Origin of the sequence: Micromonospora sp. DT231 (genome assembly GCF_049847025.1) — a bacterium.
Lineage (GTDB): Bacteria > Actinomycetota > Actinomycetes > Mycobacteriales > Micromonosporaceae > Micromonospora.
On sequence record NZ_JBNCNO010000011.1, the window covers coordinates 115,343 to 171,924 of the forward strand.

General features: G+C 72.1%; 49 protein-coding genes, 1 tRNA gene and 1 pseudogene (2 of these 51 running past the window's edge). 31 read left to right on the forward strand and 20 right to left on the reverse strand.

All coding sequences use genetic code 11. The features are described from left to right. A protein-coding gene (locus ACPXBU_RS25310; RefSeq protein ID WP_425759924.1) for a helix-turn-helix domain-containing protein crosses the window boundary here: on the reverse strand, positions 1-107 show its 5' portion. The gene continues 694 nt to the left of window position 1, outside the view; only the first 107 of its 801 coding nucleotides appear in the window; its start codon is at positions 105-107; its stop codon lies beyond the left edge, outside the window. Between the two features lie 278 nt (positions 108-385). On the opposite strand from ACPXBU_RS25310, the gene ACPXBU_RS25315 reads away from it, so the two are divergent. Further along, positions 386-640: a flavin reductase gene (locus tag ACPXBU_RS25315; protein ID WP_393362624.1), complete on the forward strand. Its 255-nt coding sequence runs from the start codon at positions 386-388 to the stop codon at positions 638-640. Positions 641-656: 16 nt separating this feature from the next. On the opposite strand, the gene ACPXBU_RS25320 is transcribed toward ACPXBU_RS25315, so the two are convergent. Genes ACPXBU_RS25320 through ACPXBU_RS25335 form a run of 4 tightly spaced genes read right to left on the reverse strand, consistent with a single transcriptional unit; the run spans position 657 to position 2,500 of the window. Further along, entirely contained in the window at positions 657-1,055 is a 399-nt protein-coding gene (locus ACPXBU_RS25320; RefSeq protein ID WP_393362621.1) for a hypothetical protein, read from the reverse strand. Beyond that, positions 1,052-1,375: a hypothetical protein gene (locus ACPXBU_RS25325; protein WP_393362618.1), complete on the reverse strand. Its 324-nt coding sequence runs from the start codon at positions 1,373-1,375 to the stop codon at positions 1,052-1,054. Before ACPXBU_RS25325 ends, ACPXBU_RS25320 begins: the two co-directional genes overlap by 4 nt. A 48-nt stretch (positions 1,376-1,423) precedes the next feature. Beyond that, the gene (locus ACPXBU_RS25330; RefSeq protein ID WP_425759925.1) at positions 1,424-2,119 is read right to left on the reverse strand and encodes a hypothetical protein; all 696 of its coding nucleotides are present in this window, start codon (positions 2,117-2,119) and stop codon (positions 1,424-1,426) included. 3 nt (positions 2,120-2,122) lie between these two features. Further along, positions 2,123-2,500, reverse strand: a complete 378-nt coding sequence (locus tag ACPXBU_RS25335; protein WP_425759926.1) for a PadR family transcriptional regulator — start codon at positions 2,498-2,500, stop codon at positions 2,123-2,125. Positions 2,501-2,715: 215 nt separating this feature from the next. On the opposite strand from ACPXBU_RS25335, the gene ACPXBU_RS25340 reads away from it, so the two are divergent. From ACPXBU_RS25340 to malQ, 5 genes are all read left to right on the forward strand, one after another. Next, complete coding sequence (locus ACPXBU_RS25340) at positions 2,716-4,002, forward strand: ABC transporter substrate-binding protein (RefSeq protein WP_425759927.1); 1,287 nt, start codon at positions 2,716-2,718, stop codon at positions 4,000-4,002. A gap of 55 nt (positions 4,003-4,057) precedes the next feature. Next, positions 4,058-5,041 carry a carbohydrate ABC transporter permease gene (locus ACPXBU_RS25345; RefSeq protein ID WP_393362607.1) on the forward strand — a complete coding sequence of 328 codons (984 nt, stop codon included), beginning with the start codon at positions 4,058-4,060 and terminating at the stop codon, positions 5,039-5,041. A 1-nt stretch (position 5,042) separates the two neighbouring features. Further along, positions 5,043-5,879, forward strand: a complete 837-nt coding sequence (locus tag ACPXBU_RS25350; protein ID WP_357248472.1) for a carbohydrate ABC transporter permease — start codon at positions 5,043-5,045, stop codon at positions 5,877-5,879. Positions 5,880-5,889: 10 nt separating this feature from the next. Next, positions 5,890-7,098, forward strand: coding sequence for an ABC transporter ATP-binding protein (locus ACPXBU_RS25355; RefSeq protein ID WP_393362603.1), 1,209 nt, complete (start codon positions 5,890-5,892; stop codon positions 7,096-7,098). A 215-nt stretch (positions 7,099-7,313) separates the two neighbouring features. Next, a complete protein-coding gene (gene malQ, locus ACPXBU_RS25360; protein ID WP_425759928.1) occupies positions 7,314-9,590 on the forward strand; it encodes a 4-alpha-glucanotransferase in 2,277 nt (758 codons plus the stop codon). Between the two features lie 169 nt (positions 9,591-9,759). Here the strand turns inward: malQ and ACPXBU_RS25365 are convergent, their stop codons facing one another. After that, positions 9,760-10,869: a winged helix DNA-binding domain-containing protein gene (locus tag ACPXBU_RS25365; RefSeq protein ID WP_425759929.1), complete on the reverse strand. Its 1,110-nt coding sequence runs from the start codon at positions 10,867-10,869 to the stop codon at positions 9,760-9,762. Between the two features lie 137 nt (positions 10,870-11,006). Here ACPXBU_RS25365 and ACPXBU_RS25370 point away from each other — a divergent pair, with 137 nt between their 5' ends. The 4 genes from ACPXBU_RS25370 to wrbA all read left to right on the forward strand — a co-directional run bounded on the left by ACPXBU_RS25370 (position 11,007) and on the right by wrbA (position 13,481). Next, entirely contained in the window at positions 11,007-11,399 is a 393-nt protein-coding gene (locus ACPXBU_RS25370; RefSeq protein WP_393362594.1) for a hypothetical protein, read from the forward strand. Between the two features lie 61 nt (positions 11,400-11,460). Continuing rightward, positions 11,461-12,219 (forward strand): HipA family kinase, encoded by a 759-nt coding sequence (locus ACPXBU_RS25375; RefSeq protein WP_425759930.1) that lies wholly within the window; start codon positions 11,461-11,463, stop codon positions 12,217-12,219. After that, positions 12,216-12,584 carry a DUF3037 domain-containing protein gene (locus tag ACPXBU_RS25380; protein ID WP_393362588.1) on the forward strand — a complete coding sequence of 123 codons (369 nt, stop codon included), beginning with the start codon at positions 12,216-12,218 and terminating at the stop codon, positions 12,582-12,584. The genes ACPXBU_RS25375 and ACPXBU_RS25380 overlap by 4 nt, the downstream gene beginning before the upstream one ends. Before the next feature lie 279 nt (positions 12,585-12,863). Beyond that, positions 12,864-13,481 carry an NAD(P)H:quinone oxidoreductase gene (gene wrbA / locus ACPXBU_RS25385; RefSeq protein WP_393362585.1) on the forward strand — a complete coding sequence of 206 codons (618 nt, stop codon included), beginning with the start codon at positions 12,864-12,866 and terminating at the stop codon, positions 13,479-13,481. An 87-nt stretch (positions 13,482-13,568) separates the two neighbouring features. Here the strand turns inward: wrbA and ACPXBU_RS25390 are convergent, their stop codons facing one another. Continuing rightward, positions 13,569-15,488 (reverse strand): anthranilate synthase family protein, encoded by a 1,920-nt coding sequence (locus ACPXBU_RS25390; RefSeq protein WP_425759932.1) that lies wholly within the window; start codon positions 15,486-15,488, stop codon positions 13,569-13,571. 208 nt (positions 15,489-15,696) lie between these two features. Here ACPXBU_RS25390 and ACPXBU_RS25395 point away from each other — a divergent pair, with 208 nt between their 5' ends. The 3 genes from ACPXBU_RS25395 (at position 15,697) to ACPXBU_RS25405 (ending at position 20,159) form a co-directional block, all read left to right on the forward strand. Next, positions 15,697-17,109 carry an FGGY family carbohydrate kinase gene (locus ACPXBU_RS25395; protein WP_425759933.1) on the forward strand — a complete coding sequence of 471 codons (1,413 nt, stop codon included), beginning with the start codon at positions 15,697-15,699 and terminating at the stop codon, positions 17,107-17,109. 99 nt (positions 17,110-17,208) lie between these two features. Further along, positions 17,209-19,740 (forward strand): sensor histidine kinase, encoded by a 2,532-nt coding sequence (locus tag ACPXBU_RS25400; RefSeq protein ID WP_393362578.1) that lies wholly within the window; start codon positions 17,209-17,211, stop codon positions 19,738-19,740. Then, positions 19,737-20,159 carry a roadblock/LC7 domain-containing protein gene (locus ACPXBU_RS25405; RefSeq protein WP_425759934.1) on the forward strand — a complete coding sequence of 141 codons (423 nt, stop codon included), beginning with the start codon at positions 19,737-19,739 and terminating at the stop codon, positions 20,157-20,159. Before ACPXBU_RS25400 ends, ACPXBU_RS25405 begins: the two co-directional genes overlap by 4 nt. 80 nt (positions 20,160-20,239) lie before the next feature. Here the strand turns inward: ACPXBU_RS25405 and ACPXBU_RS25410 are convergent, their stop codons facing one another. Then, complete coding sequence (locus tag ACPXBU_RS25410; RefSeq protein WP_393362575.1) at positions 20,240-21,583, reverse strand: GH1 family beta-glucosidase; 1,344 nt, start codon at positions 21,581-21,583, stop codon at positions 20,240-20,242. An 845-nt stretch (positions 21,584-22,428) separates the two neighbouring features. Between ACPXBU_RS25410 and ACPXBU_RS25415 the strand changes: the two genes are divergently transcribed. Further along, entirely contained in the window at positions 22,429-25,335 is a 2,907-nt protein-coding gene (locus tag ACPXBU_RS25415; protein ID WP_393362572.1) for a glycoside hydrolase family 48 protein, read from the forward strand. A gap of 317 nt (positions 25,336-25,652) precedes the next feature. Here ACPXBU_RS25415 and ACPXBU_RS25420 read toward each other — a convergent pair whose 3' ends face one another. After that, positions 25,653-26,387, reverse strand: coding sequence for a DUF3159 domain-containing protein (locus ACPXBU_RS25420; RefSeq protein ID WP_425759935.1), 735 nt, complete (start codon positions 26,385-26,387; stop codon positions 25,653-25,655). 82 nt (positions 26,388-26,469) lie between these two features. Here ACPXBU_RS25420 and ACPXBU_RS25425 point away from each other — a divergent pair, with 82 nt between their 5' ends. Both ACPXBU_RS25425 and ACPXBU_RS25430 read left to right on the forward strand, forming a co-directional pair. Beyond that, positions 26,470-27,357, forward strand: a complete 888-nt coding sequence (locus ACPXBU_RS25425) for a phosphatase PAP2 family protein (protein ID WP_393362566.1) — start codon at positions 26,470-26,472, stop codon at positions 27,355-27,357. Between the two features lie 8 nt (positions 27,358-27,365). Beyond that, positions 27,366-28,034 (forward strand): maleylpyruvate isomerase N-terminal domain-containing protein, encoded by a 669-nt coding sequence (locus ACPXBU_RS25430; RefSeq protein ID WP_425759936.1) that lies wholly within the window; start codon positions 27,366-27,368, stop codon positions 28,032-28,034. 43 nt (positions 28,035-28,077) lie between these two features. Here ACPXBU_RS25430 and ACPXBU_RS25435 read toward each other — a convergent pair whose 3' ends face one another. Together ACPXBU_RS25435 and ACPXBU_RS25440 are read right to left on the reverse strand one after the other, a co-directional pair. Next, entirely contained in the window at positions 28,078-28,941 is an 864-nt protein-coding gene (locus ACPXBU_RS25435) for a DUF1028 domain-containing protein (protein WP_425759937.1), read from the reverse strand. Positions 28,942-29,033: 92 nt separating this feature from the next. Then, positions 29,034-30,248, reverse strand: a complete 1,215-nt coding sequence (locus ACPXBU_RS25440; protein ID WP_425759939.1) for a low temperature requirement protein A — start codon at positions 30,246-30,248, stop codon at positions 29,034-29,036. A 153-nt stretch (positions 30,249-30,401) separates the two neighbouring features. Between ACPXBU_RS25440 and ACPXBU_RS25445 the strand changes: the two genes are divergently transcribed. Next, on the forward strand, positions 30,402-31,385 hold the full coding sequence (locus tag ACPXBU_RS25445; RefSeq protein WP_425760046.1) for an LLM class F420-dependent oxidoreductase: 984 nt from the start codon (positions 30,402-30,404) through the stop codon (positions 31,383-31,385). Then, positions 31,382-32,173: an SDR family oxidoreductase gene (locus tag ACPXBU_RS25450; protein ID WP_393362555.1), complete on the forward strand. Its 792-nt coding sequence runs from the start codon at positions 31,382-31,384 to the stop codon at positions 32,171-32,173. The genes ACPXBU_RS25445 and ACPXBU_RS25450 overlap by 4 nt, the downstream gene beginning before the upstream one ends. On the opposite strand, the gene ACPXBU_RS25455 is transcribed toward ACPXBU_RS25450, so the two are convergent. From ACPXBU_RS25455 to ACPXBU_RS25480, 6 genes and pseudogenes are all read right to left on the reverse strand, one after another. Continuing rightward, entirely contained in the window at positions 32,170-32,961 is a 792-nt protein-coding gene (locus tag ACPXBU_RS25455) for a class I SAM-dependent methyltransferase (protein WP_425759941.1), read from the reverse strand. The genes ACPXBU_RS25450 and ACPXBU_RS25455 overlap by 4 nt on opposite strands. Before the next feature lie 128 nt (positions 32,962-33,089). After that, positions 33,090-35,411 carry a DUF3488 and transglutaminase-like domain-containing protein gene (locus ACPXBU_RS25460; RefSeq protein WP_425759942.1) on the reverse strand — a complete coding sequence of 774 codons (2,322 nt, stop codon included), beginning with the start codon at positions 35,409-35,411 and terminating at the stop codon, positions 33,090-33,092. Further along, positions 35,405-36,574 (reverse strand): DUF58 domain-containing protein, encoded by a 1,170-nt coding sequence (locus ACPXBU_RS25465; RefSeq protein ID WP_425759943.1) that lies wholly within the window; start codon positions 36,572-36,574, stop codon positions 35,405-35,407. The genes ACPXBU_RS25460 and ACPXBU_RS25465 overlap by 7 nt, the downstream gene beginning before the upstream one ends. Positions 36,575-36,588: 14 nt before the next feature. After that, on the reverse strand, positions 36,589-37,584 hold the full coding sequence (locus ACPXBU_RS25470; protein ID WP_425759944.1) for an AAA family ATPase: 996 nt from the start codon (positions 37,582-37,584) through the stop codon (positions 36,589-36,591). A gap of 27 nt (positions 37,585-37,611) precedes the next feature. Beyond that, positions 37,612-40,236 carry a fibronectin type III domain-containing protein gene (locus ACPXBU_RS25475; protein ID WP_425759945.1) on the reverse strand — a complete coding sequence of 875 codons (2,625 nt, stop codon included), beginning with the start codon at positions 40,234-40,236 and terminating at the stop codon, positions 37,612-37,614. 2,549 nt (positions 40,237-42,785) lie between these two features. Further along, positions 42,786-43,197, reverse strand: a pseudogene (locus ACPXBU_RS25480) (tetratricopeptide repeat protein); the annotation flags it as partial. Between the two features lie 260 nt (positions 43,198-43,457). Here ACPXBU_RS25480 and ACPXBU_RS25485 point away from each other — a divergent pair. The 3 genes from ACPXBU_RS25485 (at position 43,458) to ACPXBU_RS25495 (ending at position 45,188) form a co-directional block, all read left to right on the forward strand. Then, a tRNA-Leu gene (locus tag ACPXBU_RS25485) sits at positions 43,458-43,544 on the forward strand. 609 nt (positions 43,545-44,153) lie between these two features. After that, on the forward strand, positions 44,154-44,327 hold the full coding sequence (locus tag ACPXBU_RS25490) for a hypothetical protein (protein ID WP_425759946.1): 174 nt from the start codon (positions 44,154-44,156) through the stop codon (positions 44,325-44,327). 6 nt (positions 44,328-44,333) lie between these two features. After that, positions 44,334-45,188, forward strand: coding sequence for a tyrosine-type recombinase/integrase (locus tag ACPXBU_RS25495; protein WP_425759947.1), 855 nt, complete (start codon positions 44,334-44,336; stop codon positions 45,186-45,188). On the opposite strand, the gene ACPXBU_RS25500 is transcribed toward ACPXBU_RS25495, so the two are convergent. Next, entirely contained in the window at positions 45,185-46,045 is an 861-nt protein-coding gene (locus ACPXBU_RS25500; RefSeq protein ID WP_425759948.1) for an alpha/beta fold hydrolase, read from the reverse strand. The genes ACPXBU_RS25495 and ACPXBU_RS25500 overlap by 4 nt on opposite strands. A 111-nt stretch (positions 46,046-46,156) precedes the next feature. Here ACPXBU_RS25500 and ACPXBU_RS25505 point away from each other — a divergent pair, with 111 nt between their 5' ends. The 7 genes from ACPXBU_RS25505 to ACPXBU_RS25535 all read left to right on the forward strand — a co-directional run bounded on the left by ACPXBU_RS25505 (position 46,157) and on the right by ACPXBU_RS25535 (position 51,666). Then, entirely contained in the window at positions 46,157-46,630 is a 474-nt protein-coding gene (locus tag ACPXBU_RS25505; protein ID WP_425759949.1) for a MarR family winged helix-turn-helix transcriptional regulator, read from the forward strand. A 337-nt stretch (positions 46,631-46,967) separates the two neighbouring features. Next, positions 46,968-47,492, forward strand: coding sequence for an RNA polymerase sigma factor (locus ACPXBU_RS25510; protein WP_425759950.1), 525 nt, complete (start codon positions 46,968-46,970; stop codon positions 47,490-47,492). Next, complete coding sequence (locus tag ACPXBU_RS25515) at positions 47,489-48,277, forward strand: hypothetical protein (protein WP_425759951.1); 789 nt, start codon at positions 47,489-47,491, stop codon at positions 48,275-48,277. The genes ACPXBU_RS25510 and ACPXBU_RS25515 overlap by 4 nt, the downstream gene beginning before the upstream one ends. 65 nt (positions 48,278-48,342) lie before the next feature. After that, positions 48,343-49,149, forward strand: a complete 807-nt coding sequence (locus ACPXBU_RS25520; RefSeq protein ID WP_425759952.1) for an ABC transporter ATP-binding protein — start codon at positions 48,343-48,345, stop codon at positions 49,147-49,149. Next, positions 49,146-50,477 (forward strand): hypothetical protein, encoded by a 1,332-nt coding sequence (locus tag ACPXBU_RS25525; protein WP_425759953.1) that lies wholly within the window; start codon positions 49,146-49,148, stop codon positions 50,475-50,477. Before ACPXBU_RS25520 ends, ACPXBU_RS25525 begins: the two co-directional genes overlap by 4 nt. A gap of 131 nt (positions 50,478-50,608) precedes the next feature. Continuing rightward, positions 50,609-51,088 (forward strand): hypothetical protein, encoded by a 480-nt coding sequence (locus tag ACPXBU_RS25530; protein ID WP_425759954.1) that lies wholly within the window; start codon positions 50,609-50,611, stop codon positions 51,086-51,088. Positions 51,089-51,240: 152 nt separating this feature from the next. Further along, on the forward strand, positions 51,241-51,666 hold the full coding sequence (locus ACPXBU_RS25535; RefSeq protein WP_425759956.1) for a hypothetical protein: 426 nt from the start codon (positions 51,241-51,243) through the stop codon (positions 51,664-51,666). A gap of 514 nt (positions 51,667-52,180) precedes the next feature. On the opposite strand, the gene ectB is transcribed toward ACPXBU_RS25535, so the two are convergent. Together ectB and ACPXBU_RS25545 are read right to left on the reverse strand one after the other, a co-directional pair. Beyond that, a complete protein-coding gene (ectB, locus tag ACPXBU_RS25540) occupies positions 52,181-53,431 on the reverse strand; it encodes a diaminobutyrate--2-oxoglutarate transaminase (protein ID WP_425759958.1) in 1,251 nt (416 codons plus the stop codon). A gap of 183 nt (positions 53,432-53,614) precedes the next feature. Then, positions 53,615-53,812: an MbtH family protein gene (locus tag ACPXBU_RS25545; protein ID WP_093402962.1), complete on the reverse strand. Its 198-nt coding sequence runs from the start codon at positions 53,810-53,812 to the stop codon at positions 53,615-53,617. A gap of 177 nt (positions 53,813-53,989) precedes the next feature. Between ACPXBU_RS25545 and ACPXBU_RS25550 the strand changes: the two genes are divergently transcribed. The 3 genes in view from ACPXBU_RS25550 to ACPXBU_RS25560 are tightly spaced (each overlapping or abutting the next) and all read left to right on the forward strand, a layout consistent with a single transcriptional unit that may run on beyond the window. Further along, positions 53,990-54,937, forward strand: a complete 948-nt coding sequence (locus tag ACPXBU_RS25550; RefSeq protein ID WP_425759959.1) for an ornithine carbamoyltransferase — start codon at positions 53,990-53,992, stop codon at positions 54,935-54,937. After that, complete coding sequence (locus tag ACPXBU_RS25555) at positions 54,934-56,406, forward strand: amino acid adenylation domain-containing protein (RefSeq protein ID WP_425759960.1); 1,473 nt, start codon at positions 54,934-54,936, stop codon at positions 56,404-56,406. The genes ACPXBU_RS25550 and ACPXBU_RS25555 overlap by 4 nt, the downstream gene beginning before the upstream one ends. Further along, on the forward strand, positions 56,403-56,582 hold the 5' portion of the coding sequence (locus tag ACPXBU_RS25560; protein ID WP_425759961.1) for a threonine ammonia-lyase. Its footprint extends 876 nt past the window's final position; the window shows 180 of its 1,056 coding nt (coding positions 1-180); its start codon is at positions 56,403-56,405; its stop codon lies off the right edge, out of view. Before ACPXBU_RS25555 ends, ACPXBU_RS25560 begins: the two co-directional genes overlap by 4 nt.

Below are 56,582 nucleotides of genomic sequence, written 5' to 3' on the forward strand. Positions count from 1 at the left end.
TGTGAGCCGGAATAGCCGATGCCCCGGCCGAAGTCGTCCTGACTGAACCCGAGCCCCGTGCGGAACAGGCGAAGCTCCTCCAACACGTAGTCGGTGACGTTGCCCATCGAATCCCCAATCCCTGCCCAACCTGAACCGGCGTGTCCGTCGTGGTTGCTCGACCGGGCCGCTGAGCTGCACGGATGCCGCGAGCACGTATCGACCGTAGTCGGGTCCTCGCAAACTGTCACCAGTGGCGGGCTCGCCGGTGGCCGAGAGGGCGGCGGCGGGCTCTGCTCCCGGGGTCGCTCCCGTCTCCCCCTTGCGGGAGCGGCCCCTTCCCGTACCCCGAGGAGGTCACTGTGCTGAGCCCGACCGGGCACCACGACGAAACGAGGTGGCGGTGATGGTGGTCCGGCCCCCCGTACCGCACGTCGCCATGCGTCCGCTGTGGCGGTGCCGCAACTGTGGCCGGGAATGGCCCTGCCAGCCGGCCAAACTCGCCCTGCTGTCGGAGTACCGGACCAGCAGGACCACGCTGCTCATCTACCTCGGCACCCTCATGAACGAGGCGACGGCCCAGCTCACCCAACTGCACCCGGACCACCCGCCGGCCCGGATGACCGAGCGCTTCCTCTCCTGGGCGAGAGCCCGGGGCTGACGTTGCCCGCCGTCGGTCATCCCGGGAAGTGGATCAGCGGCACCCCGTCGGAGTATTCGGGACCTTCACTTGTCAGCACCGCGGAGTCATGGGTCAGGCCCGCCACCGCTGCGGCGGCCAGGTCGAAGCGGCGGGTCCTGCGCTGCCAGAAGGTCAGCTCCGGCAGATCCTCCGACCGCTCCGGCAGCAGCGCGCAGGAGGGCAGGGCCAGCAGCTTGTGCAGCAGCGCCAGGTCCTTGCCGGTCGTGATGGTCAACGCTTCGGTCGCTGCCACCACCGGCACCCCGAAACGCACCCCGTCCTCAATCACCTCGTGGACGGGCTCGCCCACGTGCACCGTCCGGAGGACGGCGTAGCCCAGCAGAGCCGACCGGTCCAGGATCAGCCGGACCGGTGGCGTCGTCTCCGAGGTCATGCGGCGTCGGCGCGGGGAGCGTCGTCGTCGCCGTCCATCTCGGCCGCCATGGCGGCGCGGATCTTGGCGCGCTCCGCCTCGAACCGCTCCGGGGACCACTCGGCGTCCACGCCCAGGCGACGGGCCCGCGCCTCGGCCACACCCTGCTCGGTGACGTGGATGCCGGAGGCAAGCAACAACTCCCTGTGCTGCTCCACGCGTCGGCGGCGGCGCACCGCCTCGGTGACGTAGGCGCTGGCCATGCGGTTGCCCTGGCTCTCCAGGATCTGACTCACGTCCGGGGGAACGGAGATCGTGAAGCGGCGCTGAGGCTCTGTCATACGCGCAGCCTACACCTGTCATACTTCAGGGCGGGCGTTGCGCGTACGTCAGGCGGGTTTGACTCTGGTGGTTTCCGGGTGCGGGCTGGCGGCGGCGGTCCGGGCCTCGCGGAGTGACAAGCGACGTGCCAGCGCCGTGGCGCCCGCGATCGCGCCCAGGACCATGGCGATCTCCGTAACCACCACTGACGGGGCCAGGCTGTAGTCGGTGGCCCAGGCGAAGCCGACGGTGATCGGCGTGATGACGATGCCGGCCACCGGCACGAGGACGCTCATCAATCGGGCCGTCCGCCGGATCTCGGGCAGGGCGCGGAGGCGGGTCCGCACCGCGACGACGGCTCCCGCGGCGACCACGGCGCCCGGTGTGCCGTAGGCGACGGCGACGGCGAGCTGGATCGGTACGTCGATCGAGCGGGGGATGTCGATCAGGTGGACGAACACCGGGTAGGCCGCCTCCAGGAGGCCGTAGCCGAGCACGGCGCCGAGCACCGCGCCGATCAGTGCGGTGCCCACAACGCGGCCGTAGTCGCCGCGAACCCGTCGGACGCCAGCCTCGTCGGCGAGCCGGCGGGCGAAGCCGGCCACGTCACCGCCGATCAACTGCGCGGGATCGCCCCCGTCGTTGGCCGCGGCCCGCAGGTCGAGGCGCAGGTCGGCGGCGAGTGTCGCCCGATCGGCGGAGCCCACCCCGTACCCGCGCCACGCCTGGTCGGCTTCGCCCAGCAGGCGGTCGATGGTGTCCATGGGTCAACTCCTCGTGGGTGTGTGGTCGAGCGGAGTGAGCACGGCGTCGACCGTGTCGGTGAAGCGGTCCCACTGTTTCTGCCAGGCGTCCAGATGGGTGCGACCGGACCCGGTCAGCGCGTAGACCTTTCGGGGTGGGCCGGTCGGACTGACCTGCTGCTCGTGAGCGACAAGGCCGAGTCGGCGCATCCGGGTCAGCAGCGGATAGATGGTGCCGTAGCTGATGGCGCCGAAACCGGCCGTCTCCATCCGCCGCACCAACTCGTAGCCGTGCGCGGGCTCGCGTGCCAGCAGCGCCAGCAGGCACATGTCGAGCGCGCCCCGCAGGAGTTGGGTCTGCCGGTCGTTGTCGTCGATGGACTGGCTATCCGCCGCTACCATGCGACACATACTACCCCGCTAATTGGTCTCGCGATATACCGGAACGAACTCCCGCTGTGACAGCCAGGTTTCGCGACTTCGCGGGTGGGGCAGAGTAGCCACACAGAGCATCCGGGCCGGGGCGTTGTCGCAGCTCATCGAACCTGGACATGGCTCGCCGTGCGCCGGGGCACGGACGCCCTCCCCGGCCTTTCGCCGAGGAGAGGGGGAGGGCGATGACGGACCCCGAAACGGCTCCACACCCACGCCGATCGATCGTTCGGCTGGGCGCGGCGGCCGCCGCGTTGGCACTTGTCGCACCGCTGGCCGCGTGCGGCGCGGACGACGATGGCGGCCCGCCGACGATCAACCTGTACTACCCGCCCGAGCAGAACCTGCAAAAGGTCGTCGACGACTGCAACGCGCAGGCGCAGGGGCGGTACGAGATCTCCTACCAGGTGCTGCCCCGACAGGCCGACGACCAGCGGGTACAGATGGTGCGCCGGCTCGCCGCCCAGGACAGCGGAATGGACCTGCTCGGGCTGGACGTCACCTGGACCCAGGAGTTCGCCAGCGCCGACTGGATCCGCGAGTGGACCGGCCAGGACAAGGCCGAGGTCGAGCAGGGCACCCTCGCCGGGCCGCTGGCCACCGCCCGCTACGAGGACAAGCTGTATGCGGCGCCGAAGAACACGAACGTCCAGTTGCTCTGGTACCGCAAGGACCTGGTGCCGCAGCCGCCGACCACCTGGGACCAGATGATCAGCGCGGCACAGCAGCTCAAGGACCAGGGCAAGCCGTACCAGGTGCTCACCATGGGCGCCCAGTACGAGGGCCTGGTCGTCCTCTACAACACCCTGGCCGAGAGCGCCGGAGGAAAGATCCTCAACGACGACGGCACGAAGGCCGTGATGGACGACGGCACCGTCCGGGCGTTGGAGCAACTGAAGAAGTTCGCCACGTCGGGCGTGACCTCGCCGTCGTTCAGCAACGCCACCGAGGACCCGGTCCGGCTGGAGTTCCAGTCCGGCTCGGGCGCGTTCCAGGTGAACTGGCCGTTCGTCTACCCGGCCCTGCAGGAGGCCAACCCCGACCTGGCCAAGCAGGTCGGCTGGGCCCGGATCCCCGGCATCGACGAGGGCACCCCCAGCAAGGTCACCATCGGCGGGGTCAACCTGGCCGTCAGCTCCTACTCCAAGCACCCGGAGATGTCCTTCGAGGCGGCCCGGTGCATCCGCAGCGCCGAGCACCAGAAGTTCTCCGCCATCAAGGACGGCGTGCCACCCACGATCGAGGCGGTCTTCGACGACCCGGAGATGACCGAGGCGTACCCGATGAAGGACACCATCCTGGAAGAGCTGAAGGAACCGGCGACCCGCCCCCTGACCCCGGCCTACCAGAGCATCTCCACGGTGATGTCGGCGATCCTGTCGCCCCCCTCGGCGATCCGTCCCCAGCAGACCGCCGACGAGCTGCGCGACGCCATCGCCGATGCCCTCCAGTCGAAGGGGGTTCTGCCGTGAGCGCGAGGAGTGAGCCGGTCCTGCGAGCCCCGCAGTCGCGAAAGAAGGTGGCACCGTGAGCATCAACGCCACGCCGACCGGCGCGGACGTCGCCGCGGAGGAGACCCGAGCGCCCGCCGCCGTGCCCACCCAACGCGGTGGTCGCCGTAAGCCGCAACTGAGCGCGAACAAGAAATCCGAACGCCGGCTGGGCTGGTTGCTCTGCGCCCCCGCCGCGCTGGTCATGATCCTGGTGACCGCGTACCCGATCCTCTACTCGGTCTGGCTGTCGTTGCAGCGCTACGACCTGCGCTTCCCCGACCAGCGCGAGTTCATCGGTCTGGAAAACTACGTCACGGTGCTCACCAACGAGTTCTGGTGGACCGCGTTCGGGGTGACCGCGCTGATCACCGTGGTCACCGTGGCCGTCGAGCTGGTGCTCGGCATGGGTCTGGCGATCATCATGCACCGCACCCTGGTCGGGCGGGGCATCGTCCGCACCTCGGCGCTCATCCCGTACGGGATCGTCACGGTTGTCGCGGCGTTCTCCTGGCGGTACGCCTGGACGCCCGGCACCGGCTACCTGGCCGACGTGTTCAGCGACGGCGCGCCGCTCACCGAACGGGCCAGCTCTCTGGCGATCATCATGCTCGCGGAGATCTGGAAGACCACCCCGTTCATGGCGCTGCTGCTGATGGCCGGGCTGGCGCTGGTGCCGGAGGACCTGCTCAAGGCGGCGTCCACCGACGGCGCCACCGCCTGGCAGAAGTTCACGAAGGTGATGCTGCCGGTGATGAAGCCGGCGATCCTGGTCGCGCTGCTGTTCCGCACCCTGGACGCGTTCCGGGTCTTCGACAACATCTTCGTGCTGACCTCCGGGGCCAACGAGACCTCGTCGGTGTCGATGCTCGCCTACAACAACCTGATCCGAGGCCTCAACCTCGGGATCGGCTCGACGATGTCGGTGCTGATCTTCATCGCCGTGGCGATCATCGCGTTCGTCTTCGTGAAGCTGTTCGGCACCGCTGCCCCCGGCAGCGACGACGGGGAGAGGCGCTGACATGGCTGTCGAAACCACCACCCGGGCCAAACTGCGCTGGGGGCTGCTGGACGTCGTCGTGGTCGTCTTCGCGCTCGTCCCGGTGCTGTGGATCGCGTCGCTGTCGTTCAAGACACCGGCCACCCTCACCGACGGAAACTTCATTCCGCGGGAGTGGACGCTGGACAACTACAAGACGATCTTCGACACCGACCAGTTCGTCCGGGCACTCGTCAACTCGATCGGCATCGCCCTGATCGCCACGCTGATCGCGGTGGTGCTCGGCGCGATGGCCGCGTACGCCATCAGTCGGCTGGACTTCCCCGGCAAGAAGGTGCTCGTCGGTGTGTCCCTGCTGATCGCGATGTTCCCGCAGGTGTCGCTGGTGTCACCGCTGTTCGAGATCGAGCGGACGATCGGCATCTTCGACACCTGGCTCGGGCTGATCACCCCGTACATCACCTTCGCGCTGCCGCTGGCGATCTACACGCTGTCGGCGTTCTTCAAGCAGATCCCCTGGGACCTGGAGAAGGCCGCCAAGATGGACGGCGCCACGCAGGCCCAGGCGTTCCGCCGGGTGATCGCCCCGCTGGCCGCCCCCGGGCTGTTCACCACGGCGATCCTGGTGTTCATCTTCTGCTGGAACGACTTCCTGTTCGCCATCTCGCTGACGTCCACCGAGCGGTCCCGCACGGTGCCGGCGGCACTGTCGTTCTTCACCGGCGCGTCGCAGTTCGAGGACCCCACCGGGGCGATCTGTGCCGCCGCCGTCGTGATCACCGTACCGATCATCCTGTTCGTCCTCTTCTTCCAGCGCCGCATCGTGTCCGGCCTGACCTCCGGCGCAGTCAAGGGATAGGTGAGTAGTCATGGCTGACATCGTGCTCGACAAGGTGAGCAAGAGTTTCCCGGACGGGACCGTCGCCGTGCAGGACGTCGACCTGGAGATCGCCGACGGCGAGTTCGTGATCCTGGTCGGCCCCTCGGGCTGCGGAAAGTCCACCACCCTCAACATGATCGCCGGCCTGGAGGACATCAGCTCCGGCGAGCTGCGCATCGGCGGCCAGCGGGTGAACGACAAGGCCCCCCGGGACCGGGACATCGCGATGGTCTTCCAGTCGTACGCCCTGTACCCGAACATGACCGTGCGGGAGAACATGGCGTTCCCGCTGCGGCTGGCGAAGCTGGACAAGGAGACCATCAACTCCAAGGTCGACGAGGCGGCCAAGGTGCTGGAGTTGACCACCCTGCTGGACCGCAAGCCCGCCAACCTCTCCGGAGGGCAGCGGCAGCGCGTCGCGATGGGTCGGGCGATCGTCCGCCAGCCCAAGGCGTTCCTGATGGACGAGCCGCTGTCCAACCTCGACGCCAAACTACGGGTGCAGATGCGTACGGTGGTGTCCCGGTTGCAGAAGCAGCTCGGCACGACCACCGTCTACGTCACCCACGACCAGACCGAGGCGATGACCCTCGGCGACCGGGTGGTGATCATGCGCGGCGGCGCGGTGCAGCAGGTCGGCCCACCCCAGGAGCTCTACGACCACCCGCGCAACCTCTTCGTGGCCGGCTTCATCGGCTCACCGTCGATGAACTTCCTGCACGCCGCCGTACAGGACGGCAGCCTGCACACCGCGCTCGGTGACGTGCCGCTCGGCGACCGCGTCCGCCGTGAGCTGGAGGCGGCCGACGCACCCCGGGAGCTGATCCTCGGCATCCGCCCCGAGCACTTCGAGGACGCCGAACTTGTCGACGACGACACCCGCCGCCGGGGCATGGAGTTCGAGGCGCCCGTCGACATCGTCGAGTCGATGGGCTCCGACAAGTACGTCTACTTCACCGTGGAGGGCGAGAAGGCCAGCGCCGCCGAGCTGGAGGAGTTGGCCGCCGACGCCGGTGCCGCCGACTTCGCCGGCGCCGGCGGCAACCTGGTGACCCGGCTGTCCGCGGAGTCACCGGCGGCCGAGGGGCAGTCACGCCGGGTCTGGTTCAACCTGGAGAAGATCCACCTGTTCGACCCGGCCACCGGCCGCAACCTGACCCTGCACGAGGGGCGGGCCTCCGGCGCGCTCGCCGACTGACAACGCCACATCCCGTCGATCTTGCACTTTCTGTCGCCGATATAGGGCGGAATACGCCCATCTGCCGGGACAGAAAGTGCAAGATCGACGGGCGCGGGGCGCGGGGCGCGGGGCGCGGGGCGCGGGGCGCGGGGCGCGGGGCGCGGGTCTGTTCTGCGGGTTGGGGTTGGTCGTGGCAAGGTGGTCGAAGGTCGCGTCGTGAGGCGGGGGGCGGGATGGACCGACAACTGGCCGCGCTGGCGAAGGCGCACGGGGTGTCCACCTGGTACGAGGACTGGCGGCACCGCCGCGTCGAGGTCGCACCGGAGACCGTGGTGGGCGTGCTCGGCCTGCTCGATGTGGACGCCACCAGCCCGGCGGCCATCGCCGACGGTCTCGCCGCCGCTCGCGCGGTCGACCGGAGCGCGTTGCCGGAGACGGTCGTGCTCACCCACGGCGCCACCCGGGCGCTGCCCGGCCCCGGGGTGGTGACCCTGGAGGACGGCGGCCGGCGCGCGGTCGACAGCGAGCTGCCCGGAGATCTGCCGCTGGGCTGGCACCAGCTGGCCTGCGCCGGCCGCGAGGTGACGCTTGTGGTGGTGCCCCGCCGGCTGCCCGCGCCGCCGCGCACCTGGGGTTGGCTGCTCCAGCTCTACGCGCTCACCTCGGACCGCTCGTGGGGCATGGGCGACCTCGGCGACCTCGCCGATTTCACCGGCTGGGCCGGTGCCACGGGTGCGGGCCTGGTGCTGCTCAACCCGCTGCACGCGGTCGGGCCCGCGCACCCGGTCGCCGCCTCGCCCTACTCGCCCGCCAGTCGACGCTTCGTCAACCCGCTCTACCTGCGAGTAAGCGACACTGCCGCGTTCCGGGCGGCGGACCCGGCGACCCGGGCCGTGGTCGACGCCCTGCGCCCCGACCGTGGTGACCTGATCGACTACGACGAGGTGTGGACGGCCAAGCGGCACGCCCTGGAGCTACTGCACCCGTACGCCCAGCCGGTCGACCTCGCCGCGGACCCGGCGCTGGCGAGCTTCGCCACCTGGTGCGCCCTGGCCGAGCGGCACGGCAACGACTGGCGGGCCTGGCCGGCGGAGCTGCACCACCCGGACGCCCCGGCGGTCGCCGAGCAGCGCCGCCAGCTCGCCGACCGGGTGGCCTTCCACGCATGGCTGCAACACCTCTGCGACGAGCAGCTCGACGCCGTCACGGCGGCGGCGCGCGCGGTCGGGATGCCGGTCGGCGTGGTGCACGACCTGGCCGTCGGCATCGACCCGGGCGGCGCCGACGGCTGGCAGCTCGCCGACGTGCTGGCCCAGGGCGTGCGGGTCGGGGCCCCACCCGACGACTTCAACCAGCTCGGCCAGGACTGGGGGCTCGCCGCCTGGCGCCCGGACCGGCTGGCCGCGACCGGCTATGCGGCGTACCGGGACATGCTGCGCCGGACCCTGCGGCACGCGGGCGGCCTGCGGGTCGACCACGTCGCCGGCCTGTGGCGGCTGTGGTGGGTGCCGCCGGGTGGTGGGGCCGCCGAGGGCACCTATGTCCGGTACGACGCCGAGGCGATGCTCGGCATCCTCGCGCTGGAGGCGCAGCGGGCCGGCGCGGTCGTGGTCGGTGAGGATCTCGGCACCGTCCAACCCGCGGTGACCCGAGGGCTGCGCGGGCGCAACATGCTCGGCTCGACGGTGCTGTGGTTCGCGCGCGACGCCGAGGGTGACTTCATCCCACCGGCCCGGTGGCCGCGCAACGCTCTCGCCACGATCTCCACCCACGACCTGCCGACCGCGCCGGGCTTCCTGACCGGCGAGCACGTGCGGGTACGCGACGACCTGAAGCTGCTCGACACCGACGTGGCGGTGGAGCGGGCCCGCGCCGTCGCCGACCGGGAGCGCCTGCTCGCGATGCTGCGGGCCGAGAGCCTGCTGCCCGACCCGGCGCCGTCCGCTGCGGCGCCGTCCGCTGCGGCGCTGCCCGGTCCGGCGCTGGCCGATGCGGCGCTGGCCGATGCGGCGCTGGCCGATGCGGCGCTGTCCGATAAGCCGCTGCCCGGTCCGGCGCTGTCCGATAAGGCGGTGCCCGGTCCGGCCGCGACACCCGATGCGGCGCTGCCCGACCTGGCGCTGCCCGACCCACCCGCGACACCCGACCCGGTATTGCCCGACCCGGCCGCGACACCCGATCCGGCGCTGGGCCGGCCGGCCGCGACATCACACGACGGCGAGGTGGTGGTGGCGATGCACGCCGCGCTCGCGGCGAGTCCGGCCCGGCTGCTCGGCGTCTCCCTCTACGACGTGCTGGGCGAGGTGCGCCAGCCCAACCTGCCGGGCACTGTCGACGAATATCCGAACTGGCGGTTGCCACTGCCGGCCACCGTGGCGCAGATCCGCGCCGACCCCCGCGTGGCCCGGGTCGTCCACCTGCTCAACACGGCGCGCCCACGATCGGGTGACGCGCGGCCGGCACGCCCACGATCGGGTGACGCCCGACCGGCGCGCCCGGCCGAGGACTGACGCTCAACCCGGCCGGACCGGGCCGGGCCGAACCCACCCGGCCGGGCCGGGCCGAACCCACCCGGCCGGGCCGGGCCGAACCCACCCGGCCGGGCCGAGCCGGAACCAACCGGCCGGACCAGGCCGGGCTGACCGGCCGGACTGGGTGGGCCGGCCCGCTGCCCGTCGCTCAGGCTGGCCAGTCGAAGCGGGGCGGCAGACCGAGGTAGTCGGCGTACCGCTGTAGTGCCTGCTCGACGCGGGTCCGCTCGTCGGCGGGCATCGGGGTGAGGGGCTGGATCGTGATGGTGACCACGGCCCGACCCACCTTGCGCTTCCACACGCCCACGACCCGGCCGGCGCGGACCACGGTGGCCTGGAAGATGCCGTTGTTGCCCGGCACCACGGCGGCCTGGTGCGCCGGGTCGAGCATCAGTGTGCGGTCGCGGTAGCCGAGCAGGTACTCGTCGAAGCCGGGCAGCACCAGCACGTCGTCCAGTGCGCCGTGCGGTGCGTCGGCCAGCGCCGCGTCGACGTACATCGGCTCGCCGTCGACCTGGACCGGGCTCAGCAGGTCGCCGGCGGCGGCCAGCCCGCGCCGGCCGTCGGTCAGGGTGAGGCCGGTCCAGCCGGCGAACTCGCGGTCGGTGACCGGCCCGTGCCCCCGGACGTAGCGGTGGGCGAGCAGGGCCAGCGCCTCGTCCCGTTCCAGCCGACGTTGCGCGGGGGCCCACTCGTCGAGCAGGGCGAAGGTCTGGTCGGTGCCGACGTTGGGTGCCACACAGGTCACCCCGCGCACGCTGGCGAACCAGAGCAGGTGGTAGCCGCGCTGACCGTCGGTGCCCAGCCCGGCGTCGCGCAGGGTGGCCAGGCACTCCGCGCGGGTGAGCCGGCCGCCGCCGGCCAACGCGGCGCCGAGGACGTCCACCGCCCGATCCGCGTCGGCCTCGGTCAGCCCGAGTTGTGCCCGGCGGGTCGCCGCGCCGGCAAGCGAGCGAACGCCGGTCAGCTCCAGCATCCAGCGGGCGTCGGCGGGCGGGACGAGGTGCACGGTGCCCCGCATCGGCCAGGTGCGGAGCGCCTCGCGCCGTTCCAGGGCCGCCTGCACGTCCAGGACGGTCCGGCCGGGCAGCCGCGCGCCCAGTGACCACAGCCCGCTGGCCAGGTCCTGTGCCTGCATCGCGCCGAACCACTCGACGACGTCGGCGACACCGGCGGGTCGGGTGCTCGGATGCGGGCGCAGCAGCAGGCTGGTCATCCGCAGCGCCAACGCGTCGGCCGCGCTGAGGTCGACAGGCATCGGGCGGTCCTCTCGTCGCTGGACGACCAGCCTAGAGCCGGCCACCGACACCGCCGCGGATCGGAGGCGTAACGGTGGTGGTCGGGGGAAAGCGGCTCGCCGGAAGTGCGCGCGCCGCGCGTACGGAAGGGACTCTCATGACTGCCGCAAGCGAGCCGGTACGGGGTGCCGGCGCACCGGCCGGATCCCGGAGCCATCGAGGGGACGCCCGCGCGAAGACGAGCGCCGCCGCGACCTTCGCCCTGGTGTTCGGGGTGGCCGGTTTCTTCAGCGTGTTGACGGCGATCCTCTTCTGGTTGGGGTTGGTGCTCGGCATCATCGGGATCATCCTCGGCATCATCGGTCTCCGGATGGCGCGCCGACCCGGGGTCACCGGCCGTGGCGTGTCGATCGGCGGCCTGGTGTTGAGCATCCTGGCCGTGCTGATCGGCCTCGGACTGGCCGCGGGTATCTCCACGTTCGTCAACAACGAGAACGCGGTGGACCGGCTCCAGACCCAGGTCGACAAGCTGCGCGACAAGCTCGACTGACGCCGGCCGGGTCGGCGGCACACGTGCCGGTCGCGGCCGGGACCCCAGTAGGGTGGGCGGCGTGCTCCGCCAGGTCACCGCGATCCGCTACGTCACCCCGCTGCGCGAGGGTGGGTCGCTGCCGGGCGTGGTCGAGGCCGACGACCTGGGCACGTACGTGGCGAAGTTCCGCGGCGCCGGGCAGGGGCCTAAGGCGCTGATCGCCGAGGTGATCTGCGGTGAGCTGGCCCGCCGTCTGGAGCTGCGGGTGCCCCCGCTGGTCGTGCTCGACATCGACCCGGTGATCGGGCGGGCCGAGCCCGACCAGGAGGTGCAGGAGCTGCTGCGCAACAGCGGCGGGGCCAACCTGGGGATGGACTTCCTGCCCGGGGCGCTGGGCTTCGACCCGCTCGCGCACCCCGTCGACCCGGTGCTGGCCTCCCGGGTGCTCTGGTTCGACGCGTACGTGGAGAACGTCGACAGGAGTTGGCGCAACCCCAACCTGCTGGTCTGGCACCGGGAGTTGTGGCTGATCGACCACGGGGCCGCGCTGTACTTCCACCACAACTGGCCGCGAGCCGGGGCGGCCGTGCACCGTGCCTACCGAGCTGACGACCACGTGCTTGCCCCGTACGCCTCCCGGCTGGCCGACGCCGACGCCGAGCTGGCCCCCCGGATCACCCCGGAGCTGCTCGGCGAGGTGTTGGCGCTGGTGCCGGGGGAGTGGCTGACCGCCGCCGACTTCGAGACGGCCGAGGCCGCTCGTGCCGCGTACCTGGACCACCTGTCCCGCCGGGTCGCCCGCACCGCCGACTGGCTGCCGCAGGGGAGCGCCGCATGAGGCAGCCCTTCGAGTACGCGCTGATCCGGCTGGTGCCGCGCATCGAGCGCGGCGAGCAGATAAACGTCGGGGTGTTGCTCTACTGCCAACAGCGTGACTTCCTGGCGGCGCGTACGCACCTGGACGCCGACCGGGTCCGCGCGCTGGCGCCGGACGTCGATCTGCCGGCGGTGGCCGCGGTGCTCTCCTCCTGGGACCGGACCTGCTCCGGTGACGGGCCGGCGACCCGGATGCGACTCGGTGAGCGGTTCCACTGGCTGGCCGCTCCGCGGAGCACGATGATCCAGACCGGGCCCGTGCACACCGGGCTCACCGCCGATCCGGCGGCCGAGTTGGAACGGCTGATGGCGGCCCTGGTCCGCTGAGCGGCGGCACCCGCGGCACCCCCTGATCGCGCTGCGCCAGCTCCGTTGCTGGCGGAGCGCGATCCCCCGTTCAGGTGCTCGGTGCGGGGCGACGGTTGGTTCCCGCCGGCACCGGTGACATCAGGATCGCCGTCCGTAGGGGCCGTGGGGCCGAAACAGTCGGGAAGTTGCGGAAAATTTGAGCCGGCGGTCCGGAACAGGGTCCGTGGACCCTGCCGTTAGAGGTCGCGCCCACCGGGTAGTCGCGGGAGCTGACCCGAGACGAGAAGGGGACATCTGATGGCTGCCCAGACCAAGGTAGCGGTGATCTACTACAGCGCCACCAGCATCACGTACCAGATGGCGCAGGCCGTCTGCGAGGCCGCCGGAGACGCGGGCGCCGACGTGCGCCTGCGCAAGGTCCGCGAGCTGGCGCCGGACGAGGCGATCCGCTCCAACTCCGGCTGGCAGGCACACCATCTGGAGACCCAGGACGTGCCCGAGGCGATGGTCGACGACCTGGCCTGGGCCGACGTGGTGATCATGGGTGCTCCGACCCGGTACGGCATGATCGCGGCCCAGTTGAAGCAGTTCATCGACACCACGGGTCCGCTGTGGGCACAGGGTGCGCTGGCCAACAAGGTCTACGCCGCCTTCACCTCGACGGCGACCGCGCACGGCGGGCAGGAGACCACGCTGACCTCGCTGTTCAACGTCTTCTACCACTGGGGTGGCGTCGTGGTCGCCCCCGGTTACACCGACACCAGCCAGTTCATCGCCGGCAACCCGTACGGCGCCTCGCACACGAGCAACAACGGGGAGATCGCCCCGGACGCCGTGGCGCTCGGGGCCTGCGCGCTCACCGCCCGACGTGCGGTGCTGCTCGGGACCGCGCTGAAGGCGGGCATGGCCGGCTGACGACGGCGGACGACCGGTGGCGCGGGCGGGGGCTCTCGGCCCGTCCACGCCACCGGTCGGCTTCAGCCGTACCCGGCGGCGGGACGGCTATGCGCGCCCGCCCGTGGCGGACAGCTCGTCGGCGCGCGGTGCCGGCAGCAGATCGGTCAGCAGCTCGGTCAGCACCGCGAGCCCGTCCGGGCTGAGCACCGACTCCGGGTGGAACTGCACCCCGGCGAAGCCGCGCCCCCGCAGGGCGTGCACCGCGCCGTCGCCCGCGTCGCGGGCCAGCTCCACCGGCCCGTACGCGCCGGTCACCCGGTCCGCGTCCGCGCGTGCCGTGAACGTCGAGTAGAACCCCACCCGGCGGGTCCGGCCGAACAGCGACACCTCCCGCTGCGTGCCCTGGTAGGGCGCCTCCCGGCGGTGCAGGGCCAGCCCCAGCAGCCCGGCCAGCACCTGATGGCCGAGGCAGACCGCGAGGGTGGGCCGCCCGGTCGCCAGCAGCTCGGTCAGCAGCTCCCGCAGCGCCACCATCTTCGGCTCGTCCCGGCTGCCCGGGTCGCCCGGCCCGGGACCGACCACCACCAGGTCGTACCCGTCGACGGGGCCTCCCGCGTGCCACGGCCGCAGGCTCACCGCGAGGCCCAGCGCGCCCAGTTGGTGGGCCAGCATCGCGGTGAAGGTGTCCTCGGCGTCCACGATCAACACCTGGCGGCCGACCAGACCGGGCAACCCGGCCGCGTTCGGTGCACGCTGGTCCAGCCAGAACCGCGCCAGTGGCGCGTTGCGCGCGGCCAGCGCGTCGCGTACCTCCGGGTCGTCGGCCAGCCGCGCGACCGGGCCGGCGCTGCCGGACGCCGCCGGCCCGAGACCGAGCGCGGCCAGCACGCCGGCGGCCTTGGCGTGCGTCTCCGCGACCTCGCCGGCCGCCGTCGAGTGCCGGACCAGGGTGGCGCCCACCGGCACCCGCAGGTGCCCGGCGGGGGAGATCTCGGCGGTCCGGATCAGGATCGGCGCGTCGAGCGTCTGCCGACCGGCCTCGTCGTGGCCGAGCAGCGCCAGCACACCCGCGTAGTAGCTCCGGCCGCGGCCCTCGTGTCGGGAGATCACCCGGCAGGCGTTCTCCATCGGGCTGCCGGTCACCGTCGGGGCGAACATCGTCTCGCGCAACACCTCCCGGACGTCGCGGGTGCCGCGCCCGGCCAGCAGGTACTCGGTGTGCGCCAGGTGCGACATCTCCTTCAGGTACGGGCCGATCACCTGACCGCCGTCCTCGGCGACGGTGGCCATCATCTTCAGTTCCTCGTCGAGCACCATGTACAGCTCCTCGACCTCTTTCGGGTCGGCGAGGAAGCGCAGCAGCGCCGCCCGGTCCGGGATACCACCGCCGGACCGGAAGGTGCCGCTGATCGGGTTCATCATGACCAGCCCGTCGTCGACGCTCACGTGCCGTTCCGGGCTGGCCCCGACGAGCGTCCGGGTGCCGGTGTGCACGACGAACGTCCAGTACGCGCCGCGTTCGGCGACCAGCAACCGGCGTAGCGCGGCCAGCGCGGCCACCAGCGGTCGGCCCTGCACGGTGGCGTGCAGGGTGCGGTGGATGACGAAGTTCGCGCCCTCGCCGCGGCCGATCTCCTCGGTGAGCACCCGCTGCACCGTCTCGGCGTACTCCTCGTCGGTGACGTCGAAGGCGGCGTCGGTGGTGCGGACCGGTTCGTCGGGCAGCGTGGCCAGGGCGTCGGCCAGCGCGATCCGCCGATGCTCGCGGACCCGGAGGCACTCCAGCGGAGCGCCGTCGTCGACGCAGGCGAAGCCGCGTTCGGTGATCTGGCGGTACGGCACCAGGGCCAGCGTCCGCGCCCCGGGCGTGCCCGGCGGCAGCGGGATGTCGGCCAGACGCTCGACGGTGTCGACGGGGCCGGTGAACAACTCCAGCTCGTCCGCGCCGTCGCGGCGCAGCAGCGCGAAGGGGCCCGGGTCGACGCCGCTGGTCACGGCGGTGAGCAGGTCGGTCAGGTGGGTCATCGAGGTCTCCGTGGGGCCGGGCGCCGCCGGTCGCGGCGGCCATCCGGGCCGGGGAGAACCGGCGGCCGCCTCGATGGCGGCCGCGTGGATGAAGCTACGCGCGGAGGGTGGCCGCCGGGTCGGCGGGCCACCAGCAGGTCGGATGCGCGAGCATGTGATCCACCCTACGCGCCCGGCGCCCGCCTGGCACCGGGTAACTTGACCGGCGATGAACATTCTCGCGCTCGATCTGGGTACCTCCTCGGTACGCGGGCTCGTGCTGGACTCCGACAGCCGTCCATTGCCCGGTGCCCTGGCCCGGCGCAAGGTCGACCTCGCCATCGGCGACGACGGCACCGGCACGCTGTCCGGCCCCGGCTACCTCGCCTGTCTGATCGAGTGCCTCGACGAGTTGGCCGACGCGGGGCACCTGCACGAGGTGGACCTGGTGGCGGTCTCCGCCCAGTGGCACTCGGTGCTCCCGCTCGACCGCGACGGCGCCCCGATCGGCCCGGTGGTCACCTGGCTGGACACCCGGCCCGCGCCGGTCGGCGGCACGGCCGGACCCGCCGACCCGGACGGCTTCCACCAGCGCACCGGCTGCTGGTGGCACCGCTCGTACTGGTCGATGCGGTTGCCCTGGCTGCGCGAGCAGTCCGGCAGCCCGATCGCCCGGTTCGTCGGCCTGCCCGAGTACGTGCTGGGCGAGCTGCTCGAGGACGCGCCCATGTCGGTGTCCCAGGCCTCCGGGACCGGCCTGCTGGACCTCCGCACCCTGCGCTGGGACGAGGAGGCGCTGACCCTGGCCGGCGCACGGCCAGGGGACCTGCCGGCCCTCGGCGGGTTGGACTGGCACGGCCGGCTCCGGGCCGACCTGGCCCGCCGATGGCCGCAGCTGGCGCAGGCCCGCTGGTCACCGCCGGTGGGCGACGGCGGGGCGTCGAACGTCGGCTCGGGCTGCGTCGACCCGAGCCGGGCCGCGGTCACCGTGGGCACCTCCGCGGCCGTACGGCTGATGCAGCGGATCCCGGCCGGCGAACCGATGCCCCGGCTCCCCGAGCGTCTGTGGCGCTACCGGGTCGACCACGACCACGTGGTCACCGGCGCGGCGTACGCCTGCGGCGGCAACCTGTTCGCCTGGGCGAACCGGGAGCTGCGGTTGCCGCAGGGCGCCGAGCTGGACGCGGCGCTGGCGCTGGTGCCGGTGGGCGGTGGCCGACCGGCCGACCCCCGCTTCGGTGGCGACCGGCCGCCCGGCCTGCTGCCGGCGGGCAGCGGACAGCTCCGCGACCTGAGCTTCAGCACCACCTCGGTGGACATCCTCGCCGGGCTGATGCAGGGGCTGTGTGAGCTGGTCGCCGAGGATCTCGCGGTGCTGGAGTCCACGATCGACAAACCGGTGGGTGTGGTGCTGGGCGGGGGCGCGGTGGCCGCCTCGGTGTGGTGGCGGCAGGCCTTCGCCGCCGCGCTGGCGCCGCGACCGGTGTCGCACCAGCGCAACCCGGAGATCGGTGCCACCGGCGCGGCGCTCGTGGCGTTGGGTCGGTTCGGAGACGCGATCGGGCTCGCCGACATCGGCCGGACGGACGAGCTGGTCTTGCCGACCACGGCAGGACGTTCCCACCCGCAGTATCCTTCCTGAACCTCCGCGTCGCCCGGGCCGTTGACAGAGCTCCCGAGCCTGGTTGGATGGACTGCGCTCCCCGGACCGCGGTGGACGCGGTAGGACCGAGGAGGCAGGGTGGCGGTGGGTTCCGGCCCGGCGAACGGCACGGTGTCGAACCACCGCCGACGCCGCTTCGACGTCCGAGTCGTACCGCATCGACGGCGGTCGCCGTTCCGGCTGCGGGACTGGCGGATGAGCACGAAGCTCGCGACCGTGCTGATGGTGCCGTCGATGGCGTTCCTGGTGCTCGCCGGGGTGCAGACCAGCGCGCTCGTGGGGCGGACGACGGCATTGAACGACTTCTCCCGCCAGGTCGGCATCGGCCGGCAGATCACCGCCGCGGTGCACCAGCTCCAGCAGGAGCGCGACCGCTCGGCGGGGGAGTTGGGTGACCGGCGCGGGGGCGGCGACCGGGACGACACGGTGACCAACCTGAAGCCGTTGCAGACGGCGACCGACCGGGCGATCGGGGACCTGCGTCGGGCCGCCGAGCCGCTCGCGGACGCCGACGCGTCCTGGCGGGTCGCCTTCTCCGAGGCGATGGAGGCGTACGACCAGGTTGTCGACATCCGGGCGGCGATCGCGCCGGCGGTGCTCAGCAGCGAGACGATCCTGAGCAACTACCACCGGGCGGTCGGCGCGATGCTCGACCTGCTGGCCGAGCCGAACCCCGGTCAGGACCAGCCCGCGTTGAACAACGCGGTCCTGCGCTACGTGCAGCTCGCCCGGGTCAAGGAGCTGTCCTCCCGGCTCCGCGCCCAGCTCTACGCCGCCTCCCGCGCGGGCGGGTACGGCACCGAGGACCGGGTGCTCCTCGCGGATCTGCGCGGCCAACAGTTGACCGCGCTCGGCGCGTTCCGGGTGGCCGCGACCGACGACCAGATCCGCCGCTACGACCAGACCACCGTGACTCCGGAGTTCGTGGTCGCCACGCGGCTGGAGGAACGCAGCCTGCCGGCCAGCGACGCGGCGCCGAAGGTGCTGCCGTCGGAGCAGTGGTGGGCGGCCAGCCAGCAGCGCCAGGACCTGTTGCGCCAGCTTGAGGCGGGGGTGCTCGACGACGCGGTCCGGCAGGCCGACGACGCCAGCAGCGGTCAGCTACGGGCCACCCTGCTCGTCGTCGGCGGAGTCGTGGTGGTCCTGCTGGTGGCCCTGCTGATCTCGTTGCTGATCGGGCGGTCGGTGGCCCGTTCGATGCGGTTGCTGCGGAGCCAGGCGTTGCGGATCGCGCAGGTCGAGCTGCCGGAGGCGCTGGACCGGCTGAAGACCGTCACCGGTGGGGTGCCCGGCATCGACGTCGCGCCGGCGGTGGTCCGTTCGCTCGACGAGATCGGCGAGCTGGCGGAGGCGTTCGTGGCGGTGCACCGCAGCGCCGTCACCGTCGCCGTCGAGCAGGCGCTCATGCGGCGCAACGTCAACGCGATGTTCGTCAACCTCGCCCGCCGCAGCCAGGTGCTCGTGGAACGGCAACTGGAGCTGCTGGACGACCTGGAGCGTGAGGAGAGCGACCCGGACCAGTTGGAGAACCTGTTCAAGCTCGACCACCTGGCCGCCCGCATGCGCCGCAACGACGAGAGTCTGCTGGTGCTCGCCGGCACCGATTCGACGCGGCGGTGGAACCGGCCGGTCGGCATCGGTTCGATGCTGCTGGCCGCCGCCGCGGAGATCGAGCAGTACCAGCGGGTCCGCATCGAGTCGGTGGCCGACGTGTATGTGGTCGGGCACGCCGTCGGCGAGCTGGTGCACCTGTTGGCCGAGTTGTTGGAGAACGCCACGGCCTTCTCCCGCCCGGACACCCTCGTGGTGGTGACCGCCAAGGTCGAGGCCACGACCACCCTGATCGAGATAGTCGACAGTGGTCTCGGCATGAGCACGACCGCCTTGGCCGAGGCGAACGCGGTGCTGGCCAGTCCCCCGGCCGCGGATGTGGCGGCGGTGGAGCGGATGGGTCTGTTCGTGGTCAGCCACCTGGCGGCCCGGCTGGGCGTCTCGGTACGCCTGCACGGGGGTCAGGACGGCCTGGTGGCTCGGCTCGTGCTGCCCGCCACGCTGTTGGCGCCGGCGGGCGCGGTGGAGCTGGATTCGCCCGCGCCGGCCCGGATGCTGGCGACGAGCGCCGCGCGGGGAATGGCCGCGCCGTCCGGGGGTGCCCGGGAGGCAGATGCGTCGGGGCCGGGCTTCGACGCCAGGGAGCTGCCGGTGGCCGGCCGGCGGCCGGGAGTGGCCGTGCCGCGTCCGGCCCGTCCGGTGCGCTCCGCGGATGTGTTGGCCCCGGCCGCCGCACCCGGCGGCGGCGCGGGCTGGTGGTCGCGACAGGGTCCGTCCGCGCCGGCGGTGCCCGTGGCGGCGATGCCGCCGGCCGTTCCGGTGACCGCCGGCACGAACGAGCGAGGGCTGCCGGTGCGGGTGCCGATGGCGCAGTTGAGCGCGGTCACCCGTACGGCGCAACCGACCTCGACGCCGAACCGCGTCGACCTGGACCCGGAAGCGGTCGGCGGCATGCTGTCCCGGCTCTACAGCGGGGTGCGGCGTGCCGAGGCCGAGGACACCACCGAGATACCCGTGCCACCGTCCGGGGGGCACGACGAAGGGGGACGACGACAGTGACGACGTTGAGCCAGGAGGCGCGTGACCTGAGCTGGCTGGTGAGCGCGTTCGCGGACCGGGTGCCGGGCGTGGCGCACGCGGTGGTGGTCTCCTCGGACGGCTTGTTGGTGGCGATCTCCGACCATCTGCCCCGCGACAACGCGGACAAGCTCGCGGCGGTGACCTCCGGCCTGATGAGCATCACGGCGGGCGCGGCCTCGATGTTCGACGGCGACATCGTCAAGCAGACCGTGGTCGAGATGGGCCGCGGCTACTTCCTGGTGATGCAGATCCGCGACGGTTCTATCCTGGCCACGCTGGCGGCCGGGGACGCGGACATCGGTGTCGTGGGTTACGAGATGGCCCGGCTGGCCAAGCAGGCGGGGGAGATGCTCACCCCGGCGCTGCGAGCGGAGTTGCAGCAGGCGCTGCCCCGCTGACCGGCCGGTCCGGAACCCGGACGGTCACCGGCTCACCCGAGCCGAGCCGTCCGGGCCCGGCATTCCGGGTGGCGGCCGGCTCAGAAGCCGCCGTCGGTGATGACGGAGCGGTACCAGGTGGCGCTGCTCTTGAGCACGCGCCGCTGGGTCGGGTAGTCCACGTAGACAAGGCCCCAGCGCTGGTCGTATCCCGCGTCCCACTCGAAGTTGTCAAGCAGCGACCAGACGTGGAAGCTCTCCAGCGGCACCCCGGCGGCGATGGCCCGGTGCACGGCGGTGAGGTGGTCGCGCAGGAAGCTGATCCGGCCCGCGTCGTGGACGGTGTCGTCCGCCGTCAGGGTGTCGGCTGTGGGCAGGCCGTTCTCGGTGATGGTGAGGGGGATCGGGCCGTAGTCGCGGGTGACCCGGGTCAGCAGGTCGTACATTCCCTCGGGGTAGATCTGCTGCCACTCGGCCTCGGTGGTCGCCCAGCGTCGCACCGTGCTGCCGTCGCCGGTGACGTAGATCGGTGTGTAGTACTGCACGGCGAGCAGGTCGATGGGCGCCGAGATGATCTTCAGGTCGCCGTCGCGGATGCCCCGGACCATCCGGCTCTGCGGGCCCAGGTCGGCCAGCAGGTCCTCCGGGTAGCTGCCCCGGAGCACGGAGTCGAGGTAGAGGCGGTTCTCGTAGCCGTCGTAGAGGTGGGCCGCGGCGGCCGCCTGGGCGGAGTCGTCGGCGGGGTAGCAGGGGTGCAGGTTGAGCGCGGGGCCGATCCGGCTGTCGCTGCCGCTGGCCCGGAGCGTGCCGACGGCCAGCCCGTGCGCGAGTTGCAGGTGGTGGGCGACCAGGTAGGCGGCGTCCGGGTCCTGTCGGCCGGGGGCGTGGTGGCCGGTGAGGTAGCCGTTCTGCACCACGGTCTTCGGTTCGTTGATGGTGAGCCACGCCGGCACCGAGTCGCCCAGGGCGCGGAAGACCACGTCGGCGTAGTCGGCGAAGCGGTGGGCGGTGTCGCGCGACTCCCAGCCGCCGGCGTCCTGCAGTGCCTGCGGGAGGTCCCAGTGGAACAGGGTGGCCATCGGGGCGATGCCGCGCTCGTGCAGGCCGTCGATGAGCCGGCGGTAGAAGTCGAGCCCGCGCTGGTTGGGCAGGCCGCTGCCGTCGGGCTGGATCCGTGGCCAGGAGATGGAGAAGCGGTAGCTGCGCAGCCCGAGGTCGCGCATGAGGTCGAGGTCCTCGGCGTACCGGTGGTAGTGGTCGGCGGCCACGTCGCCGGTGTCGCCGTTACGGGTGCTGCCCGGGACGCGGCTGAAGGTGTCCCAGACGGATTCGCCGCGCCCGTCCTCCTTGGCGGCGCCCTCGATCTGGTACGCCGAGGTGGCCGCACCCCAACCGAAGTTGTCGGGGAAGCGCAGTGGGCTGGCGGGCCCGGTAGGTATCGACATGGATTCTCCTCGTGGATACGGGGCCACCGCCGAGATTCGGGAGCGCTCCCAGAATAGGCCAGGGGCGGCCGGCCCGGTCAGCTGACCGTCATGGCGGCCGGCGATGGCGGGTCGAGGCGGTTGGGGGCCCCGGACAGCGAACAAGGCCGCCGGGCGGCGCGGCGCGCCTGTCCCGTCGGCCTCTTTTCCCATCGTGTACGGGGGTTTAGTGTGGGGACGGGGGAGGGCAACCCCCGTCCCCACCGTAACTGCACACACACGGGCGAGATTTGGGTCCTGCCGTGCGTGTCGCGCGGGAGCCGGGCCACGCGAGTGGCTCTGGTTCCACCTCCCTCCGTAAGGCGGGACGATGGCTGACGACGGCGTCCGGGCTGGCCCGTCGTCGGCCCTCGGGCTGGTTCGCCAGGCCCGTCAGAAACGACCCTAGCGATCTTCTTGTTGGAACCTTGTCGATGGAAGCGCTCCCATCGACCGATGTTGCGACTGTAACGCCCGTCACGGCTTTGTGAAAGACCCAAAACGAGATCGAAACAACGAGCTGAACGAGTGGCGTCTGCGCTTGTTGTGGGAGCGCTTCCATGGCAGACTGTCGATTCAACGCGACAGGAGCCACATCGCGTGAGCGCGGGTTCACCGAGGGCAGCCGGCAGCACGATCCCGGTCACGGTCACCCGATCGCAGCCGGCGGGACCCCCTCCCGTGCGGGCCGCACACCGCCCTACCCCGGCCGGGCCCGGGGAAAAACCACCTTCCCGGCGCCTCGAATCTCCCGCGGACCACCACCCTCGCGGGCAGGCGCCTTCGCCGGGGACCGTCCCGGCCTGGTCCGAGGAGACACCGCGCACATGAGACAACTGGCAAGACGCCGTCGCGTGGCGATCATCGCTGCCGTCGCGCTCGCCGCCGGCGGGGTGACCCTGCCCGCCGGCGCCGCACAGGCCGCGCCCGCCTGCGACGTGGTCTACGCGACCAACGACTGGAACAACGGCTTCACCGCCAACGTGACGATCAAGAACCTGGGCGATCCGATCAGCAACTGGACGCTCAAGTGGACCTTCCCGAACAGCGGCCAGCGGGTCGTTCAGGGTTGGTCGGCCAAATACAGCCAGACCGGCAGCGACGTCACCGTGACCAACGAGTCGTACAACGGCAACCTCGCCGCCGGCGCCTCCACCACGATCGGCTTCAACGGCGCCCACTCGGGCAGCAACCCGAAGCCCACCTCGTTCACGCTCAACGGCACCCCGTGCAACGGCACCCCGGCGAACCGGCCGCCGACGGTCTCCCTCGGCGTGCCGAGCGGGCCGTTCACCGCGCCGGCCGACGTGCCGCTGACCGCCACCGCCAGTGACCCGGACGGGACGATCAGCAAGGTCGAGTTCTACCGCAACGGCCTGCTGATCAACACCGACACCTCCGCGCCGTACGCGTACACGCAGGAGGACCTGCCGGCCGGCAGCTACACCGTGCAGGCCAAGGCGTACGACAACGCCAACGGCATCGGGGTCGACGAGAAGGCGTTCACCGTCGGCGCCCCCAGCGGCCCGACGCTCGTCGCCACCCCGTCCGCGGTGAGCGTCAGTGAGGGTGGCACCTCCACCTTCAACCTGAAGCTCAGCGCCGCGCCGACGGCCAACGTGCCGGTCACCCTCACCCCCAGCGGCGACGCCGACGTCACGGTCTCGCCGACCACCGCCACGCTGACCCCGAGCAACTGGAACACCGGGGTCACCGTCACGGTCGCCGCGGCGGAGGACACCGACACCCTGGGCGGCGCCGCCACCATCACCGCCGCCGCCACCGGTCTCGCCTCGCTGGCGGTCACCGCCACCGAGATCGACAACGACACCCCCGGTGGCGACAACACCTACATCGCGAAGTTCCTCGAGCAGTACGGCAAGATCAAGAACTCGGGCTACTTCAGCCCCGAGGGCGTGCCGTACCACTCGGTGGAGACGCTCATCGTCGAGGCGCCCGACCACGGGCACGAGACGACCTCCGAGGCGTTCAGCTTCTGGCTCTGGCTGGAGGCGAACTACGGGCGCGTCACCCAGAACTGGGCGCCGTTCAACAACGCCTGGACGGTGATGGAGAAGTACATCATCCCGACGCACGCCGACCAGCCGACCGCCGGCTCCGCGGGCACCCCGCAGTACGCCGCGGAGTACAACCTGCCCAGCCAGTACCCTTCGGCGCTGAACCCGAACATCTCGGTCGGGCAGGACCCGCTCCGCTCGGAGCTGCAGTCGACCTACGGCACCGGTGACATCTACGGCATGCACTGGCTGATGGACGTCGACAACACCTACGGCTTCGGTCACTGCGGCGACGGCACCACCAAGCCGGCCTACATCAACACCTTCCAGCGGGGCACCCAGGAGTCGGTGTGGGAGACCGTCCCGCAGCCCTCCTGCGACACCTTCAAGCACGGCGGTCAGTACGGCTACCTCGACCTGTTCGTCAAGGACACCGGCGCCCCCGCCAAGCAGTGGAAGTACACGAACGCCCCGGACGCCGACGCCCGCGCCGTGCAGGCCGCGTACTGGGCGCTGACCTGGGCCAAGGCGCAGAACAAGCAGGCCGACGTCGCGGCCACCATCGCGAAGGCCGCCAAGATGGGCGACTACCTGCGGTACTCGATGTTCGACAAGTACTTCAAGAAGATCGGCAACTGCGTCGGGGCCAGTACCTGCCCCGCCGGCAGCGGCAAGGACTCTGCGCACTACCTGCTCTCCTGGTACTACGCCTGGGGCGGTGCGTACGACACCAGCCAGAACTGGTCCTGGCGGATCGGCTCCAGCCACAACCACTTCGGCTACCAGAACCCGTTCGCGGCCTGGGCGCTGACGAACACCCCGGAGCTCAAGCCGCAGTCGCCGACCGCGACCGCGGACTGGACCAAGAGCCTCGAACGGCAGCTGGAGTTCTACACCTGGCTCCAGTCCGCCGAGGGCGGCATCGCCGGTGGCGCCACCAACAGCTGGGACGGCAGTTACGCCCAGCCGCCGGCCGGCACCAGCACCTTCTACGGCATGTTCTACGACGTCGACCCGGTCTACAACGACCCGCCGTCGAACCAGTGGTTCGGTATGCAGGCCTGGTCGATGCAGCGCATCGCCGAGCTGTACCTGCAGACCGGTAACGCGAAGGCCAAGGCGCTGCTGGACAAGTGGGTGCCGTGGGCGATCGCCAACACCACCCTCGGCACCAACTGGTCGATCCCGTCGGACCTGGCGTGGACCGGCCAGCCGACCACCTGGAACCCGTCCAGCCCGCAGCCCAACACCGGCCTACACGTCGAGGTCACGGTGAAGGGCCAGGACGTCGGCGTCGCCGGCGCCTACGCCCGGACCCTGATCGCGTACGCGGCCAAGTCGGGCAACGTGGCGGCCAAGGACACGGCGAAGGGGCTGCTCGACGCGCTCTCCGCCGCGGCCGACGCCAAGGGTGTCTCCACCACCGAGAAGCGTGGCGACTACCGGCGCTTCGACGACACCTACAACGCGTCCACCGGGCAGGGCCTCTACGTCCCGCCGGGCTGGACCGGGAAGATGCCGAACGGCGACGCCATCGCCGCCGGCAAGAGCTTCCTCGACATCCGGTCCTTCTACAAGAACGACCCGGACTGGCCCAAGGTGCAGGCGTACCTGGACGGTGGCCCGGAGCCGAGCTTCAACTACCACCGGTTCTGGGCACAGGCTGACATCGCCATGGCGTACGCCGACTACGGCAGCCTGTTCCCGAACGGCTGACGACGACCCGGGGTGGGTGGCGTGGACCGCCCACCCCGGGATCCGGCCGGGGTCCGGGGAACGACGGACTCCGGCCGGCGGGACGGCCTGACACCCACGGTCAGGCCGGGGTGGGCCGGCCATCTGGCCGACGCAGCGGATCGGCTGGCCCACCCCACCGCCCGGACTGGAGCCAACCGCGAAAAAGCCCAGAAATTCGGGCCGTCACGGGATCACGCCGAGGTCCGGAACGGAGTAACGTACGTCACCGGAGAGGCCGCTCCCCCCGTGGCGGCCTCTCCACTTTTTTGCCCGCAGCGCCCCTGGTCGGCCCTGGTTCAGCCCGGCGGCGCCGGCGGCTCCGCACCGACCGGATGACGCAGACCGGGGTGCCCGGCCGGCAACGACCGCCGCAGCACCACCCAGCTCACTGCCAGCGCCGCGGCGACCAGCGGCCAGGTCAACGCCACCCGGGCCACCACCAGCGCGAGCACCTGCCCACCCAGGTACAGCGGCACGAACACCGCCAGCCGCACCAGGTAGGTCGCCGTCCACACCCAACTCGCCCGGCCGTACCCGCGCAGCAGCGCCCGGTCGCGCCGCCACCGGGTGCGCTGGCCCAGCACCCCACCGACCAACACACCCAGCAGCGGCCAGCGCACCACGATGCTGACCGCCCAGGCGAGAGCGCTGGCGGCGTTGGACAGCACCTGAATGAGGAAGAAGTCCTCGGCCCGGCCGGTGCGCACCGCGATCAGCGCCGCGACGCAGACGGCCAGCAGACCGACAAGCACCGACCGCGGCCGGTCACCCCGGCGCAGCCGTACGCCGGCCACCGTCGCGCCCACGGCCAGCGCCGCGCCGATCCCACCCCACAGCGACTCGCCGCCCAGCAGCCAGCCCGCCGCGAACGCGAGCGGCGGCAGGGTGGCGTCGACGGCCCCGCCCCGCCCGCCCAACAGGTCCGCGAGCGACTCGGCGCGCGCCCGCCCGTCGGGGCCCCGGTCGGGGCTCACCCGCTGGTCCAGACCGGGTGCGGCCTGGCCATCGCCGTGCTCGGGTGTTCCGCCCATCGCCGCCTCCTCGCTCTGGCACAACCTAACCGTCGGCGGGCGGCGGGCCACCGGTCGGCAGTCCGACACCTGCCGCTACGGTGTGCGGATGCGCGCGACGGCACGGGGTTGGACCGCGGTCTGGTTGGTCGTTCTGGCCCTTGTCCAGACGGCCGCTTTCCTCGCCGTGTGGCGGGTGGCCCTGCACACCGAGATCGGCCAGTGGGTGGACACCGTCGCCCTCACCGGCAACCGGATCGGGCAGGACACCATCGAGGGCCCCGTCGACCGGATCCTCAACGCGATGTCGGTGGTCTCCCTGCTCGCCGCCACCGCGATGATCGGGTTCATCGCGCTGATCCGCGGACGGATCGCCCTGGCGATCACCGCGACGCTCCTGATCGCCGGGGCGAACGTCTCGACCCAACTGCTGAAGTACGGGCTGAACCGGCCCGACTACGGCGTCGACCCGGAGCGCGCCGGGGTGGGCAACAGCCTGCCCAGCGGGCACACCACGGTGGCCGCGGCGGTGGCTGTCGCGCTGGTGCTCGTGTTGCCGGCCAAGGTGCGGGCGGTCGGTGCCGTCCTCGCCGCGGCCTATGCCGCCACCGCAGGCGTCGCCACCCTCTCCGCCGGCTGGCACCGACCCAGCGACGCGATCGCCGCGTACCTGGTGGTGGGTGTGTGGGCGGCACTGGCCGGGCTGGTCCTGCTGATCACCCAGCGGGAGCAGGCCGAGGTCGCTCCCGGCGACGCGCACCGTACGGTCGCGCTGGTGCTCGGGGGGGCCGGGGTGCTCGCCCTGGTCGCCTGCGGGCTGTGCCTCACCTGGCTGGTCGGCCTGCGCGACACCGGCCCGGACGAGTTGAGCCGCCAACCCCTGTTCGTCGCGTACGCGGGCAGCGCCACCGGGATCGCCGGCACGATGGCGGTGGTGATGGCGTTGGTGCTCACCGTCGTGCACCGGCTGGTGCCCAGGGTCAAGGGCTGAGCGGACCGATGGACCCGGTCGGCAGGGCGTTCGCCGCGGAGTGCGCGCGGCTCACCGAGATCCTCGCCGAGCTTGTCGACGCCGACCTGGACCGGCCCACCAACTGTCCACCGTGGACGGTCCGGGAGCTGGTCGCGCACGTGCGCACCGGAGTCGGCCGGCTGACCGACATGCTCGCCGCGCCGGCCCCGCCCCGCGCCGAGGTCGACGCCGCCGGTTATTTCGGCCTGGCGAAGTTCACCCCGACTGTCGACGCCGACCGGATCGCCGGAGCCCGCCGCGACGCGTCGCCGGCAGACCGGGCGGCGTTGGCGACCGAGTTCGAGCGCGCCTGGCGGGCCACCGACGCCGCGGTCGCCGCCGCGCCGCCCGATCGCGTCGTCCGGACCCGGCACGGCGACGCGATGGGCGTCACCGAGTTCCTGCGGACCCGGGTCGTCGAGGTGGGCGTGCACGGTCTGGACCTGGCCGCCGCGCTGGGCCGCCCGCCCTGGCTCACCCCACCGGCGGCCGAGGTGATCGCGGACCTGCTCACCGGGGGCCGACCGGCGCCCGCCGGGTTGCGCTGGGACCGGCTGACCCTGATCCGCAAGACCACCGGACGGGCGGCGCTGACCGCCCCGGAGCGGTCCGCGATCGACGCCGCCGACTTCCGCTGGCTCACCTTCGGCCGCTGACCCGCCCACCCGGGGGCATCGGTCACCGTTCGTGCGGTGACGGTCAGCTCGCGGCGCGGGGTGCGGGGACGTGCGGGGCGACGCCGCGCAGGTGGGTCAGCACCACCGGGTCGATCCGCCCCGGCACCAGCCGCTCCTCCAGGTTCTCCAGCCCCGCCCAGGAGACCAACGCCGCCTCCGTGCCGCCGTCGGCCACCGGATGGCCCAGCGCGGCGAGCAACGCCGCCACCTCGTCGGCGACCGCGCCGCTCAGGTCGAGCAGGGTGGCCGGGTCGGGCCGGCTGAACAGCATGGTGTGCACGGCGAGCAGCCGACCCAGCTCGGCGACCGGGTCCGGGTGATCGTCCACCCGAAGGTCGACGAGCACGTCGCTGGTGCCGCCGTACCCGCCGCCGCGCTCGACCACCAGCAGCCCGGCGCTCTGCCGACCCCGCCGGTCGCCGCCGGCCTCGTCGCCGGCTCGCAACGCGGCGACCAGCCGCTCGGCGAACGGCAGCGCCGACCCGGCCAGCCAGGCGTCGCCAAGCGCGTCGACGACCTCCGGGCCGGTGAGCACGTTGCCCTGTGCGGCCCAGCCGTCGCCGGTCCGCCCACCCGCCCACGGGTGGCAGGCCGGCCCGGTCCAGGTGGCGCCCGGTCCCTCGACGCCCACCACGCCGAGCTGGCGGTGCTCCCGCTCGGGGTCGGCGGCGACCAGCCCGGCCACCACGTCGGCCGCAGCCACCCCGGTACGCAGCAGGGTGAGGCCCTGCGGACGGTACGCGAGGTTGACGTGCGCCTGGGTGGCAAGCGCGCCGACCTCGGCGGCGGCAGCCGGCACCAGCGCCCCGGCGGCGAGGAACTTGCTGGCGACGACGACGCCGTGCAGGCGGGCGTCGGTGGAGCGGGCGACGAGCGAGAAGGTCACCCGCCGAGCCTAGACGGGCGTCGCCTGGGCCCGTCGCAGGCCGGTCAGGGGTTTGACACAGCCCCCGACGGGCGTCGTCGTGCCGTGCTGGCTCAGAAGGGTGGCGTGGCGGCCTCCGGTGGGGCGCCGTACGCCCGGCGGGCGTCGACGACCACGACGACGGCCAACACCAGCACCCCGACCGCGCTCGCGAACACACCGGGCAGGAACAGCAGTGGCACCGCCGACGCCGCCAACACCAGCAGGGCGATCCACCGGGACGGGGACACCCGCGCGAACACCTCGTACTCCAGGCGGGCCCGCCCGGCCAGGAACAGGGCCGGGCCACCGAGCGCCATGGCCAGCCACGGTCCCGGGATCTGTTCCAGCGGATGCTGGATGATCAGCTCGTAGCCGATCGCGGTGGCCGCGAGACCGACCACCATCACCAGGTGGGTGTCGGCCGCCGACCGGCCGATGGTGGCGGGGTGTCGGGCCTTCACCACCGCCTCGCCCAGAATCCGCCCGGCCCGTTGCACGTAGATCCGCCACAGCAGGATCGAGGTGGCCAACGCGAGCGCGAACGCCCACGCGTGCCCCGACTCGTACGGTCCCTCGCTGTACGCGAAACCCGCGACCAGGATCGTCTCGCCGAGCGCGACGAGGAAGAACTGCTGGTACCGCTCCGCCAGGTGTTCCCCGGCGATCTCCCACTTGGAGACCGTCGAGCGACCCAGCCCCGGCACCGGCCAGCCACACCGGGCGGCCAGGTACTCGAGGACCAGCGCCGCCGTCCAGAGCGTGACCTGCGTGTTGGTGGGCAGCAGCGCCCCGGTGATCCAGAGGACCCCGCTGACGGAGAACACCACAGCCATGCGGACCTTCAGCCGGCGGTACGGGTGGGCGCCCAACGCGAGCGACAGGATCACCGGACGGGCCACCTGCGCGACCACGTACGCCACCGCGAACATCAGCGCGGTCTCGCTGAACGCCCGGGGGATCGCCACCCCGAGCAGCATGCTGCACACCAACGCGGTGATCACCACGGTCTGCAGCGGCACCCGGTACGGGTCGTAGCGGCTCGTCGTCCACGCGGTGCCCTGCCAGACCGACCAGAGCGCGAGCAGCAGCAGCAACGTCTTGCCGCTCCCGGTGACCGCCGCCATGACGTGCTCCCGAGCCGGCCCGTCGGTCAGGTCCTCGAACGCGCGCGCCGAGATCCGGGTGAGCGCGAAGACGTACACCAGGTCGAAGAAAAGTTCGAGGAAGGTCGCCCGGCCCGGGTCGCGTTTGGCCGGCTCCAGGTGCCCCGCTGCCCCGGAACCCATGGTCAGCGGCCTGCGCCGTTGGTCCGGTCCACCTCGAAGTCGTAGCATCCGCGCCGGCACGGGCGACCGGAAACCGGCGATTCTGCCCAACCCGGGGATCTTGCCCGTACCCCCGTCAACGGGCACGATCGATCGGTGACGAATCGATGGGGCATGACGGTGCCGCTGGGCGGGCTCGCGCTGGCGCACCACGACGCGGCCTACGCGGCCCTCGACGAGGCCGGGTTCACCGACGTCTGGTCGTCCGAGGTCGCCGGGACCGACGCGTTCACCCCGCTGGCGCTCGCCGCGGCCTGGCAGCCGGGCCTGCGACTGGGCACCGCGATCGCGCCGGCCTTCACCCGCGGCCCCGGACTGCTGGCGATGAGCGCGGCGGCGCTGGCCGAGGCCGCGCCGGGCCGGTTCGCCCTCGGCATCGGCGCGTCCTCACCCGTGCTCGTGCGGGACTGGAACGCCGTGCCGTTCGACGAGCCGTTCCGCCGTACCCGCGACGTGCTGCGCTTCCTGCGCGCCGCGTTGCGCGGCGAGACCGTCGACGAGGCCTACGACACGTTCACCATCCGCCGGTTCACGCTCGAACAACCGCCGGCGGTGCCGCCACCGATCCTGCTGGCCGCGCTGCGCCCGGGGATGCTCCGGCTGGCCGGTGCGGAGGCCGACGGCGTCATCCTCAACTGGCTCAGCGCCGACGACGTGCCGCGGGCCCTCGCCGAGTTGGGCGAGCGGCGCGCCGGCTTCGAGGTCGCCGCCCGGATCTTCGTCTGCCCCACCGAGGACGCCGCGTACGCCCGAGCACTGGGCCGCCGGCTCATCACCAGCTACCTCACCGTCGGGGCGTACGCCGAGTTCCACCGCTGGCTCGGCCGGGACGAGGCGCTCGGGCCCATGTGGGCGGCCTGGGCCGCCGGTGACCGGCGCGGCGCCAACGCGGCGGTGCCCGACGACGTGGTCGACGCGTTGGTGCTGCACGGCGCACCGGAGCGGTGCCGCGCCGAGGTGCGCCGCTACGCCGACGCCGGTGTCGACGTGCCGATCATGGCGCTGCTGCCCACCCCGGAGATCACCGCCGGCGGCGCGACCGCGCTGCTCAACCTCATCGCCCAGCTCGGGGCCGACACCGTGGGAGCGTCCGCGTGAACCTCACCGACCGGATCGTGGTGGTCACCGGCGGGGCCGGCGGCATCGGCGCGGCGCTGTCCCGCCGCTTCGCCGCGGAGGGGGCCGCCGCCGTGGTGGTCGCCGACCTGGACGCCGCCGCGGCGGACGCCGTGGCCGAGGGCATCGGCCCGGTCGCGCACGCCATCGCCCTCGACGTCACCGACGAGGAGCAGGTACGCGACCTGGTGGCCGACACCGAGGAGCGCTACGGCCGGATCGACCTGTTCTGCGCCAACGCGGGGGTGACCACCGGCGGGGGAGTGGAGGTCGACGACGCCGGCTGGGACCGGGCGTGGCGGGTGAACGTGCTCGCCCACGTCTACTCGGCCCGCGCGGTGTTGCCCGGGATGCTCGCCAGGGGTGGCGGTCACCTGCTGCACACCTGCTCGGCGGCGGGTGTGCTGACCGCGGTGGGCGATGCCCCGTACACCGCGACGAAGCACGCCTCGGTGGGGTTCGCCGAGTGGCTCGCCATCACCTACCGCGACCGGGGCATCCGGGTCAGCGCGCTCTGCCCGCAGGGGGTGGACACTCCGATGCTCACCGACGGGATCGTGAGCGGTCATCTCGGTGCCCGGGTGGTCGCCGCGTCCGGGGCGGTCCTCACGCCCGACCAGGTCGCCGAGGCGGCGGTCGCCGGGCTGGCCGAGGAACGTTTCCTGATCCTGCCGCACCCGGAGGTCGCCGACTACGCCCGCCGCCGCGCCGAAGACCCGGACGGCTGGCAGGCCGGCATGCGCAAACTCGTCCGCCGTCTGACCGGTTAGGGCAGCGGGACGCGTCCGGCGGCCAGGAGATGGGCACTCGAACTGATCAGCGCCGGCTCGCTGCTGTAGAGCCGGGCGAGGTCCAACGCCGCGGCGAAGACCGTGTCCGCCGCCGATCCGTTCGCCGCCGCCTCCGCCGCGGTCCACGCCGGCCCCTCCACCCCGTGTACGACGACGTCGGTCAGCCCCGCTGCCGAGCACTCGTCGGTCAGTTCCTCGACCCGATGGAAATAGGCATGGGTGAAACCGATCTGTGCGTCGTTGACGCCGTCGGTGAGCAGTGCCCTGGCCTCGTCGAGCAGCCTCCGGTCCAGTCGCCCGGTGGCCGCGAAGTCCAGCGGGCCGGCGAAGCGTGAGATGACAGCGGCCACGACGTGACCGCCGGGACGCGTGACCCGGACGGCCTCCCGCAGCGCCTGTAGCCGATCGACGCGGCGCACCAGGTGGTAGAGGGGACCCAGGAGCAGCGCGGCGTCGTACACCCCGTCGGCATCGGGCAACGCACGAGCGTCGCCGACCTCCGCCTCGACCGGAGGCTGCCCGGCGCGGGCCTGCGCCACGTGACTCGGCACCAGGTCGACGAGGCGGACCTTGTAGCCGGCGTCCACCAGAGCCCGCGCGTACTCGCCGGTGCCCCCACCGATGTCCAGCACCCGGGCACCCGGGCCGGGCAGGAGATCCAGCAGCAGCTCCATCGTGCGGGTCCACTCCAGTCGAGCCTGCGGCCGGGCGGACAGGCGCTGGTCCTCGCGGTAGCGCACCGTGTAGTAGTCGACGATGTCGCTCATGTGCTGATCCACCCCCTGATCCTCACGGTCGCGCGTACGCACCGCCAGCATGTTTCGCGCAGCGGGCGGGCCGATCGGCCGCTCTCCTGGTCGAGATCAACGAAGCACTCGGCCGAGCGAGCGTGCGATCAGCGGCGGGCGCGGCGCAGGGGAGTGGGGTGCACCGACCAGAGGAGGCGACGCCACCAGGGACGCGCGGAGCGCAGGGTGTTGACATAGGCCATCGCCACCTCGGCGGCGCGGGCGGCCTGGTCGGGTGTCGCGGCACCCGGGGCGAAGCCCACCTGGTTGAGCAGGGCCGCCAGATCGTCGACGGCCGGCCCGTCGGTCGTACCGTCGGCGGTCGTACCGTCGGCGGTCGTCCCCGCACGGGCGGCGGCGAGGGTCTGGCGGGCGTGCCCGGCGACCTCGGTGGCGGCCAGGTCGTCCCCGACCGGTCGGCCGGCCAGCCGGAGCGCGTCGGTGACCTCCCGCCAGGCGCCGGCGATGCGCTGACCGGGATCGCCCCGACCGAGCCGGGCGCGGGTGAGCGAGCGGCGCATCGCCAGCAGGGTGAGCAGCAGCGCCCCCACCAGCAGCACCAGGCCACCACTGCCGCCGGCGACCAGCAGCGGCGTGGACACGCCAGCCCGGCCGGGTGGTCCGTCACCGGCGGCGACCGGCTCCGGTGACGCGCTCGGCTCCACGGTCGGCGCGGGCGCCTCCGACGGCGGCGGATCCTCGGGTGTCGGGCGGAAATCCTCCTCCACCGGCCTCGGCTCCTCGTTCGGGCGGGGCAGCGGGTCGAACGGCACCCAACCCAGCCCGTCGAAGAGCACCTCCGGCCAGGCGAACGCGTCACCGGCGAGCACCGGCCCCTGCTTACCGGCCCGGAAACCCACCACCACCCGGGTCGGCAGCCCGGACAGGCGGCCGAGCACCGCGAACGCCGCCGCGAACTGCTCCGACGTGCCCTCCTGCCCGCCGCCGGCCCGGGGCCCGAAGAGGAAGAAACCCAGATTCGGGTACGCGTGCCCACTCGGCGCGTCCGCCACCACCCGGTAGTGCTCGGCCAGGAACTGCTCGATCGCCTGCGCCCGCGCGTACGGCGCGCCGTTCTCCTCGGCGAGCTGCGCGGCCAGCCGGCGCATCGGGTCGGGCACCCCGTCGGCCACCCGCAGCACCCGGGCCACCTCCGCACCGGCGGGCACGTTCGCACTGGCCAACAGGTTCGGGTCCGGCTGCTCCTCGGCGGAGGTCACCGCGTACCGCAGCCCCGGCGTCAACCCCTCCGGCCGGATCAACGTCCCGCTCGCCGGGTCGTACGCCACCCGCGCGCCGCTGACCTCCCGGGGCGTCGCCACCGCGGGCAGCAGCCGACCGCTCAGCTCCGCCACGGTGATCTGCTGGCGGACCGTCTCCACAGTGCTGTCCCGGGACGGGGCGGCGGCCGGCAGGATCCGCCCAGCGTTGCGGTACGTCGCGCCGACCCGCCAGGTCACCCCGTCGTAGTCGCTGAGCACCGCCAACCGGATCCGCGCACCGCCGCCGGCGTTGCCGGCCGGCTCGGCCCCCGGCGGGGCGCCCACGGACACCTGGGGTGCGACACCGGCGCGCTCCGTGCTCACGTCGAGGAGCTTCTGTTCCGGGCGCAGCGCCCAGCCGGAGATCCGGATCAGCGGGTTCTCGTCGAGTGTCTGCACCTGCGGCGGCTCCACGTACCGGCGCGGGTCCACCGGCCGCCCGTCGACCTGGTCGGCCACCACCGGTCCGAGCAGCGCGACCAGCCCGACCACGAGCGCCACCCCGAGCGCCGCGCTGGTGGCCAGCCGCAGCCGCACCGCCGCGCGTACCCGAGGGGCCAGCTCGGTGCCCGGATCGGCGGCGGCCGACGCCGCGCCGGTGGGGGCCGCCAGACCGACAGCCGCGACCGCGACGAACGCCACCGTCACCCCGACCGCCGGGGCGGCATTCGGGCCCACCACGTAGAGGGCGGCGGCGTAGAGCCCCGCCGCCGGCAGGTAGCCCAGCAGCACCCGGCCGGTGCGCAGCGCGACCTCCGCGCCGGCCAGCCCGGCCAGCCAGGCGGCGACCACGGGCACCAGCACCGTGTCCGGGGTGGGCTCCACCGGGATCATCGCGGTCAGCAGCCGCGGAATACCGTTGCGCGCGGCATCGCCGGTGATCTCCAGCAGACCGCCCGGAAGCGCGGCCCGGTCGGCGGCCAGCCGCAGCGACCACAGTGTCCAGCCGACCATCGCGGCCACCGACACCGGTGCCACCAGCCAGGACGGCAGCCGCTGGGCGGCCACGCTGACCAGCACCGAACCGGCCGCCGCGCCGACGACCAGCCCGGTCAGCAGACTCCCCGCGTACACCCGGCCCAGCACCACCCCGGCGAGCGCGGTCAACCCGATCAGCGCCAGCGGGACCACCGCCGCCCGCAGCACCCGCACGGCGCCCGTCACCACCGGCGTACCCCGTCCCACTCGGCGGCGAACTGCGCGCCGTCCGCCGCGTCGACCACCACCAGGCCGGCCGCGCCCGGCGGCGTCGGCTCGGCCGCGCCGAACACCCCGACCACCACCGACGGGTACGCCCCCCGCAGCGCCCCGACGTGCCCCAGGTCCTCGCGCCCACCCGGCCCGGTCAGGAAGATCAACGTGTCACCGAGCCGGTCCTGGCGCAGCCGGGTGGTCGCCGCGCGGACCGCGTCGTCGGCGGCGGCGAGTTCGGCGGCGGCGAGCCGATCCAGCGGACCGAGCGCCGAGCCGCCCTCCGGCGCCCCGCCCGGCGCGGCCGGCTCCCCGCCGGCGAACAGCAACACCACCGGCAGGTCGGCGCGGTGCGCGGCGGTGACGATCGACGCCGCCGCCTCACAGGCCGACTCGAACGACTCCGCCACCTGACCCACCCGCTGCGGGTGCGCGGCGGCGCGGTTGTCCACGAGCACGATCAGGTGCGGCAGGCTGGTGTCCACGTTCTCCCGCACCATCAGCTCACCCACCCGGGCGCTGGTCCGCCAGTGCACCCGGCGCAGCTCGTCGCCGACCACGTACTCCCGCAGCGAGTCGAACGTGATCGAACCGTGCGGCACCCCGTCCACCCGGCCGTCGAGGCTGCGCCCGGCACCGCGCGGCACCGCCGTCAGCGGGTGCACCCGGGGGTACACCCAGACCGGCACCGCCGCGCCGTACGGGCGGGCCAACGCCACCAACCCCAGCGGATCGCGCCGGGTCACCCGCAGCGGCCCCACCGGCACCACCCCACGCCTGTGGGTCGGCACGTCGTAGCGGACCTCGGTGTCCCGGCCGGGCCGCAGACGCAACACCGGCACCGGCACGCTGCGCTCCCCACACCGGTCCTCGGCCAACAGGTTCGCCGACCGCAGCCGGCCCGCGTTGCGCACGGTCAACGTCATGCTCGCCGGCTCGCCACGCGCCACCCGATCCGGATCGGCGTGCCGGGTCACCGTCAGCCGGGGCCGCCAGGCCGCGACCAGCGCCGCGTAGCCGACGGCCGCCCCGGCCGCCGCGCCCAGCAACGTCAACTCGGGGTACGCGAACCGGAAACCCGTCCCCAGCAGCACCACGGCGGCGACGAGCAGCCCGATCCCACGGGCGGTGATCCCCATCGCGCTGCTGCCGGTCAGCCCTGCACCGGAGCGGGCTGCCCCGACGGCAGGGGCACCGGCACCGAGGCGACGGCCTGACGCAGCACCTCGGCGGCGGTCGTCCCGCGCACCTGGGCGTCCGGCGTCAACAGCAACCGATGCGCGAACACCGCCTCGACGAGCGCCTTCAGATCCTCCGGCATGATCCAACCCCGCCCGTCGACGAGCGCGTACGCGCACGCCGCACGGGTCAACGCGATCACACCCCGGGGACTGACCCCGACCCGCACCTGCGGGTGGGTGCGGGTCGCGGCGGCCAACCGGACCGCGTACGCGTAGAGCGGCTCGGCGATGTGCACCCGGCGCGCCATCCGGACCATCTCCCCGACGGTGGCGGTGTCGGTGACCGGGGCGAGAGCCTCCGGGGACCGCACCGTCGCACCCCGCAGCACCTCCACCTCGACCGCCTCGTCCGGGTAGCCGACGGACAGCTTCACCAGGAACCGGTCCAACTGCGCCTCGGGCAACCGGTAGGTGCCGTCCATCTCCACCGGGTTCTGCGTGGCCACCACCAGGAACGGCGACGGCACCGGGTGCCGGACCCCGTCCACGGTGACCGTGCGTTCCTCCATCACCTCCAGCAGCGCCGACTGGGTCTTCGGCGACGCCCGGTTGATCTCGTCGGCGATGACGATGTTGGCGAAGACCGGGCCCGGATGAAACTCGAAGTCCCGGCTCGCCTGGTTGAAGATGGTCACCCCGGACACGTCCGACGGGAGCAGGTCGGGCGTGAACTGGATACGCCGCCACTCACCCTTCACCGTGGCGGCGATGGCCCGCGCCAGGGTCGTCTTACCGACCCCCGGCACGTCCTCCAGGAGCACGTGACCCTGCGCGAACAGCGCGGTCAGCGCCAGCCGCACCACCTGCGGTTTGCCGAGCACCACCGCGTTGACGTTCTCGGCCAGCCGGGCGGCCAGGGCGGCGAAGCCCTGCACCTCCGGCTGGGTGAGCGGCTCGTGGGTGTTCACGGTCGGCGGTGCTCCTTGGCTGGTGGTTCAGCAGGTGGGCAGGACGTTGATGTCGTCGCCGCCCTCCAGGTTGAGCCAGGCCCAGGGAATGTAGTTCTTCCCGCTGTACTCGACCTGCACCCACCATTTGCTGCGCTTCTCGTTGTTGTAGATGTACGCGTAGACCTCTTCACCCGACTTCTTGCAGTACGCCTTCAACCGGGTGCCGGGCTCCGCCCAGCCGACCTGCTTGTCGTTGTCCTGCTCGGCGACCTTGAAGATCTCGTTGCCGTTGCGGCCGCTTCTGTCCTCGTCGCAGTAGGTCGACTCCGGCCCGGAAGCGCCGTTACGACAGGTCGCGATCCCGTACAGCGCGGGTGTGGCCTGGTCCCTCGTCGCCGTGCCCTTGCCGGCGGCGTTTGTCGCCGTCACCGTGAACGTGTACGCCGTGCCCGGCGTCAGGCCCGTCATCGTGATGCTGGAGCACGCCCCGGCCTTCGTCGGCTCACCCGGCGTGCTCACCGCGCAGGTGGCCTGCCCGCCGCCCGCGTCCACAGTGAACGTCACGGTCGCCCCGACGGCCGTCGCCGACGAGCCGGTCACCGTGACCCGTGGCTCGGCGACCGTGCGGGCGGTGGCGGTGGCCTCCGGACCCGGCCCCGCCTCGTTCACCGCCCTCACCTTCACGGTCACGTTCTGGCCGTTGCCCAACCCGGTGACCGTCGTGCGCGTGTCGGCCACCTCGCTGACCCGCCCACCGACGTCGACCAGGTATTTCGTCACCGGACGACCATTGGCCTCGGCCGGCGCCCACTGCACCGTGACCGCGCCCGGCTGGTTGGCGACAGTGCCGGCCCGCAGGTCGAGCGGCGCACCGGGCACCGCGAACGGCACCACCGTGTTGCTGACCGGCGACGCCGCCGAACCGGCGCCCTTGTCGTTGACCGCGACAACCGTGAACGCGTACTGGGTGCCGAACTCCAACTCACCGGCGGGCACCACCAGCTCCGTCTTCGTCGACTCACCGACCGGCGCGTTCGTCCCCGCCGAACTGGCCGTCACGGCGTACCGGGCGATGGTGTTGCCCTGGCCGTTCGCCGCCGGCCACTTCACCAGCACCGTGCCGTCCGGTCGCTCCTGGGCGGTCACGCTTGCCGGCGGATCGGGCACCGCGGCCGTCGGGATCACCGGGTTGCTGTTGCGCGGCGGACCGTCGCCCTTGGCGTTGACGGCGTGCACCGCGAACCGGTACGTCTCGCCGTTGGTCAGGCTCTTGACCTCCACCGCGCGTTGGTTGGCACCCACCTCCAGGCGCTGGCCGGCACCCTCCACCACGTACTTGATGATCTCGGCGCCGTTCGCGGCGGCCGGCCGCCAACTCACCCGCGCCTGGGCGTTGCCGGCGGCGGCGGTGACACTGCGCGGCGCGCTCGGCTTGCCCACCCGGGGCTTCTTCGGCGGGGGCGGCGGCGGGGCAACAGGTGGCGGATCGCCGCCGAGCACGTCGTTGGCGTACTTGTCGACCTCGCGCACCTGGTGCTTGTCGTCCACCACCCGAGCGGTCGACGCGTCGGGAGAGTTGATGAACAGGTGATTCTCCCGGACCTCCAGCTCCAGCGGCCCGTTCGCCCGCCCGCTGATCGTCTCGACCAGCTGACCACCCGTGTCGAAGGCGTAGATCTTGCCGGTGGCCTCGTCGGCGCAGTAGAACCGGTCCGCCCACGCCACCGCCGCACTGAGCCGGTCGCCCTCGCCCGGCACCGTGAAGGCCCGCTCCTCCCCACCGTCACCCACCACCAGCACCCGCCGCTCGGCGGGCACGGTGACCGGAACTCGCTGCCCGCTGGTGCGGGTGGGCATCGCCACCGCACCGGACAACGTCAACGGCGTCGGGTGGACCTTGCCCTGCTGCACCCGTACCAGCTTCCCGGCCGTGCGGTCGAGCACCGCCACCCCCTCGTCCAGGGTGGACACCGCAAGCTCGTGGCTGGCCTCGGCGACGTCGTACGACTCGATCTGCTTCGGGCTGAGCCCGGCACCGGCGGGCGCGGCCGAGGCCGGCGCGGACGGCAACGTGGCGGCGGTGATCGCCGAGACGGTGCCCTGGCTCGGCACCGCGACCCAGAGCCGGCCCTCACCGTCGAACGTCCCGCCGGTGATGCCCGGGGGATAGTGCACCGGCTCGCCGACCGGGGTCAGCGACCGCGGGTCGAGCTGCCGCACGATGCCCTGCACGGCGTCGACGACGAACGCCGAATCTTCGTGCAGAGCGACACTCACCCCCAGGCCGGGGGTGGTCCGGGTGGTCGCGGTGAGCTGGAGCGTGGCCAGGTCCAGTGAGCTGACCTGCCCCGTGTGCAGGTCACGCAGGACCAGCAGCCGGTCGGTCTGGGTGATCTGCATCGGGTGCCGGACCGCGCCGGGGATCTCGGTGCGGGTGTCCACCCGGGCGGTGACCCCGTTGACCCGGGCCAGCTCGCTGCGCGCCGCGCTCCACAACCACGAACTCGCGTCGTAGTTGGCCACCGCGTTGTCGGCCGCGCCGAGCCCGAGGACGGTCAGCCCCATCGCCGCCAGCAGCGCGGCCACCGTGCCAACGGTCACCAGCCCGCCGCGCAGCCGGGACCGGGAGCGGGGGGCGTCGGTCGGTACGGCGTCTTCGATGCTGGCCACAGCCGGCTGCCTCCCGTGAGTCGTGGCAGGTGGCGTGCCTCGCGGCCGCCCCTCCCCTGAGCCGGGTGCCATCATATGGCCCTGCTGGTGGCGGGGGAACCCGCACCGTCACCCCTGTGGATACCGAGCGTGTGCGCAGTGGACGCCCAGCTCAGCTCGGTGTCGGCCCGGCACGCCTCAGCTCGGCGACGGTCGGGCCGAGGGCCCGCCGCTCGGCGGGGTGGCGCGCTCCCGCGTCGTACAGACCTGTCCGGAGGTCGCGAAGCTGTCGGTGGAGTAGACCGCCAACACGGTGAAGCAGTGATCCACCCGCGAGTTCAGCCCGTTGACCGTGTAGCTCGTCCGCCCCGGGTCCACGGTGGCCATCACCCCCAGGGGCTGCCCGGCCCGACCGGCGGCGACCATGAACGGCACCGCCCCGCCGGACGGGTCCGTCCACGTCAGCGTGATCGTGGTCGCGTCGTCGCGGAGCTGCAGATCGCCGGGAGGTGGCCCGACCGTCGCCTGTGCTGTGGCAGTCGGCGTGGTCCCCGCGGGCGGCGGGTCGTCGCGGGTCAGCACCACCACACCCAGGCCGGCCACCGCCACGACGGCCACCCCGGCCGCCACCGCCGCGCCGATCAGCGTCGCCCGGTTGCGCCCCGACCCGCCCTCATCGGTGTACGACGGCCGGTAGTCGGGCAGCGGATGGTACTGCTGACCCGGGTACGGCACCTGCGTCTGCTGGTGCTCCCGAATTGGGTACTGATCCTGGCCCGGGTACTGATCGTGAGTCGGGTACTGGTCCTGGGGCGGGTACTGGGGGTGGGTCGGATATTGGTCCTGGACCGGGTACTGGGTGTGGGTCGGGTACTGGTCAGGGTGCTGCGGCGCCGATCGCGGTGCGGCCGGCAGCGGCCCCGCGGCCCCGGCGCCTGCGTCCGCCGACCCTGCCGCCCCGAAGCCTGCGTCCGTCGACCACGCTGCCGGGGTCGGTTCGGCCGACGGCACGACCACACTCGACTGCGCGGCGGCGGCCAGGGGCGACCTGGCGTCGCCCCTGGTCGGGTCGCTGTCCGGCTGGACGGCCGGGATCACCTCGGTCTGGTCGGACATCGCGGGCGGGGTCCGCTGCGTCGGTACCACCGGGGCCTCGCCGTCACCCAACCCACCGTCCACGCCACCGTCGTCCACGTCCGTCGGGGACCCCTCGGCGGAGCCGGCACCGGGAGTCGGCAGGGGTTGCGGTGGGGCGTTGCGGCTCCACGGCGGCGCGGTCATCCCCCACGGCGGTACGGGCGGCGCACTCACCGGAGGCGCGGAGACAGGGTGCCCGAAGCCGGGTGGGGCCGAGACGGGGTAGGCGTGGCCGGGTGGTGCGGAGACGGGTTGTCCGTGGCCGGGTGGTGCGGAGACGGGGTAGGTGTGCCCGGGTGGTGCGGAGACCGGTTGTCCGTGGCCGGGTGGTGCGGAGACGGGGTAGGTGTGCCCGGGTGGTGCGGAGTCGGGCTGTCCGTGGCCGGGTGGGGCCGAGACGGAGTAGGCCTGTCCCGGTGGTGCGGAGACGGGCTGTCCGTGGCTGGATGGTGCGGAGACCGGGTGGGGGTGGGTTGGTGGTGCGGACGTCGGAGAGAGGTGCGCCGGTGGCCCGGAGACCGGGTACCGGTGGCCGGGCGGCGTCGCGATCGGTGGTGCGGCGACCGGTGGCCCACTGACCGGGTGGGCTGGAGGTCCGCTCACCGGCTGCCCAGCGGCCGGGGACGGTCGGCCCGACGACGTCGCGTCGATGGCGGACGCGTCGCCCGGTCCGGTCGCTCCGGCTGGTCCGGCTGCGGCTCGTTCAGCCTCCTCGGCGAGGAGCGGCTCGATCTGTCGTACCTGGATCGTGGGGTTGTCCCACGGAGGTGCCGGCGTCCCCGACGCTGGCGTGGTGACGGCCGGCGTCGGGGCGGGTGGGGTCGACGGCCGGTGCGGCACGTCGGCCGCCGGGTGGGTCGCCTGGTCGCCCATTCGCTGTCGGGGCGTCGCGGTCGGCCCAGCCGTCGGTCGAGGTGGCGGCCGGTCGCCAGACGGCGGTGGCTGGCTTTCAGCCCTTGGCCGGGGTGGTTGGCCCTGGGCGCTCGACTGGGTTGGCGCGTTTTCCGCTCCCCATCGGAGCGGCTGGCTCTCCGGCACCGGCCGGGATGATTGGCTGACCGCTGCCCGGGCGGAACCCGGCGGTTGCTCGTCGACGCGTTGGCGGGGCGCCACCGCGGGTGCGCCGGGCCCCCGGCTGGGCTGCGTCGGCGTGTTCGGGGAAAGGCCTGGCGTACGCGGAGAAGAAGCCGGCGCTGCGGCGGTGTGGTCGGGTGGGTGGGGTGCGGCGGTGTCGCGTACCCCGGGAGGGGTTGCTCGGGGTGCGGCCGGCGGTGGCGGAGCCCAGGGGGAGTTGGTGGGCGTCGGGCCATCGGCAGAGGGACGCATCGCGGCCAGCGTCGCCATCGACAGCGTCGGGCCGGACAGCGCCGACCGGATGCCCGACTCCGCCGACGCGGCGACCGGGTCCGGCCCGTGCTGCTCGGTGGGCGTCGACGCGGACGGGCCCAGGTAGGCGCGGGCGGCGCGTACCGCCGGGTGGTGCTCCCCGAGGGTGGCCGGCCCGGCGGCGGCGACGCGGGTGTAGTTGCGTCGGGCCTCGTGCCGGTTGCCCAGTTCCTCGGCGACCTCGGCGAGTTCGAAGGCGAGCGCGAGCATCACCGGGTCGGAGTGCTCCCAACGCCGCTCGCCCGCCGCGAACGCCTCCTCCAGCACCCGGCGGGCGGCGAGCGGATCGTCCGCCTCGCGGTGCAGCCGCGCCAGCAGGTGCGCGGTGTGCAGCATCTCAGGATGATCGTCGCCGTACGGCGGGGGAGCGGATGCGACGGCCTCCGCGAGTAGCTGCCGGGCGGCCCTGAGGTCGCCCGTGGCGCGCAGGGCGAGGGCCCGGTGCTGGGCGGCTGCCAGGGGAGAGGGATGGGGCACGTGGCAATGCTGCCGTCAGAGGGCCGCCGGACGCTACCCGGACACGCCCCGGGCGGCGAGTTGACGGGGTGTACGCGGCCCGTGAGCGGGCCTTTGAGCAGCGGCGGAAGTGCCGAGAGAGGAGCGCCGGAAGGCGATGTGCATGATCCACGGACGGCGTGTACAGTAACTCCCCGTGCGGCCCGCCGTACCGACATCGGGTGGAAAGATCATCTGGTCGGCAGGGTAGGCTTAACGTGTAGGTCCGGGTGGCGGAATGGCAGACGCGCTAGCTTGAGGTGCTAGTGCCCGTATAGGGCGTGGGGGTTCAAGTCCCCCCTCGGACACCAAACTTCGTGGATATCCACGCGAGATCAACTTCTTCTCGCGTGGGGACGCGAGCCGTGACGACTCATATGTGCGCACCGACCCAGGGAGCTGGCGCCACCTGCGCTGACTCCCTCGCCCTCGTGCTGGCGGGGGCCTAGGTGAGCCCCGGCAGGCCGTGCCCTCGCCGGCCCGACGAGCAGCTCGTCGAGGCGCTCATACCCACCCCACTGCCCGTCGCATCGCCGGCGCCGGCACCGCTGCCGACACTGCCCGCACCCGCCGCCCGCCCGAGTGATGGCGTGCTGTTCGACGTGGCCGACCCGACGCCGCCGGCCGCGTCACCGCTCGTGCACTGCTGCGGGCCTTGGGCTGGACACCGGGCCTCACGCTGCATGTCGACGTCGTGACCGGCGCAATCCTGATCACCCCGGCCGCCGATGGCGCGCACGTCGTGGGCACCCGCGAGAAGCTGCCCTACCGGCCGCCGCTCGACACCTGTGCGGCATCGCTCCCGGCGAACCCGTGCTCCTGGCTGCCCTGCCCCGCCGCAACCGCATTGTCGTGCACCCCTCACACACCATCACGGCGGTCCTGGCCGACCTGCACGCCCGCATCCTCGCAGAGCCCTCATGACCATGGATCCCGATCGTGTCGCCACCGCCCGGGCGCTGCTCGAGCACCTCGGCCTCACCGCAGCCGACTTCACCGACAGTAATCGGCCCGCCGTGCCGACAGTCGCCGAGTACCTTCCAGTCGTCGCCGCGGCGAGCCCGGCCACCCGACGCACCTACGACAGCTTCTAGCAACTGATGGCCGCAACCCTCGGCGAGTTGCGCATTGACGCGGTGCGGGCCAGCGACATCGAAGCCCTCATGCGGCAGGCCGCCGCAGGCGCCCGCCCTCGCCGCAACTCCCGCAACGGCCGGCACGCCGGCGAGCACCTCATCGCCGCCGCCCGCGCCTTCTACAACCGCGCCATCGCCGACGGCTACCTGACCATCGCGGACAGCCCGGCCCACCGGGTCCGCAAACCTCGCCGGCTGCCCAACACCCGCCGTGCCCTCACCCCTGACGAACTGTCCGACATCAACGCCGCCGCCCGCAGCGGCGGCAACGACACCGTGCTCGACGCCCTGATCCTGCGCCTGCACACCGAAACGGCCTGCCGACGCAGCGGGGCTCTCGCGCTGCGCCTGATCGACCTGGACACCGACCACGCGCTGATCCGCCTGTCCGAGAAGGGCAGCACGCAACGCTGGCAGCCCATCACCCCGATGCTCGCCAGCCGGCTGGACGACCATGCCCGAGCCCGCGGCGCCGTCCTCCCGACCGATGCGCTGCTGCGCTATCGCAATGGCCAACCTGCCACCTATCGGCGCTACGACCTGATGTGGAAACGCATCGGCCGACAGTTGCCGTGGGTCGCCGCCCAGGGAATCTCCACGCACTGGCTGCGCCACACCACCACCCTGACCTGGGTCGAACGCCACTTCGGCTACGGTGTGACCCGCGCCTACGCCGGCCACACCGACCGCCGCGGACCCGCCACCACCACCTACATCAAAGCCGATCTGCACGCCGTCGCCGCCGCACTGGCTGCCCTCACCGGTCAGCCACACCCACTGGCCGTAGCCGAGAGCGCGCTTACTGGAAACGGAGGTTAGGCGGCGTCGACGTTTGCGGTGAAGTCGAGGATGGCCTTCGCCAGCTCTTCGGGGGCTTCCATCGCAGCGTAGTGGCCGACGCCGTCGAGTGTTACTGAGCTGACTTCGGCCGTCGTGGCCTGGGACATGGTGCCGGCGGTGAACGGGCCGCCGCCTGCGCCGACCGCGAGCACGGGCGCCTTCAGCCCGCGGGTCTGTGCGAGGGTCTTGATTTCGGCGCCTTCCTGCAGCATCGACTTGTAGAGGCCGGTCGCTCCGCGCCAGCCATCAGGGCGGGCGTAGGTGCGGACGAACTCGTCGATGTCGGTGTCGGTGATGGCCCCCGGGGTGGCACTCATGGCCGGAAAGGCGAATTGGCCGAGGAACTCGCGTTCGCGGCCGGCGAGCAGCATCTCGGGGATGCCGGGCGTGGCGAGAACACCGATGTGCCAGGCGCCGCCGTGGGTGATGTCGGCCAGCGCTTCCAGGCCGAACCCGGGCAGGCCCATCTCGATGGCGGTGAAGCTGCGCACATCCTGTGGATGGGTGGTGGCCAGACGAAAGACCGTCGCTCCGCTGATGTCCTGGCCGGTGAGGTGGACGGGGCCAACGCCGAGTTGTTCGATCAGCAGGTGCAGGTCTTCGGCCGAGGTCTTGCTGTCGTACTCGCCCGGCTCGTTGTCCGAGTCGCCGAAGCCGCGCAGGTCGACGGCGAAGACGCGGTGGTTGACCGCGAGCAGCGGGATGAGCTTGTGGAATGTCCACCAGGTCTCGGGGAACCCGTGCACCAGCAGGATCGGCGATCCGCTGGTTCCCGCGGCCACGTAGTGCAGGGTGGTTCCGTTGACCTTGGCGCGGTGGTGGGTGATCCCCGACACCGTGGGACCAGCTGATGCGACTGTCATGCCTCTCCCTAAATCGACAACTTAGGTGTCTAATAATAGTCACCCAGGTTGTCGTTTGTCTAGGCGCTGCCGTAACCTGCTCTCATGTCTCGCTCGGGTGCCAATCTCGCTTTGCTGCTGCTCGGAGGCTTCCGCACGTTCGTCGACGCGGTGGTCGTCGAGCTGGCCCGGCGCGGTTACGACGACGTACGTCCCGTCCATGCCTTCGCCATGCGGGCCATCGCCGCGGGAGCCGACAGCGCGTCAGAACTGGGCCGCCGGCTGTCGATCTCCAAGCAGTCCGCGGCGAAGACCATCGCGGTGCTGCAGGAACGCGGCTACGTGGCCCGCGAGACAGACCCCCGCGACGCCCGCCGCAAACGTCTCCAGGTCACCACACTCGGCCTCGACGTGCTGCGAACCGGCGAAGCGGTCTTCGACGAGCTGCGCGTTCAATGGGAGCAACAGATCGGTGCCAGCGAGGTTGCGGCCTTCGAGGTGCACCTGACCGCACTGGTGGGCGCGCTGCCCGTGCGCTCCGATGCCCCCGGCTGGGTTGCCCGAGACCTCGGCGAGTAGGTATCGGCGACTGACAGCCCTTCGTCCGTCGCAGTGGGCCGGATGCTCGACGGGGGTTGTTCGGCCTGGATCAGGGCAGCTCATGCAGCCCGACCTCACGAAGATCGTGCGGCCTCGGCGGTGCGTTCAATGCCGCGGTTTTCTCTCGCCGGTGACGGTTCAGTCGCCTGTCAGTGGCCGGCAACGTGGGGTGATCTCAGCTCGGCGCCTCGTAATCCACTGGACAGTCGATGCGCGGGCATTCATGGAGGTTTGTGTATGTGTCTCGGGTCACACTGCTTTGGCTATCCGCCGGGCGGTCCGCGCCGTCCTACTGAGCGTGGGTGATCAGGAAGCGGTGACCGAGGTGCAGCTGGTTCGCCGCTGCGCACGCGGTGAGCATGCCGCTTTCGACGAGTTGTACCGGCGTACGGCGCCGTGGCTGGCGACCCGGTTACGGCGCCGGTGTTCCGACGACGAGATCGTGGCCGAGGTTCTGCAGGAGACCTTCATGGCGGTGTGGCGGTCGGCAGGGTCGTTCACCGGCTCGGCGCAGAGTGGTGCGACGGGCTGGATCTGGACGATTGCGGCACGCCGGCTGGTGGACGCCTTCCGGCACCGTGCCCGCGCGGCGGAACTTCCGCTTGCGATAGCCGCGGCGCCGGCGCCCGCCGCCGAGGACGAGGTGCTGGCTGGCCGGGTCGATGCGGATCTGCTGCGGGCCTTGCACACCTTGGCTCCGGAGGTCCGGCGTGTGCTGCAGGCGATGGTTCTGGACGGGCTCTCGGTACGCGACACCTCAGCTTTGCTCGGAGTGCCGGAGAGCACTGTGAAGTTGCGCGCCAGAATGGCCCGCATCCGCCTTCGGGAGGCGCTGTCATGAATTCGCACATCGACGACGACCTGTTGGCGCGCTATGCCGGGATCAGCGAGAGCCTGCCGGATGCCGCGGTGTGGGGCGTGGAGATGCACCTGGACTCCTGTTCCGGCTGCCGTAGTCGGCTCGGCGAGGTCGTTCACCCCGACACGGCGACGATGGTCGCCGGCGTCGGTGGAGAGCTCACCGGGTCGTTGCCCGCGGTGGTGCCGTACCGGCGGTTCGGGGTGGTGCGGCGGTGGTCGACGTGGTCGTTGCTGCCACGGCTGATGGTCAGCGTCGGCGCGCTGGTGGCGGCACTACTGCTGGAGGTGGTCAATCCGCACTATCCGTCACCGGTGCTGTTGATCGCCCCGGTCGTGCCGCTGTTCGGTGTCGCGGCGGCGTGCTCACGCCGCGACGATCCGGCGTGGGAACTGGTCGCCGCTTCCCCTCAGGGAGGTGCTCTGATGGTGCTGCGCCGCACCGCCACGGTGCTTGCGGCGCTTCTGCCGGTTCTCGCGGTGGTCGGCTGGGCAGCCGGGACGTCGGTGGCGTTGTGGCTGCTGCCCTGCCTGACCGTCACCTCCGCCACGATCGCGCTGGGCAGTCTGCTCGGCGTACGACGGGCTGCCGGTGTCGTCGCCGCTGCCTGGGTCGCCGGGGTGGCGGCACCGGCGATGCTGACCCATCAGCTGCCCGTCGTGCTGGAGGCCGACAAGGCCCCGGTCTGGGCAATGACCGGACTGGTACTGGCTGCCCTGGCCTGGACCCGCGCTGACGCCTTCCAACGGCTCGCCAGTCGTAACTGATCAACGGCCCACGCACTGTTCCCGCTGCCTACCAGCGGCTGATGATCCCTGTCCAAGGAGCGATGATGGTACGAAGTTTGTCCGAGGCCGAGTTGAGGCCGACCACGTGGGAACACGCGGTGCAGGCGCACGGCTTGCAGGTCCGGGCGGGCCGGCATCTGGCGGTGACCGGCCTCGACCTGCGCATCGGTGTAGGCGTCCACGGCCTGCTGGGTCCCAACGGCGCCGGGAAGACCACGCTGATGCGCGCGCTGGCCACCGTGCTCAGGCCGGCCGCCGGCAGCCTGAACCTTCTGGGTCGGCCTGTGCACGAGCGTCGGGCCGATCTACGGCCGATCCGGCGCATGACGGGCTACCTGCCGCAGGAGTTCGGCTACTACCCGAAGTTCACCGTCCACGAGTTCGTCGAGTACATGGCCTGGCTCAAAGAAGTCCCCACGGCCGGCATCACCGTGGCCGCCGAACGGGCGATCGCCCGGGTCGGACTCACCGAGCGGGCCGGCAGCAAGTTGAAACAGTTGTCCGGTGGGATGCTGCGTCGTGCCGGTGTGGCCCAGGCCATCGTCAACGACCCGGCGTTGCTACTGCTTGACGAGCCCACCGTGGGTCTCGACCCGGAGCAGCGGTTGACCTTCCGCGAGCTGCTACGTGACCTCGGCGCCGACACCTGCGTACTGGTCTCTACCCACCTGGTCGAGGACGTGGTGGCCTCGTGCACCGATGTGGTCATCGTGCATGCCGGCCGGGTGGTGTGGCAGGGCACGCCCGCGGAATTGGCCGAACGCGGCGGCACCGGTGACCCCGGTGACAGCGCCGCCGAACGGGGCTACGCCGCGGTGATCCGCCAGGCTCGGCGGGAGGCCGGCGCATGATCCGCGCGCTTGCCATCGACCTGCGCCGTAGCGCTGCGGCCGGCGCCGGCCTGATCGTGCTCATACTCGGCCTCACCGGAATGTATCTGCTCTTCGGGCAGGACGCGTGGAGCAGCCGATGGTCCCCGCTGGCAACCACGCTACGCACCGCACTGGCCTTCACCTGGCCGCTCACCCTGGCCGCCGGGGCGTGGCTGACCGACCGCGACCGCCGCGGACGCGTCGGCGAGTTGTTCACCAGCACTGCCCGGCCCGCCTGGCAACGCGCCGCGTCACCGGCCCTCGCGCTGAGTCTGACCGTCACCGTCGCCTACCTGCTGACCGTGGCCGCATGCCTGCCGCTGGTAGCCGGCTCGGCGACCTACTTCAACCCCGCCGCGATCGCCGTCATCGCCACCGGGCTGCCGCTGCTACTCGCCGCCGGGCTGCTTGGCATGGGCCTGGGCGCCGTCGTACCGTCGCGGTTCACCGCGCCAACTCTGGCCATGGCCGGACTGATCCTGGCCAGCGCCCCCGGCCTGCTGTCCGCCTACTCCGTCGCCGGCCGTATCCAGCAGAGCGTTGCTCTGCTGTCGCCGGTGCTCGGCCAGAGCGGTGACTTCCTCATCGTGCCGGCCCGGCTGAGTCTGGCCCAGTCCATCTGGGCGCTCGCCCTGGCCACCACCGGATTCCTGCTGCTGTCGGCCACCAACGTCCGCGTCCGCACGGCTGCCGCCCTACCAGCCGTGTTCGGTGCCGTGACCGCGCTGCTTCTGCTGGCGTCGGGCGGCCCGGCCAACAGCATGGACGCCGTCGACGCCGGTGCCCGAGAGCTGGTCTGCGCCGACGGAACACCCCGCGTCTGCGTCCGCCGGGTACACGCCGCCATTCTCCTCGACACCGTCGCACCCGCCCGCGACGCCCTGCACCGCCTCAGCCGCCTACCGAATCCCCCCACCGCCGTCGAAGAAGGGATCCAGGACATCAGCGGTAACCGCGACGACCAAGACACCCCGTCAGCGCAGACCATCACCTTCTACATCGAAACCGGACAGGCCGCGGACATCGACGCCGAACAGGTCACGCTGCAACTTCTGACCGGCGCCGGGGTCATCAGCTGCGGAGACACCAGCAACTGGCAGACGTACGGCGCCGCCCGGCTCGCCGCCGCGTACTGGCTGCTCGAAACACCGCCACCGGACACCAATCACAAAGCGGTCGAGGCGTGGCAACGGCTGACCTCACTGCCCGCAGCCGAACAACTGGCACGCATCGCCGCGCTCCGCGACGCCGGCCTCGCCTGCAACGCCGACGCCCAGTGGGACATCCTGACGGGCGGCCCGCGATGAAAGGGCTTGCTCACCACCTCCGAGCGCGCCGGATACCCGCCGCCCTGTTCGGCACCGCGGCGGTGGTCTGGGGCCTCTGGGCGATCTGGACCGCAATCTCGCCACCCGACATCCTCCCGGCTCCCCTGTCCATGGCCGCCACCGGCTTCGCCGCCATCGCCGCCGGCACCACTCTCACCGGTCCCGACCCCGACCTGGACCGCACCGCTGCACTGCCCTGGCCGACTCGGCGGGCACTGCACCTGACCCTCGCCGCTCTGGTCGTCCTCGGTCTGCTGCTGTCGGTGGCCGGCACGACGCACGGATACGGCGATCCGGCCGCCCTCGCGCGCAACTGCGCCGGCGCGCTCGGTCTGATCAGTCTTGGCGCCGCCACCCTCGGTAGCGCGCGCTCGTGGTTCTATCTGGTCCCCTTCATCACCATTCCGCCGTTCCTGCCGATCAGCCGCACCACCGGCGACAGCGTCCTCGGCCAAATCGTCAGCTGGCCTCTGCAGCCAGCCGAATCCACAACAGCCGGCATTACCGCAGCCGTACTACTCGTCCTCGGCGCAGCCGACTACATCCTGCGAGGATCACGACTGAACACATCAGCACGGGCCGCCGCCTAGCTAGGCGAGCAGCACTTGTGCTCGCCTGCTGGCTTCAACGTCATCACGCCTGACCGTGCCGTCCGAGCTGATCAACATCGGAGTGACAGCCCGGTCGCGAGGCCACGATCTTCCGTGCCTTCGCTGACAAGGACGCATTGTTGGACTCCTGCGTGGCGGCTGCCCTGCGTAACGACCATGTGCTGGCGGAACTCGACGCTGTGCCGTTGGATCAGCCCTTGGCCGCACGGTTGACCGAGGCGGCAGCGACCCTGCACGCCTACCTGGACCGGATGGGTGCGGTGCTCGGCGCTGTGCAGGCCGGCGGTCGTCGAGGTGAGCGGCGCGAGCCTGCTGATCGCAGTGCGACCGGCGATCGGACAACAGCGACTGAGCGCACTCGCGAAGCGGTGATCCGACTGCTGGAACCCGACCGGGCCGCGCTGCGACTGCCCGTCGAACAGCTCGCCGTCATCTTCCTCGGCATTCTCATGCCACGGCGGGGAGCGACCGGCGGCGCCGAGACCCCGATCGAAACGCTGGTCGACGTGTTCCTCCACGGCGTGGTCGAGGTCGATGCTCCGGCAGCCGCCGGATGAACGCAGCCGCCGCTTTCGGGGTGTGACCGGGGCCGTTGGCGTGGCCGCCGCCCTCTGGACGGTTGCCGTCCCGCTGATGGGGCACCGGCTCACCGTCACTGGCGGGCCGCCCGGGAGGGAGCCCCTGGCGATCGGCCTTGCTCCGGTCGTGATTGTCGCGCTGGCCGCCGCCCTGGTTTGGCGGCCTGGCCTACCCCGCCGGGGCGGCGATAACAGCAGCCATCGCCGTGGCCGTGCGCTGCCCGCCCCGCCCCGCCCCGGTCCGCCACCGACCCGGCCTCAGCCAGTAATCTGACCCACGAGGCCAACCTCGACCAAGATCAGAAGTAGCCGCCGACCGGGCGCGGCGTCGCGCCGATCACCATCTACAGCGGCCCCCTGCCGATGGGCACATCCGGCGGGTCGTCGATGACCTCCATGGCCACGAACAGGCTGCGACGGTCACCATCGGTGACTACCGCCAGGATTGACACCCAGGCCGCATAACCCCCGAAGGATTGACGACCGGGACCACTTAGCGGTCGTCCGCTGCCGTCACCGACTGCTCCAGGATGTCGAGGCCCTCGGCCAGTTCCTCATCCGTCAGGGTCAGGGGCGGCATCAGCTTCACCACCTCGTCGGCGGATCCGGACGTCTCCACCAGCAGCCCACGGGCGAACGCCTCCTGGGCGACCTGTCGGGCCAGCTGCGGTTCCCGGAAGGCCAGACCCCAGACCAGGCCCCGGCCGCGTGACGTCACTGCGTGCGCCCGGTGCCGACCGGTGAGTTCCGCAAGCCTCGCCTCAAGCAGGATGTCCCGTTCCGCTGTCTGCTTCTCCAGTTTGCTGTCGACCCAGAATTCCTTGAGCGCGGCCGCCGCGGTGACGAAGGCGAAGTTGTTGCCGCGGAAGGTTCCGTTGTGCTCGCCGGGTTGCCACACGTCGAGTTCGGGGCGGAAGAGCGTAAGGGACATCGGCAGGCCGTACCCGCTGATGGACTTGGAAAGGCAGACGATGTCGGGAGTGATTCCGGCGTGCTCGAAGCTGAAGAACGGGCCGGTGCGACCGCAGCCCATCTGGATGTCGTCGACGATCAGCAACACCCTGCGGCGGGCGCACAGCTCGGCGAGGTCGGCGAGCCAGATCGCGCGGGCCGGGTTGATGCCACCTTCGCCCTGCACGGTTTCCACGATGACGGCGGCCGGTAGGTCCATTCCGCTGCTGCTGTCGGCGAGCATGGTGTCGAGCAGGGTGAGCCCGGAGACCTGGCCACCGGCGAAGCCGTCGTACGGGACGCGCCAGGTGTTTCCGAGTGGGACACCGGCACCTGCGCGCAAGGTGGCGTTTCCGGTGACGGCCAGTGAGCCGAGTGACATGCCGTGGAAGGCGCCGGTGAAGGCGACGACGGTGTGGCGTCCGGTCACTTTGCGGGCGAGTTTGAGTGCCGCCTCGACGCTGTTCGTGCCGGTGGGTCCGGTGAACTGCACGCGGTAGTCCAGGCTGCGGGGGGCGAGTACCTGCGATGCGAATTCGGCGAGGAAGTCCTGCTTGGCGGCGGTCAGCATGTCGAGGCTGTGGGTGACGCCGTCCCGCTCCAGGTAGTCCAGCAGGGCTCGCTTGAGGATCGGATGGTTGTGGCCGTAGTTGAGGGCGCCCGCGCCGGCGAAGAAGTCGAGGTAGGCGCGGCCGTCGTCGGCGAACATTCGGCTGCCACGCCCGTGGTCGAACACGGTCGGCCAGCTTCGGCAGTAACTACGGACCTCTGACTCGATAGTGGGGGCCATCATGATGTCTCCTCGGAGTTGGAGCTGCCCGTCCATCACGGTTTCGGAGCCGCGTCGATGTAGCTGCCTGCGTCCACGGCCCTGAACTGCGGGCCCTCGGCACGGGGCGTTGTGCTGCCGCCCCGCCGCACGCCATGTTCGGCGGGGCGGGGCGGCATGAAGTGTGGTGCGGTAAGGACTTCGGCCTCAGGCCCGGGCCATCTGCTCCCGCAGGCTTCGCGGCCGCATGTCCGACCACACCTTCCCGATGTGGTCCAGGCACTCCTGCTTCGACCCGGACGTCCCTTCGGCGGTCCAGCCGAGCGGCAGCTCCCGGTCGGCCCACCAGATCGAGTACTGCTCCTCGTCGTTGCGCACGACGCGGTAGACACCGTCGTCAGTCATGACCCCTCCGGCATGGTCGGGTGATCCGAATAGCTGAGCCCGATGTTGCCGGGCCTACGCGTGCCGTCCATAGAGACGAACACGCAGACGCGTCGTGCGGCTCCGTCCCTGTTCGACGGTCCGCACCTCGCGCAGGCTCTGGGCCACGGCCGATCGCCACCTGGAAGGGGGCTCGGCATGACCGAGCGACGCCATCTGATCTCCATCGACGACCTCTCCGACGACCAACTGCGCTGGATCGTCCAACGCGGCGCCGAGTACTCGCGTGGTTCCGCGGGAGCCGACCAGCCCCTGTCCGGGGCGGTCGTCGGCGTGCTGTTCCGCAGGACTTCCACCCGTACCCGGACCGCGTTCTCCGCCGGTGCGCTGCGTCTCGGCGCCGGCCTGATCACATACGGCCCGAACGACCTGCAACTGGACACCGGGGAGTCGGTGGAGGACACCGGCGCGGTGCTCTCCGGCATGCTCGACGTCCTGGTCGCCCGCACCGTCGGGCCGGAGTCCGAGCTTCGGGCGTACGCCGACCAGAAGCGCATGTCGGTGATCAACGCGATGAGTGCGGTCGAACACCCGACTCAGGCCCTCGCCGACCTCACCACGATCGTCCGGCACTTCGGTCGGGTCGAGGGCGTACGGGTGCTGTATGTGGGGGAGGGGAACAACACCGCCTCGGCGCTGACGCTCGCGCTGTCCCGGTACCCCGGCGCCGAGCTGCATCTGCGTACCCCGCCCGGGTACGGCGTGGAGCGGCGGTACCTCGACCAGGCGGCGGTGTCCGCCCGGCGTAGCGGCGCGCGGGTCGAACAGCGGCACGACCTGTCGGGCCTGCCACCGGTGGATGTCGTCTACACCACCCGCTGGCAGACCACGGGTTCGACGAAGCCGACGCCCGACTGGCGTTCCGAGTTCGCCCCGTTCCAGGTCAATGAGGCTCTGATGGCGGCCTGCCCGGGCGCGGTGTTCATGCACGACCTGCCGGCACATCGGGGCGAGGAGGTGACCGGGGCGGTGCTCGACGGGCCCGACAGCATCGCCTTCGCCCAAGCCGAGAACAAGTTCCACAGCGCCCGGGCGGTCCTGGAGTGGTGCGCCGCTGACAGGCCGAGCGGCGGAGCGGGGCTGTGACCACGTTTCTCGACGACATCCTGACCCACGCCACGACCCGGCCCGACGCACCGGCGATCGTCACCCCGGACACCGCCCTGTGCTACGAGGACTTCGCCGCCCGGACCGACCGGCTGGCCCGGGCGCTGGTCGCCCGGGGCGTCGGACCGGAGCAGGTCTGCGCGGTCATGGTCGACCGGGGCCCGGAGGCCGTCATCGCGATGGCGGCCGTGCTTCGGGCCGGCGGCGCCTTCCTCACCCTCAACACCGAGCTGCCCGATCAGCGACTGGCGGCGATGGTCCGCACCGCCCAGGCCCGGTTCCTGGTCACCACACCGGCCCGGGCCGGGCAGCACGACCTCGCCATCGACGGCCCGACCGTGTTCGTCGACGCGCCTGACGCGCCGGCACCCCTGCGACCGTTGTCGCCCCGATCGCTGGCCTACGTCAGTCACACCTCCGGTTCGTCCGGGCCGCCGAACGCGGTACTGCTGGAGCACCGCGGCGTCACCAACTACCTACGGTTCATCGTCGAGGACTACCAACTCGGTCCGGACACCGTGGTGCTGCAACTCGCGCCGTTCGGGTACGACGCCTCGATCCGCGACACGTTCGCCCCGCTCGTCGCCGGCGGGCAGGTGGTCCTGGTGCCGCGCTCCACCCTGTTGCGCGCCGGTGAGTTCGTCGCGGCCCTCCGCAGGTGGGGGGTGAACACGATTCTGTCGGCCACCCCGACCTTCCTGACGTCGCTGCGGCGCAGCGATCTGCCCGACCTGCGGTTGACCGTGTCCAGCGGTGAGTCGCTGCGACCGCTCCTCGTCGCCGGCGGCCGCGACCGGGTGCCCGGACGGATGATCAACCAGTACGGCCCGACCGAGACCACGATGACCTCGACCCGCTTCGCCGTGCCGCCGGTCCCGGACACGACGGTCGACCTGATCGGGACACCGATCGACGGTGTGAGCGTGCATCTGCTCGACGACGAGCTGCACGCCGTTCCGGACGGCGGTGTCGGCGAGGTGTGGATCGGTGGATGTGGTGTCGCGCGCGGGTACAGCGGCCGACCGGTGTTGACCGCGGACCGGTTCCTGCCGGACCCACACGGCGCGCCCGGCGCGCGCATGTACCGCACCGGTGACCTGGCGCGTCGGTTGCCCGACGGTGGCCTCGTGTATCTCGGCCGCATCGATCGGCAGATCAAGGTCCGGGGCTACCGGATCGACCCGGCCGAGATCGAGGGCGCGCTGCTGGCCCATCGCGCCGTCACCGGCGCGGTGGTCACCGCGGGTACCGATGCCGGCGGCCGGGTCTTCCTCATCGCGCACGTCGCCGCCGCGTCGGCGCAGGTGACGGACGCGGCGCTGCGCGCCCACCTGGCGATGACGTTGCCCCACTACATGATCCCGCGACGGTTCGCCCGGATCGACCGCCTACCGACGACGGTCAGCGGCAAGACCGACCGCAGGGCGGTCACCGTGGACGGGCCATGAGGACGACAGGTGCCGGGCCAACCCTCGCGGACGTGCGCCTGGCAGCCGACCGGATCACCGGTCTGGTGGATCGCACTCCGGTGCTGCCGCTGGATTCGCGGGTGCTGGTCAAGGCCGAGCACCGCCAGCGCGGCGGCTCGTTCAAGATCAGGGGCGCGGCGAACGCGATGCTTACC

What these genes read in the sequence shown, in the direction of transcription:
- ACPXBU_RS25350 (WP_357248472.1), top strand. Translation starts at nt 5,043, where the DNA reads ATGGCTGTCGAAACCACCACCCGGGCCAAACTGCGCTGGGGGCTGCTG.
- ectB (WP_425759958.1), bottom strand. Translation starts at nt 53,431, where the DNA reads ATGATGGCCCCCACTATCGAGTCAGAGGTCCGTAGTTACTGCCGAAGC.
- ACPXBU_RS25505 (WP_425759949.1), top strand. Translation starts at nt 46,157, where the DNA reads ATGTCTCGCTCGGGTGCCAATCTCGCTTTGCTGCTGCTCGGAGGCTTC.
- wrbA (WP_393362585.1), top strand. Translation starts at nt 12,864, where the DNA reads ATGGCTGCCCAGACCAAGGTAGCGGTGATCTACTACAGCGCCACCAGC.
- ACPXBU_RS25545 (WP_093402962.1), bottom strand. Translation starts at nt 53,812, where the DNA reads ATGACTGACGACGGTGTCTACCGCGTCGTGCGCAACGACGAGGAGCAG.
- ACPXBU_RS25330 (WP_425759925.1), bottom strand. Translation starts at nt 2,119, where the DNA reads ATGGACACCATCGACCGCCTGCTGGGCGAAGCCGACCAGGCGTGGCGC.
- ACPXBU_RS25340 (WP_425759927.1), top strand. Translation starts at nt 2,716, where the DNA reads ATGACGGACCCCGAAACGGCTCCACACCCACGCCGATCGATCGTTCGG.
- ACPXBU_RS25495 (WP_425759947.1), top strand. Translation starts at nt 44,334, where the DNA reads ATGGCCGCAACCCTCGGCGAGTTGCGCATTGACGCGGTGCGGGCCAGC.
- ACPXBU_RS25390 (WP_425759932.1), bottom strand. Translation starts at nt 15,488, where the DNA reads ATGACCCACCTGACCGACCTGCTCACCGCCGTGACCAGCGGCGTCGAC.
- ACPXBU_RS25410 (WP_393362575.1), bottom strand. Translation starts at nt 21,583, where the DNA reads ATGTCGATACCTACCGGGCCCGCCAGCCCACTGCGCTTCCCCGACAAC.
- ACPXBU_RS25525 (WP_425759953.1), top strand. Translation starts at nt 49,146, where the DNA reads ATGATCCGCGCGCTTGCCATCGACCTGCGCCGTAGCGCTGCGGCCGGC.
- ACPXBU_RS25320 (WP_393362621.1), bottom strand. Translation starts at nt 1,055, where the DNA reads ATGACCTCGGAGACGACGCCACCGGTCCGGCTGATCCTGGACCGGTCG.
- ACPXBU_RS25515 (WP_425759951.1), top strand. Translation starts at nt 47,489, where the DNA reads ATGAATTCGCACATCGACGACGACCTGTTGGCGCGCTATGCCGGGATC.
- ACPXBU_RS25490 (WP_425759946.1), top strand. Translation starts at nt 44,154, where the DNA reads ATGACCATGGATCCCGATCGTGTCGCCACCGCCCGGGCGCTGCTCGAG.
- ACPXBU_RS25380 (WP_393362588.1), top strand. Translation starts at nt 12,216, where the DNA reads ATGAGGCAGCCCTTCGAGTACGCGCTGATCCGGCTGGTGCCGCGCATC.
- ACPXBU_RS25325 (WP_393362618.1), bottom strand. Translation starts at nt 1,375, where the DNA reads ATGACAGAGCCTCAGCGCCGCTTCACGATCTCCGTTCCCCCGGACGTG.
- ACPXBU_RS25430 (WP_425759936.1), top strand. Translation starts at nt 27,366, where the DNA reads ATGGACCCGGTCGGCAGGGCGTTCGCCGCGGAGTGCGCGCGGCTCACC.
- ACPXBU_RS25365 (WP_425759929.1), bottom strand. Translation starts at nt 10,869, where the DNA reads ATGCCTGTCGACCTCAGCGCGGCCGACGCGTTGGCGCTGCGGATGACC.
- ACPXBU_RS25355 (WP_393362603.1), top strand. Translation starts at nt 5,890, where the DNA reads ATGGCTGACATCGTGCTCGACAAGGTGAGCAAGAGTTTCCCGGACGGG.
- ACPXBU_RS25315 (WP_393362624.1), top strand. Translation starts at nt 386, where the DNA reads ATGGTGGTCCGGCCCCCCGTACCGCACGTCGCCATGCGTCCGCTGTGG.
- malQ (WP_425759928.1), top strand. Translation starts at nt 7,314, where the DNA reads ATGGACCGACAACTGGCCGCGCTGGCGAAGGCGCACGGGGTGTCCACC.
- ACPXBU_RS25455 (WP_425759941.1), bottom strand. Translation starts at nt 32,961, where the DNA reads ATGAGCGACATCGTCGACTACTACACGGTGCGCTACCGCGAGGACCAG.
- ACPXBU_RS25445 (WP_425760046.1), top strand. Translation starts at nt 30,402, where the DNA reads ATGACGGTGCCGCTGGGCGGGCTCGCGCTGGCGCACCACGACGCGGCC.
- ACPXBU_RS25530 (WP_425759954.1), top strand. Translation starts at nt 50,609, where the DNA reads ATGGCCGCCACCGGCTTCGCCGCCATCGCCGCCGGCACCACTCTCACC.
- ACPXBU_RS25415 (WP_393362572.1), top strand. Translation starts at nt 22,429, where the DNA reads ATGAGACAACTGGCAAGACGCCGTCGCGTGGCGATCATCGCTGCCGTC.
- ACPXBU_RS25335 (WP_425759926.1), bottom strand. Translation starts at nt 2,500, where the DNA reads ATGGTAGCGGCGGATAGCCAGTCCATCGACGACAACGACCGGCAGACC.
- ACPXBU_RS25440 (WP_425759939.1), bottom strand. Translation starts at nt 30,248, where the DNA reads ATGGGTTCCGGGGCAGCGGGGCACCTGGAGCCGGCCAAACGCGACCCG.
- ACPXBU_RS25550 (WP_425759959.1), top strand. Translation starts at nt 53,990, where the DNA reads ATGACCGAGCGACGCCATCTGATCTCCATCGACGACCTCTCCGACGAC.
- ACPXBU_RS25420 (WP_425759935.1), bottom strand. Translation starts at nt 26,387, where the DNA reads ATGGGCGGAACACCCGAGCACGGCGATGGCCAGGCCGCACCCGGTCTG.
- ACPXBU_RS25520 (WP_425759952.1), top strand. Translation starts at nt 48,343, where the DNA reads ATGGTACGAAGTTTGTCCGAGGCCGAGTTGAGGCCGACCACGTGGGAA.
- ACPXBU_RS25370 (WP_393362594.1), top strand. Translation starts at nt 11,007, where the DNA reads ATGACTGCCGCAAGCGAGCCGGTACGGGGTGCCGGCGCACCGGCCGGA.
- ACPXBU_RS25465 (WP_425759943.1), bottom strand. Translation starts at nt 36,574, where the DNA reads ATGGGGATCACCGCCCGTGGGATCGGGCTGCTCGTCGCCGCCGTGGTG.
- ACPXBU_RS25395 (WP_425759933.1), top strand. Translation starts at nt 15,697, where the DNA reads ATGAACATTCTCGCGCTCGATCTGGGTACCTCCTCGGTACGCGGGCTC.